This is a genomic window from Arthrobacter sp. SAFR-044, from assembly GCF_059414985.1.
Map to the genome: position 1 here is coordinate 223,360 of NZ_JBPFDN010000006.1, position 53,783 is coordinate 277,142.

The 53,783-nt window shown below is 67.2% G+C and carries 61 protein-coding genes and 1 pseudogene (2 of these 62 only partly in view); 34 read left to right on the forward strand and 28 right to left on the reverse strand.

Annotation, left to right across the window (positions count from 1 at the left end):
• Nucleotides 1–463, forward strand: partial view of a fluoride efflux transporter FluC gene (locus ACR65J_RS11655; protein ID WP_440168899.1) — the 3' portion only. Its footprint begins 77 nt before the window's first position; the window shows 463 of its 540 coding nt (coding positions 78–540); its start codon lies off the left edge, out of view; the stop codon is at nt 461–463.
• Nucleotides 460–837, forward strand: coding sequence for a fluoride efflux transporter CrcB (crcB, locus tag ACR65J_RS11660; protein WP_440168902.1), 378 nt, complete (start codon nt 460–462; stop codon nt 835–837). Before ACR65J_RS11655 ends, crcB begins: the two co-directional genes overlap by 4 nt.
• Nucleotides 838–859: 22 nt before the next feature.
• Here the strand turns inward: crcB and ACR65J_RS11665 are convergent, their stop codons facing one another.
• Nucleotides 860–1,594, reverse strand: a complete 735-nt coding sequence (locus ACR65J_RS11665) for a CDP-alcohol phosphatidyltransferase family protein (protein ID WP_440168904.1) — start codon at nt 1,592–1,594, stop codon at nt 860–862.
• 42 nt (nt 1,595–1,636) lie between these two features.
• A complete protein-coding gene (locus tag ACR65J_RS11670) occupies nt 1,637–2,065 on the reverse strand; it encodes a hypothetical protein (protein WP_440168908.1) in 429 nt (142 codons plus the stop codon).
• Between the two features lie 145 nt (nt 2,066–2,210).
• On the opposite strand from ACR65J_RS11670, the gene ACR65J_RS11675 reads away from it, so the two are divergent.
• Nucleotides 2,211–2,756: a YceI family protein gene (locus tag ACR65J_RS11675; RefSeq protein ID WP_440168911.1), complete on the forward strand. Its 546-nt coding sequence runs from the start codon at nt 2,211–2,213 to the stop codon at nt 2,754–2,756.
• Here ACR65J_RS11675 and ACR65J_RS11680 read toward each other — a convergent pair.
• From ACR65J_RS11680 to ACR65J_RS11690, 3 genes are all read right to left on the reverse strand, one after another.
• A complete protein-coding gene (locus ACR65J_RS11680) occupies nt 2,743–4,065 on the reverse strand; it encodes an alpha/beta fold hydrolase (protein ID WP_440168914.1) in 1,323 nt (440 codons plus the stop codon). The genes ACR65J_RS11675 and ACR65J_RS11680 overlap by 14 nt on opposite strands.
• Before the next feature lie 135 nt (nt 4,066–4,200).
• Nucleotides 4,201–5,499, reverse strand: a complete 1,299-nt coding sequence (locus ACR65J_RS11685; protein ID WP_440168916.1) for a TrkH family potassium uptake protein — start codon at nt 5,497–5,499, stop codon at nt 4,201–4,203.
• A gap of 151 nt (nt 5,500–5,650) precedes the next feature.
• The gene (locus tag ACR65J_RS11690) at nt 5,651–6,397 is read right to left on the reverse strand and encodes an ABC transporter permease (protein ID WP_440168919.1); all 747 of its coding nucleotides are present in this window, start codon (nt 6,395–6,397) and stop codon (nt 5,651–5,653) included.
• Nucleotides 6,398–6,585: 188 nt separating this feature from the next.
• On the opposite strand from ACR65J_RS11690, the gene ACR65J_RS11695 reads away from it, so the two are divergent.
• Together ACR65J_RS11695 and ACR65J_RS11700 are read left to right on the forward strand one after the other, a co-directional pair.
• The gene (locus ACR65J_RS11695) at nt 6,586–9,162 is read left to right on the forward strand and encodes a DUF4118 domain-containing protein (protein WP_440168921.1); all 2,577 of its coding nucleotides are present in this window, start codon (nt 6,586–6,588) and stop codon (nt 9,160–9,162) included.
• The gene (locus ACR65J_RS11700) at nt 9,159–9,842 is read left to right on the forward strand and encodes a response regulator (RefSeq protein WP_440168923.1); all 684 of its coding nucleotides are present in this window, start codon (nt 9,159–9,161) and stop codon (nt 9,840–9,842) included. The genes ACR65J_RS11695 and ACR65J_RS11700 overlap by 4 nt, the downstream gene beginning before the upstream one ends.
• Before the next feature lie 18 nt (nt 9,843–9,860).
• On the opposite strand, the gene ACR65J_RS11705 is transcribed toward ACR65J_RS11700, so the two are convergent.
• A complete protein-coding gene (locus ACR65J_RS11705) occupies nt 9,861–10,307 on the reverse strand; it encodes an SRPBCC family protein (RefSeq protein ID WP_440168925.1) in 447 nt (148 codons plus the stop codon).
• Nucleotides 10,308–10,451: 144 nt separating this feature from the next.
• On the opposite strand from ACR65J_RS11705, the gene ACR65J_RS11710 reads away from it, so the two are divergent.
• The gene (locus tag ACR65J_RS11710) at nt 10,452–12,428 is read left to right on the forward strand and encodes an APC family permease (protein WP_440168927.1); all 1,977 of its coding nucleotides are present in this window, start codon (nt 10,452–10,454) and stop codon (nt 12,426–12,428) included.
• Here the strand turns inward: ACR65J_RS11710 and ACR65J_RS11715 are convergent.
• On the reverse strand, nt 12,397–12,807 hold the full coding sequence (locus tag ACR65J_RS11715; protein WP_440168929.1) for a hypothetical protein: 411 nt from the start codon (nt 12,805–12,807) through the stop codon (nt 12,397–12,399). The genes ACR65J_RS11710 and ACR65J_RS11715 overlap by 32 nt on opposite strands.
• Before the next feature lie 143 nt (nt 12,808–12,950).
• Here ACR65J_RS11715 and ACR65J_RS11720 point away from each other — a divergent pair, with 143 nt between their 5' ends.
• Entirely contained in the window at nt 12,951–13,469 is a 519-nt protein-coding gene (locus ACR65J_RS11720; protein ID WP_440168931.1) for a GNAT family N-acetyltransferase, read from the forward strand.
• A 216-nt stretch (nt 13,470–13,685) separates the two neighbouring features.
• Entirely contained in the window at nt 13,686–14,585 is a 900-nt protein-coding gene (locus ACR65J_RS11725) for an SGNH/GDSL hydrolase family protein (RefSeq protein WP_440168933.1), read from the forward strand.
• A gap of 62 nt (nt 14,586–14,647) precedes the next feature.
• Here the strand turns inward: ACR65J_RS11725 and map are convergent, their stop codons facing one another.
• A complete protein-coding gene (map, locus tag ACR65J_RS11730) occupies nt 14,648–15,421 on the reverse strand; it encodes a type I methionyl aminopeptidase (RefSeq protein WP_440168935.1) in 774 nt (257 codons plus the stop codon).
• 144 nt (nt 15,422–15,565) lie between these two features.
• On the opposite strand from map, the gene ACR65J_RS11735 reads away from it, so the two are divergent.
• Genes ACR65J_RS11735 through ACR65J_RS11755 form a run of 5 tightly spaced genes read left to right on the forward strand, consistent with a single transcriptional unit; the run spans nt 15,566 to nt 18,594 of the window.
• The gene (locus ACR65J_RS11735; protein ID WP_440169102.1) at nt 15,566–15,916 is read left to right on the forward strand and encodes a metalloregulator ArsR/SmtB family transcription factor; all 351 of its coding nucleotides are present in this window, start codon (nt 15,566–15,568) and stop codon (nt 15,914–15,916) included.
• 5 nt (nt 15,917–15,921) lie between these two features.
• A complete protein-coding gene (locus tag ACR65J_RS11740) occupies nt 15,922–16,614 on the forward strand; it encodes an aquaporin (RefSeq protein ID WP_440169105.1) in 693 nt (230 codons plus the stop codon).
• On the forward strand, nt 16,611–17,021 hold the full coding sequence (locus ACR65J_RS11745) for an arsenate reductase ArsC (RefSeq protein ID WP_440168937.1): 411 nt from the start codon (nt 16,611–16,613) through the stop codon (nt 17,019–17,021). Before ACR65J_RS11740 ends, ACR65J_RS11745 begins: the two co-directional genes overlap by 4 nt.
• Before the next feature lie 49 nt (nt 17,022–17,070).
• Nucleotides 17,071–17,214 carry a hypothetical protein gene (locus tag ACR65J_RS11750; RefSeq protein ID WP_440168940.1) on the forward strand — a complete coding sequence of 48 codons (144 nt, stop codon included), beginning with the start codon at nt 17,071–17,073 and terminating at the stop codon, nt 17,212–17,214.
• Between the two features lie 12 nt (nt 17,215–17,226).
• Nucleotides 17,227–18,594 carry an FAD-dependent oxidoreductase gene (locus ACR65J_RS11755; protein ID WP_440168942.1) on the forward strand — a complete coding sequence of 456 codons (1,368 nt, stop codon included), beginning with the start codon at nt 17,227–17,229 and terminating at the stop codon, nt 18,592–18,594.
• Between the two features lie 33 nt (nt 18,595–18,627).
• On the opposite strand, the gene ACR65J_RS11760 is transcribed toward ACR65J_RS11755, so the two are convergent.
• From ACR65J_RS11760 to ACR65J_RS11785, 6 genes are all read right to left on the reverse strand, one after another.
• Nucleotides 18,628–19,059, reverse strand: coding sequence for a hypothetical protein (locus tag ACR65J_RS11760; RefSeq protein WP_440168945.1), 432 nt, complete (start codon nt 19,057–19,059; stop codon nt 18,628–18,630).
• Nucleotides 19,060–19,195: 136 nt separating this feature from the next.
• Nucleotides 19,196–20,644, reverse strand: coding sequence for a multicopper oxidase family protein (locus tag ACR65J_RS11765; RefSeq protein WP_440168948.1), 1,449 nt, complete (start codon nt 20,642–20,644; stop codon nt 19,196–19,198).
• Nucleotides 20,644–20,883 carry an SHOCT domain-containing protein gene (locus ACR65J_RS11770; protein WP_440168951.1) on the reverse strand — a complete coding sequence of 80 codons (240 nt, stop codon included), beginning with the start codon at nt 20,881–20,883 and terminating at the stop codon, nt 20,644–20,646. The genes ACR65J_RS11765 and ACR65J_RS11770 overlap by 1 nt, the downstream gene beginning before the upstream one ends.
• Before the next feature lie 109 nt (nt 20,884–20,992).
• On the reverse strand, nt 20,993–21,820 hold the full coding sequence (locus ACR65J_RS11775; RefSeq protein ID WP_440168953.1) for an oxidoreductase: 828 nt from the start codon (nt 21,818–21,820) through the stop codon (nt 20,993–20,995).
• A 47-nt stretch (nt 21,821–21,867) separates the two neighbouring features.
• Nucleotides 21,868–22,896 carry an aldo/keto reductase gene (locus ACR65J_RS11780; protein WP_440168955.1) on the reverse strand — a complete coding sequence of 343 codons (1,029 nt, stop codon included), beginning with the start codon at nt 22,894–22,896 and terminating at the stop codon, nt 21,868–21,870.
• Nucleotides 22,897–22,909: 13 nt separating this feature from the next.
• Nucleotides 22,910–23,791: an aldo/keto reductase gene (locus ACR65J_RS11785; protein ID WP_440168958.1), complete on the reverse strand. Its 882-nt coding sequence runs from the start codon at nt 23,789–23,791 to the stop codon at nt 22,910–22,912.
• Between the two features lie 85 nt (nt 23,792–23,876).
• On the opposite strand from ACR65J_RS11785, the pseudogene ACR65J_RS11790 reads away from it, so the two are divergent.
• Nucleotides 23,877–24,564 (forward strand): annotated as a pseudogene (locus ACR65J_RS11790) (helix-turn-helix transcriptional regulator).
• A 25-nt stretch (nt 24,565–24,589) separates the two neighbouring features.
• On the opposite strand, the gene ACR65J_RS11795 reads toward ACR65J_RS11790, so the two are convergent.
• The 3 genes from ACR65J_RS11795 to ACR65J_RS11805 form a co-directional block, all read right to left on the reverse strand.
• The gene (locus ACR65J_RS11795) at nt 24,590–25,171 is read right to left on the reverse strand and encodes a hypothetical protein (RefSeq protein ID WP_440168960.1); all 582 of its coding nucleotides are present in this window, start codon (nt 25,169–25,171) and stop codon (nt 24,590–24,592) included.
• A 122-nt stretch (nt 25,172–25,293) separates the two neighbouring features.
• Entirely contained in the window at nt 25,294–25,656 is a 363-nt protein-coding gene (locus tag ACR65J_RS11800) for a DUF7793 family protein (protein ID WP_440168962.1), read from the reverse strand.
• A 119-nt stretch (nt 25,657–25,775) separates the two neighbouring features.
• A complete protein-coding gene (locus ACR65J_RS11805; RefSeq protein ID WP_440168965.1) occupies nt 25,776–26,159 on the reverse strand; it encodes a hypothetical protein in 384 nt (127 codons plus the stop codon).
• Between the two features lie 197 nt (nt 26,160–26,356).
• Between ACR65J_RS11805 and ACR65J_RS11810 the strand changes: the two genes are divergently transcribed.
• The 3 genes from ACR65J_RS11810 to ACR65J_RS11820 all read left to right on the forward strand — a co-directional run bounded on the left by ACR65J_RS11810 (nt 26,357) and on the right by ACR65J_RS11820 (nt 29,170).
• Entirely contained in the window at nt 26,357–27,364 is a 1,008-nt protein-coding gene (locus ACR65J_RS11810) for an MIP/aquaporin family protein (RefSeq protein WP_440168967.1), read from the forward strand.
• 187 nt (nt 27,365–27,551) lie between these two features.
• On the forward strand, nt 27,552–28,307 hold the full coding sequence (locus ACR65J_RS11815) for a TetR/AcrR family transcriptional regulator C-terminal domain-containing protein (protein ID WP_440168969.1): 756 nt from the start codon (nt 27,552–27,554) through the stop codon (nt 28,305–28,307).
• A 110-nt stretch (nt 28,308–28,417) separates the two neighbouring features.
• Nucleotides 28,418–29,170 (forward strand): AfsR/SARP family transcriptional regulator, encoded by a 753-nt coding sequence (locus tag ACR65J_RS11820; RefSeq protein ID WP_440168971.1) that lies wholly within the window; start codon nt 28,418–28,420, stop codon nt 29,168–29,170.
• Here ACR65J_RS11820 and ACR65J_RS11825 read toward each other — a convergent pair.
• Nucleotides 29,102–29,314: a hypothetical protein gene (locus ACR65J_RS11825; protein ID WP_440168973.1), complete on the reverse strand. Its 213-nt coding sequence runs from the start codon at nt 29,312–29,314 to the stop codon at nt 29,102–29,104. The two genes, ACR65J_RS11820 and ACR65J_RS11825, sit on opposite strands and share 69 nt — an antisense overlap.
• Before the next feature lie 185 nt (nt 29,315–29,499).
• On the opposite strand from ACR65J_RS11825, the gene ACR65J_RS11830 reads away from it, so the two are divergent.
• Complete coding sequence (locus tag ACR65J_RS11830) at nt 29,500–30,912, forward strand: sigma-54-dependent transcriptional regulator (RefSeq protein WP_440168975.1); 1,413 nt, start codon at nt 29,500–29,502, stop codon at nt 30,910–30,912.
• A 52-nt stretch (nt 30,913–30,964) separates the two neighbouring features.
• Here the strand turns inward: ACR65J_RS11830 and ACR65J_RS11835 are convergent, their stop codons facing one another.
• The gene (locus ACR65J_RS11835) at nt 30,965–31,261 is read right to left on the reverse strand and encodes a carboxypeptidase-like regulatory domain-containing protein (RefSeq protein ID WP_440168978.1); all 297 of its coding nucleotides are present in this window, start codon (nt 31,259–31,261) and stop codon (nt 30,965–30,967) included.
• A 257-nt stretch (nt 31,262–31,518) separates the two neighbouring features.
• On the opposite strand from ACR65J_RS11835, the gene ACR65J_RS11840 reads away from it, so the two are divergent.
• The 5 genes from ACR65J_RS11840 (at nt 31,519) to ACR65J_RS11860 (ending at nt 34,007) form a co-directional block, all read left to right on the forward strand.
• On the forward strand, nt 31,519–31,761 hold the full coding sequence (locus ACR65J_RS11840) for a hypothetical protein (protein ID WP_440168980.1): 243 nt from the start codon (nt 31,519–31,521) through the stop codon (nt 31,759–31,761).
• A gap of 66 nt (nt 31,762–31,827) precedes the next feature.
• Nucleotides 31,828–32,100: a hypothetical protein gene (locus ACR65J_RS11845; RefSeq protein ID WP_440168983.1), complete on the forward strand. Its 273-nt coding sequence runs from the start codon at nt 31,828–31,830 to the stop codon at nt 32,098–32,100.
• Nucleotides 32,101–32,270: 170 nt separating this feature from the next.
• Complete coding sequence (locus tag ACR65J_RS11850) at nt 32,271–33,332, forward strand: hypothetical protein (protein ID WP_440168985.1); 1,062 nt, start codon at nt 32,271–32,273, stop codon at nt 33,330–33,332.
• 82 nt (nt 33,333–33,414) lie between these two features.
• On the forward strand, nt 33,415–33,660 hold the full coding sequence (locus ACR65J_RS11855; protein ID WP_440168988.1) for a hypothetical protein: 246 nt from the start codon (nt 33,415–33,417) through the stop codon (nt 33,658–33,660).
• Nucleotides 33,660–34,007: a DUF1036 domain-containing protein gene (locus tag ACR65J_RS11860; protein WP_440168990.1), complete on the forward strand. Its 348-nt coding sequence runs from the start codon at nt 33,660–33,662 to the stop codon at nt 34,005–34,007. The genes ACR65J_RS11855 and ACR65J_RS11860 overlap by 1 nt, the downstream gene beginning before the upstream one ends.
• A 69-nt stretch (nt 34,008–34,076) precedes the next feature.
• Here the strand turns inward: ACR65J_RS11860 and ACR65J_RS11865 are convergent, their stop codons facing one another.
• The 9 genes from ACR65J_RS11865 to ACR65J_RS11905 all read right to left on the reverse strand — a co-directional run bounded on the left by ACR65J_RS11865 (nt 34,077) and on the right by ACR65J_RS11905 (nt 43,712).
• A complete protein-coding gene (locus ACR65J_RS11865) occupies nt 34,077–34,655 on the reverse strand; it encodes a hypothetical protein (protein WP_440168992.1) in 579 nt (192 codons plus the stop codon).
• Between the two features lie 41 nt (nt 34,656–34,696).
• Nucleotides 34,697–35,479, reverse strand: coding sequence for an amidohydrolase family protein (locus ACR65J_RS11870; RefSeq protein WP_440168994.1), 783 nt, complete (start codon nt 35,477–35,479; stop codon nt 34,697–34,699).
• On the reverse strand, nt 35,479–36,552 hold the full coding sequence (locus tag ACR65J_RS11875) for an aminotransferase class I/II-fold pyridoxal phosphate-dependent enzyme (RefSeq protein WP_440168997.1): 1,074 nt from the start codon (nt 36,550–36,552) through the stop codon (nt 35,479–35,481). Before ACR65J_RS11875 ends, ACR65J_RS11870 begins: the two co-directional genes overlap by 1 nt.
• Nucleotides 36,553–36,580: 28 nt before the next feature.
• On the reverse strand, nt 36,581–38,179 hold the full coding sequence (locus ACR65J_RS11880; RefSeq protein WP_440168999.1) for a hypothetical protein: 1,599 nt from the start codon (nt 38,177–38,179) through the stop codon (nt 36,581–36,583).
• A gap of 2 nt (nt 38,180–38,181) precedes the next feature.
• Nucleotides 38,182–39,507: a hypothetical protein gene (locus tag ACR65J_RS11885; protein ID WP_440169002.1), complete on the reverse strand. Its 1,326-nt coding sequence runs from the start codon at nt 39,505–39,507 to the stop codon at nt 38,182–38,184.
• Between the two features lie 30 nt (nt 39,508–39,537).
• Nucleotides 39,538–40,320 (reverse strand): hypothetical protein, encoded by a 783-nt coding sequence (locus ACR65J_RS11890; RefSeq protein WP_440169005.1) that lies wholly within the window; start codon nt 40,318–40,320, stop codon nt 39,538–39,540.
• A gap of 34 nt (nt 40,321–40,354) precedes the next feature.
• Nucleotides 40,355–41,083, reverse strand: coding sequence for a hypothetical protein (locus tag ACR65J_RS11895; protein ID WP_440169007.1), 729 nt, complete (start codon nt 41,081–41,083; stop codon nt 40,355–40,357).
• A 278-nt stretch (nt 41,084–41,361) separates the two neighbouring features.
• Nucleotides 41,362–42,645: an RNA polymerase factor sigma-54 gene (locus tag ACR65J_RS11900; RefSeq protein WP_440169011.1), complete on the reverse strand. Its 1,284-nt coding sequence runs from the start codon at nt 42,643–42,645 to the stop codon at nt 41,362–41,364.
• A 47-nt stretch (nt 42,646–42,692) separates the two neighbouring features.
• The gene (locus ACR65J_RS11905; RefSeq protein ID WP_440169014.1) at nt 42,693–43,712 is read right to left on the reverse strand and encodes a hypothetical protein; all 1,020 of its coding nucleotides are present in this window, start codon (nt 43,710–43,712) and stop codon (nt 42,693–42,695) included.
• Nucleotides 43,713–44,231: 519 nt separating this feature from the next.
• On the opposite strand from ACR65J_RS11905, the gene paaA reads away from it, so the two are divergent.
• From paaA to ACR65J_RS11960, 11 genes are all read left to right on the forward strand, one after another.
• Complete coding sequence (gene paaA, locus ACR65J_RS11910; protein WP_440169016.1) at nt 44,232–45,224, forward strand: 1,2-phenylacetyl-CoA epoxidase subunit PaaA; 993 nt, start codon at nt 44,232–44,234, stop codon at nt 45,222–45,224.
• Complete coding sequence (gene paaB, locus ACR65J_RS11915) at nt 45,221–45,598, forward strand: 1,2-phenylacetyl-CoA epoxidase subunit PaaB (protein ID WP_255173088.1); 378 nt, start codon at nt 45,221–45,223, stop codon at nt 45,596–45,598. Before paaA ends, paaB begins: the two co-directional genes overlap by 4 nt.
• Nucleotides 45,595–46,512, forward strand: a complete 918-nt coding sequence (gene paaC / locus ACR65J_RS11920; protein ID WP_440169019.1) for a 1,2-phenylacetyl-CoA epoxidase subunit PaaC — start codon at nt 45,595–45,597, stop codon at nt 46,510–46,512. Before paaB ends, paaC begins: the two co-directional genes overlap by 4 nt.
• Nucleotides 46,513–46,517: 5 nt before the next feature.
• The gene (gene paaD / locus ACR65J_RS11925; RefSeq protein WP_275179827.1) at nt 46,518–47,039 is read left to right on the forward strand and encodes a 1,2-phenylacetyl-CoA epoxidase subunit PaaD; all 522 of its coding nucleotides are present in this window, start codon (nt 46,518–46,520) and stop codon (nt 47,037–47,039) included.
• A 10-nt stretch (nt 47,040–47,049) separates the two neighbouring features.
• Nucleotides 47,050–48,276: a 1,2-phenylacetyl-CoA epoxidase subunit PaaE gene (gene paaE, locus ACR65J_RS11930; protein WP_440169022.1), complete on the forward strand. Its 1,227-nt coding sequence runs from the start codon at nt 47,050–47,052 to the stop codon at nt 48,274–48,276.
• A 27-nt stretch (nt 48,277–48,303) separates the two neighbouring features.
• Nucleotides 48,304–49,095: an enoyl-CoA hydratase/isomerase family protein gene (locus tag ACR65J_RS11935; protein ID WP_440169025.1), complete on the forward strand. Its 792-nt coding sequence runs from the start codon at nt 48,304–48,306 to the stop codon at nt 49,093–49,095.
• A 165-nt stretch (nt 49,096–49,260) separates the two neighbouring features.
• A complete protein-coding gene (locus tag ACR65J_RS11940) occupies nt 49,261–49,821 on the forward strand; it encodes a hypothetical protein (RefSeq protein WP_440169027.1) in 561 nt (186 codons plus the stop codon).
• Nucleotides 49,818–50,099 carry a PqqD family protein gene (locus ACR65J_RS11945; RefSeq protein WP_440169029.1) on the forward strand — a complete coding sequence of 94 codons (282 nt, stop codon included), beginning with the start codon at nt 49,818–49,820 and terminating at the stop codon, nt 50,097–50,099. The genes ACR65J_RS11940 and ACR65J_RS11945 overlap by 4 nt, the downstream gene beginning before the upstream one ends.
• 4 nt (nt 50,100–50,103) lie before the next feature.
• Nucleotides 50,104–51,312 (forward strand): hypothetical protein, encoded by a 1,209-nt coding sequence (locus tag ACR65J_RS11950; protein ID WP_440169031.1) that lies wholly within the window; start codon nt 50,104–50,106, stop codon nt 51,310–51,312.
• Nucleotides 51,313–51,367: 55 nt separating this feature from the next.
• Nucleotides 51,368–52,930: a tyrosine-protein kinase domain-containing protein gene (locus ACR65J_RS11955; RefSeq protein ID WP_440169034.1), complete on the forward strand. Its 1,563-nt coding sequence runs from the start codon at nt 51,368–51,370 to the stop codon at nt 52,928–52,930.
• Between the two features lie 7 nt (nt 52,931–52,937).
• Nucleotides 52,938–53,783, forward strand: partial view of a nucleotidyltransferase family protein gene (locus ACR65J_RS11960; RefSeq protein ID WP_440169036.1) — the 5' portion only. It continues 69 nt past the right edge of the window; 846 of the gene's 915 nt are visible here — the first part of the coding sequence; it begins with the start codon at nt 52,938–52,940; its stop codon lies beyond the right edge, outside the window.

Genomic DNA, 53,783 nt, shown 5'->3' on the forward strand with positions numbered 1-53,783 from the left:
CCCGGTCCACCTGCACCCCGGGTTCGTGCTGGTGGTCATCGCCGGCGGCACCTTCGGCGCCCTGGCCCGCTACGGGCTGGGCAGCATCCTGCCCGCACCGGGCGGCTGGCCGGTACCCACCCTGGTGATCAACCTGACGGGGGCGTTCCTGCTCGGCGCCCTGCTTGAAGCCCTGGTCCGCCGGGGTCCTGACACGGGACGGAGGCGACTGGTCCGGCTGCTGGTGGGCACCGGTTTCCTGGGCGCCTTCACCACCTACAGCACCCTGGCCGTGGAAGCCACCACCCTGTTCAATGCCGGCCGCAGCGCCGACGCCTTCATCTATGTGGCAGCCTCCGTGGTGGCCGGCGCTGCAGCAACCGTGGCAGGCATCCGGCTGGCGGCGGGCCACCATGCCCGCACCAGCTCCCGGCCGGGGAAGCCCGGCCCGCAGCCCGGCCCGCAGAAGGAGGGAAAACCGTGAGCCCCCTGACCATCGTCCTGCTGGGGCTCGCCGGCGGGCTCGGAGCCGCCACGCGCTTCATCGTCGACGGCCTGGTACGTGCCAAAATCCGTACAGCGCTGCCCGTAGGCACCATTGCCATCAACGTCACGGGATCGTTCCTGCTGGGCCTGGTGGCCGGCGCCGTCATCGTGCATGCGGCACCACCCGAGCTGCAGGCCATCGCCGGCACAGGGTTCCTTGGCGGCTACACCACCTTCAGCACCGCAAGCTTCGAAACGGTCCGCCTGGTCCAGTCCCGCCGCACGGGCCTGGCTGTCCTCAACGCCGTCGGCACCGCAGTGGCCGCGCTGGGTGCCGCCGCCGGTGGCCTGGCCCTCGCATCCCTGCTGTAGGCCCGGCCGGCCCAGGGATTTCCTAGGCCACCTGGGCCGCCACGTCCTGGTGCCGGGCGCGGTGCAGGTGCTCCAGTTGGACCACATCCCGCGTAAAGGACACCGTGAGCAAGGCAAGGGCCAGTGCCGGCAGGGAAGCGGCGGCAACCGCCGGGACGGCGGGGAGGAGCGCGGCCAGCAGCGCGAATGGCTGGAACGCCCCGATGGCCTTGCGTGACACCCTGGGCGGCAGCGCCACGCGAAGGTGCGGCCGGAAGATACCTGCGGCCACGAAGGCGTAGTACAGGGATCCGATGCCCAGCGTCCAGGGGCCCGCCACGGGAGCGGCCGCGACGGACAGCACCAGCACCAGGGCGGCGTCGGTGGCCGAATCGAACCGTGCCCCGGCCGCCGACGAGCTTCCGGTGCGCCGCGCCACCACGCCGTCCAGCCCGTCCAGGAGGAACGCCGCGCCGCCCAGGACGGGCAGGAGCAGGTCCGTGCGGCGGCCCGTGAACAGTTGCGGAACCGCCAGCACCGCACACAGGGCCACGAGGATGGCGCGCAGCAGGGTCACCCGGTCGGCAGGTGTTGAGAACCGGGGGATCCGCCGCAGGACGGAGCCGGCGGCGGCCATGGCCACGAGGGTGCCGGCGCAGAGGCCTGCCAGTTGAAGAACCGGCGCGGAGGGGGACAGGGACGTCAGCCAGAGGGCCGACACCACGTAGGCGGAAACGGCGCCGTACGCGTCCGGCACCGCCCGTTCAGCTGCGCCCATGTGCCACCTCCCTTCGCATGCTAACAACGGCCGGGGTGATGGTCACGGCAGGTGACGCCGGGCCGGAAGCCTGGCGCCGTCGTCGTACGTTCTCCTGCGGCCGGCACGCACCAGGCCGGCGAGCGCCAGCACGGCCCCGGCTCCCTCGGCCACAGCGCTGAGGGTTTTCGAGAAGAACCAGACGGGGTCGTACATGGCAGGGATGGGTCCAATGGCCGGGATGTCCACATACCTGTAAAGCACGACGGCGGCGAAGGCGCTGAGGGCCACCACCAGGGCCACGGCATAGGCAGCCCTGCTGCCGCGGACCAGGACGTAGATGCCGGCCACCAGCGCGGCGGCGGCTTCGAGCAGGAACAGGGTGCCCTGGCTGACAGTGCCCGGCTGCGCGTTCTGGTAGCCCGGGGCCAGGAACAGGTGGACGCCGGCGTCGATGAACAGTGCCAGGGCGGTCAATAGTCGTAGAGCCACGCTTATGTATACGCCGGAAGTTCCTTTCCGGTTCATACGGCCCTGTTCTCCAGGTGGGTTCCAGGGGGAATATTTAGGGGCATCCGCAGCCTTGCGCCTGTAGCGGGCGGCTGAGCCTGCGACCCTACGAGTAAGGAGAATGACCATGACCCTTCCCAAGGAACTCACGCCGGGAACCTGGACCCTGGACATGTCCCACAGCGAGATCGGCTTCAGCGTCCGCCATGCCGGGATCAGCAAGGTCCGGGGCCGCTTCACCGAAGCCCAGGCCGAGGCGCGGGTGGGCCAGTCCCTGGCGGACTCGTCGGTGCACGCCACGGTATCCACCGCCAGCTTCAACTCCGGCGACGCCAACCGGGACGCCCACGTTCGCGGCGAGGACTTCTTCGACGTCGAGAAGTTCCCCGAGATGACCTTCCGCGGCACGCACATCGAGGGCGACGGCGAGGAATACACGTTGACTGGGGACCTCACCATCAAGGGCGTCACCCGGCCCATCGAGCTGGAAGTTGAGTTCACGGGTGTTGCCGTGGACCCGTTCGGCGCCACGCGTGCCGGCTTTTCCGCCGAGGCCGAGATCAGCCGGAAGGAATTCGGGCTCACCTGGAACGCGGCGCTGGAGGCCGGCGGCCTGCTGGTCAGCGACAAGGTGAAGATCAGCCTGGAGGCAGCCCTGGTCAAGCAGGGCTAGGGGAGGCTGGCACGGGCTGGCCAGCCAGCGGCCGGACCTGTTTGCGCATGGCGTCGTAGAACACGTCCTGGTTCTCAGCGCTTCCCAGCCCATGCCCGCCCTCCAGCAAAATCAGCTGCTTCCCCGGCGCCGAGAGCGCGTTGTAGTAATCCTCCACAAGTGAGGCCATGGCATTGATGTCGTGCCGGCCCACAAAGAAGTAGACAGGAACGTCCAGCTCCAGGGCCTGCTGCCGGAAGTCCAGGTTCTCCAGCTGCGGGTAGACGGCATTGAACGACTCAGTGACTCCACGCGTGTGGTTGATCTTGTCCAGGTAGCCGTACTCGGGGACGAAGAACGGGATGAGGGGTACGGCCACCGAGAAGCGGAGCGACCCCATCATCTCGTTCAGAACGTCCAGGTAGGCGATGTAAGGGGACGCCACGTTGTCACCGCGGTAGGGTGGAGGGCCGTTCCGCCGGAGCTCTTCGGCCCGGCCCGTGTCGCCCTGGTCGTCAAGGTGTTGCAGCGCCAGTTGGTAGCCCATGCGGTCGTTCTGCGTCGTGTTCACCATCTGGCCGGTACTCACGAAGGCGTGGTAGAGCTCCGGGTGTTCCTGGACCAGCCAGATCCCGACGATGCTGGACCATGAGACGCCGTAAATGAAGATTTTCTGCTGGTCGAAGCGCTCCCGCAGCAGATTGGTGAGGGCTACCGCATCATTGACGTACCGTTCCTTGTTGAGGTCGCTGATGGGCGCAGCCCCGTAGGATTTCCCGGTGCCCGGCTCGTCCCAGCTGACCACCGTGAACTGGTCCTCCAAAGCGCGCAACTCCTGGGCGTTGAAGAAACCGCCACCGCCGGGGCCGCCCATCCCGAGGTTCAGCAATACCGGGTTGGAGGTGTTCTGCCCGCGCACCAGGATCCACTGCTCGCTGCCGTTCAGCTGCACCTTCTCTGCGCCCGCGATGCTGCCCGGCAGCGGATCACCGTGTGAGTCTGTGATCGGCGGTGTGCCGGCGAGCGTTTGGGACGCGATGACGGCCGCCGCCGCGGCAAGGGCAACAGCGCCAAGGCCTGCCAGCCGGCCCAGCGGCTTCCGGCGCCGGACCACCAACCAGACCATGCCCGCCAATCCCAGCAGGAGGAGCGGCAGCCAGGCAACGACCGGCACCCCGGTAGCAAGCGGAAGCAGCGCCACGGGCAGGAGAAGCACGACGGCGGCCGCGAGCGCCAGGGCGGTCTTCCACGCAACACCGCGGCGTGACGGCTGCTCCTCCCGTTGCCTGACGGAATTCTGTTGACGCGGAAGGATCCGGTGGGAGTTCATGGGCGCCGCCTGAAGGGACGGGGGCGTTGGGGCCGTTTCAAAACCCGGAGGACTGGTCCGAGCATCCCCCCGGGCCACGTTCCCGGCTAGTGCTGAAGGTCCTGCACCAAAAACGGCTGCGCCGCTGCGGCCCGCCTAGCCGATGACCGGACGTTCTTCCGGCAGTTGATAGAGGCGGGGACGCGAGGAGAGTGCGAGGGCGGAAGCCACCGTGATGGTTCCGATGCGCCCGGTAAACATCAGAGCCATCAGGACCCATTGGGCGTCAGGGGGGAGATGGGGAGTGATGCCCGTGCTGAGGCCGACGGTGGCAAAAGCGGAGACGCTCTCGAAGAGCACCTTGTCGAGGGGCTCATCGGTGAACATCAGCAGGAGCAGGGTGCCTGCCATGACCGCCGCCACGCCGAGGAGGGCCACGGAGAGGGCCTGCCGCTGCGACGATGAACTGATGGAGCGGTGGGCGATGGTCACGTGGTCCCGGCCACGGACTTCGTTCCAGATGGCAAAGAACAGGACCAGGAAGGTGGTGATCTTGATGCCGCCGGCGGTTCCGGCGCTGCCGCCGCCGATGAACATCAGGATGTCGGTAACCAGCAGCGTCTCGGGTTCTGCGGCTCCGTAGTCGATGCTGTTGAAACCCGCGGTACGGGGGAAGACGGTGCCCGCGAGGCTGGCAAGGATCTTCCCGCCCACCGGCATGGGACCCAGGGTCTGCTCCCCGTTCCACTCGAAGGCGCCGAACAGGACCGCGCCAACGGCCAGGAGAAACACGCTTCCGTAAATGGTCAGGCGCATGTGCACGGTCCAGTCCTTCATCCTGACGCCACCCCTGAGGAGGGAGATGAGCACCGGGAACCCGAGCCCGCCGGCAACGATGGCCGCACAGATGGGCACGATGATCCAGGGGTCGCCCGCGACGCTGATCAGGTTGTCGCTGTACAGCGCGAAACCGGCGTTGTTGAACGCCGAGACCGCGTGGAAGACACCGTGCCACAGGGCGGTCAGGGGATTGTGGTCGTAACTGACCCAGAAGCGGACGGTGAGGATCGCCGCGGTGCCGGCCTCCAACAGGACCATGATCCGGGCCACGCCGAAGAGCACCGAGCGGACGTCACCGAAGTTCAGGGTGTGGGTCTCGGACTGTGCGATCAGCTGCCCGCGGAGGCCGATGGTCTTCCGCACCAGGAGCGCCAGCAGGGTTGCGAGGGTCATGATCCCAAATCCGCCCACCTGGATGAGGCCCAGGATCACGGCCTGGCCGAACGGTGTCCAGAACGTGGCGGTGTCCACTGTGGCCAAGCCGGTCACGCAGACCGCGGAAACCGAGGTGAATAGGGCAGTTAGGAGGGGTTCCGGCTCGGCGTTCCTGTGCGCAGCCGGAAGCATCAGCAGCCAGGCGCCCACGATTATCACGACCAGAAAGGCAAAAGGCACCAACCGGACGGGATGCAGCAGTATGCGGCTGAGGTCGCTGCCCCCGCCGGGTCGTCCGGGGAGATCGGGGAGTTTGTCGGCACGGGTTTTTCGTCGGGCCACTCTGGACGCTTGTTCCACAGGCCTCAGCGTAGTGCAGCGGCAGGCGGGCTTACAGCGGTTCGGGCCGCACCAACACGTTCCCCAGCGAGCGGATCAGCGCGACGGCGGTGACGGACCCCGCGGCCATGATGGAGGCGAGCACCACCACCTGGAACCGGCCTGCCTCCAGGGGCGAGGCGCCGCCGAAGATGGCGCCCACGAACGCGCCCGGCAGGGTGACCAGGCCCGTGGTCTTGGTCTGGTCCGTGGAGGGAATCAACGCCGAATGCACGGCCTGCCGGGCCTGGACCAACGTGGCCTGGCGCGCCGTGGCCCCCAGCGCCAGCCAGCCCTCCACCTGGTCCCATTGCTCCACCACCGCCTCGAAGAAACGGCGGCCGGCCAGCGTTGCGATGGTCATGGAGTTGCCGATCACGATTCCGCCCACCGCCAGTACGTACCGGGGCGCGAACTCGATGGCGCCCGTTCCGAACACGACGGAGAGCGTCACCAGGATGCCGGCGGCCATCGTTGCAGCCACCACGGCAAAGCGCCGCCAGGACCAGGTGAGCCGCCGGGTGGCTGTCACGGCCGCCACGCTGAACATGACCAGCAGGGCCGCGCCCACCCACAGTGGGCTGGTGATGACGCCGCCCAGCACCAGGCTGATGGCCACCAGCTGCGCCGCACCGCGGAGGATGGCCAGGGCAGGGGAGAGGTACGACGGCGTCCGCGCGCCCCACAGGATGCCCACCGTGAGTGCCGCCAGGATGGCAACAGCCACCACTGTGGGCAGCAGGGCGGCAATCACGGACATCCTGCCAGCTTACTGAGCGCCCGCCGTCGTGCCTTCCTCCACGCCCGCTCACCTTTGGTGGGTCTTCCTGCCACGCCCGCTCACCTTTGGCGGGTCTTCCGGCCACGCCCGCTCGCTCCCACCTGGCTCTCACGGCCGCCGGAGGCTGTGAGTTGGTTCCGGTGGCCGGACGGGATAAGACTGGGGATATGGCACGGGGAACCCTTCGGCTCTTTCTGGGTGCGGCGCCCGGCGCGGGCAGCACGTACGCCGCGCTGCGGGAAGCGCACCGGCTGGTGGCCGAAGGCAGGGACGCCGTGGTCGGCATCGCCGCGGACCACGGCCGGCACGAGACGCGGCAGCTCCTTGCAGGGCTCGACGCCGTTGCGCCGCGCCTTCCGGGAGGCGCCGGGGGAGCGGAAGTGCCCGGGCTGGACGTGGAGGCCGTGCTGGAACGGACACCGGACGTGGCCGTCGTGGATGAATACGCGCAGGTCAACGGCCCGGGCAGCAGGAACCAGCGGCGATGGCAGGACATTGAGGAGCTGCTGGCGGCGGGAATTGATGTGCTGTCCACCCTCTGCGTGCAGCAGCTGGCGTCCCTCAAGGACGTGGTCGCAGCGATTACCGATGAGCTGCCGCATATCACCGTCCCGGACGAGATCGTGCGGCGGGCGGACCACATCGAGCTCGTGGACATCTCCCCGGCCCTCCTGCGCCAGCGGGTGGCCGACGGCAGGGTCTTCCCGGCGGACCGGATCGACGCCGCCCTGGCCAACGAGTACCGGCCGGGCACCCTCTTGGCCCTGCGCGGGATCGCCCTGATCTGGCTCGCGGACCGGGTGGAGGAAGGCCTGGCGGCGTACCGGGAGAGCCAGGGCATCACCGCCGCGTGGCCCACCCGCGAACGGGTGGTGGTGGGGCTTGCCGGCTCCGCGGAGGACGACGTGCTCATCCGGAGGGCGGCCCGGATCCTGTCCAGGGTCAACGGCAGTGAACTCCTGGCGGTCCACGTGCGCGGCACCACCGCCCGGCGGGAGGCGTCCGAACAGGCGGTCGAGGCGCAGCGGCAGCTCATCACGGACCTCGGTGGCAGCTGCCACACCCTGTCCGGGGATGACCCGGCGCAGTCCCTGCTGGAGTTTGCCCGGAGTGCCAACGCCACCCAGATTGTCCTCGGGGCGTCGCCGGGAGGGCTCTGGGGCCGCGTCCTGGGCAGGGGCGTGGCGTCAAGGGTGGTGCGGGAATCGGGCGACATCGACGTGCATCTGGTCTCCCACCTGCCATCAGCCCGGAGACTTCCGCGGCACACCCCCTCCGCCCTCAGCCGGGCACGCACCACGGTGGGCTACATCCTCGCGGTGCTCCTTCCCGTCCTTGCCTCCACCGTCCTGTCCTTCAGCCGCGACCTGAACCTTGCCACCCACGCCCTGGTGCACCTGACCGGGGTGATGGCCGTGGCGTTCATCGGCGGGCTCTGGCCGGCCGTGCTCGCAGCCGTCCTGGCATCGCTGCTGCTGAACTACTTCGAAACGGACCCTGTGGGCACGTTCAACATCAGCGACCCGCAGAACGTCTTTGCCCTGCTGGTCTTCCTCGGGGCCGCGGTGGCCGTTTCACTGGTGGTGGGCCTGTCCGAACGCCGGGCGCGGGAAGCCGTCCGCGCCCGTGCCGAGGCCACCACCCTCGCCGATCTCGCCAGGGACGCGCTCCTCGCGGACGATACCGTTGGCGGCTTCCTGGACACGGCCCGCGAAACCTTCCAGGTCCGGGCCGCCGGCCTCTTCACCCGCGCCGGGGACAGGCAGAACGCCTGGGAACTGCAGGCCTTTTCCGGGGACGCGCCGCCACCGTCCCCGGAAGCGGCAACGGCCATGACGGACAATGTGGAACTGGCCGACCCGCGGACCGCCCTGGTCCTGTCCGGCCGAACCCTGACGGCGGGGGACCGGCTCCTCCTGGCCGCCCACGGCGCCCACCTCCTGCTGCTCCGGCAGCACCACGCCCTGCAGCGCACCCTGAAGAGCGCCACGAAACTGGCGGAGGGCAACAGCGTCCGCACCGCGATCCTCAACGCCGTCAGCCACGACCTCCGGACCCCGCTGGCCGGGATCAAGCTGGCGGTCACCGCGCTGCGCCGCCAGAACAGCAGGCTTCCGGCGGAGGTGCAGGAAGAAATGCTCGCCACCATTGACTCCTACTCCGAGCGCCTGGACGCCCTCATCTCCAACCTCCTGGACATGTCCCGCATCTCCAGCGGGTCGGCCGCCCCGCACACCGCCCCGGTCACGTGGCGCGATGCCGTCGAGGACGCCCTGCGCGGCATCCCCACGGAGCGCATCAGGATCGACCTCGCCGCCAACATGCCCGCAGTGGACGCGGACCTGGGCATGCTGGAGCGGGTGATCGCCAACATTGTGGAAAACGCGCTCAAGTACGCGCCCGGTTCGGACGTGGTGATCGTGGGCGTTTGGGGCGCGGCCAACGCAGCGGACGACGGCGGCACGCCCTTTGGTGAGCTGCGCATCGTCGATCACGGGCAGGGTGTGCCCGCTGCCGCGGTGGTGGAGATGTTCCGGCCGTTCCAGCGGCTTGACGATGCGCCGGAGGGGCTGGGCATCGGGCTGGGCCTGGCCGTGGCGAAGGGCTTTACCGAGGCGATGGGCGGCCAGCTCCTGGCCGAACCGACACCCGGCGGAGGGCTGACCATGGTGGTCCGGCTGCCGCTGTCCACCGGGCACTACAGCCCCAACCCCCGCCGGGAAGCAGGCACCAAAACCCGATGAGGACTGTGCTGATCGTTGACGATGAACCGCAGCTGCTGCGCGCCCTCCAGGTGAACCTGCAGGCGGAGGGGTACCAGGTGCTCACGGCACTGGACGGGGCGGCCGCGCTGAGGCACGCGGAAGGCGGCCACCCGGATGTGATGGTGCTGGACCTGGGCCTGCCGGACATCAATGGCGTGGATGTGATCACCCGGGTCCGCCGCACCAGCAGCATGCCCATCATCGTGCTGTCCGCACGGCACGGTTCTGTGGACAAGGTCCGGGCCCTGGATGCCGGCGCGGATGACTACGTGACCAAGCCGTTCGGGCTGGACGAACTCCTGGCCAGGCTGCGCGTCGCCGGCCGCCGGAGCGGTACGCCCGAGGTTGCCGAGGCCCCGCCCGCCGTCGACGTGGGGGACTTTGAGGTGGACCTGGCCAACCGGAAGGTGACCCGGGAAGGGGAACCGGTCCGGCTCACCCCGCGTGAGTGGGCCATCCTGGAACTGCTGGTGCGCAACCCCGGCCGGCTGATCACCCAGCAGCAGATGCTGGCGAAGATCTGGGGCCCGGGCTATGACAACGAGACCCATTACCTGCGCGTCTACATGGGCCAGCTGCGCCGCAAGCTGGAGGCGGACCCGGCCCGGCCCCGGCACCTGCTCACGGAGGCCGGGATGGGCTACCGCTTCGAACCCTGATCGCCGGGGGCCGGCAAATTACGGTTTGTTGGCTGCTTCGAGGTGGGCCTTGAGGCTGGACCAGATGCGCCGCTCCTGCCTTCGCCCCACGGCAGCAAAGAGCGGGGTGGCGAGCTTCATCAAGCCCTTGGGCTTGAACTCCCAGTGCCAGCTCATCCGTGTCCCGTTAGTTTCGGGAGTGAAAGTGAGGGCTCCAGTAATCTCTGCCGTGGCCATGCGGGTCCTGGACCCCAGGCGGCGTGGCCGCGCGTACTCGGTGACCTCCAGTTCGAAGGACATAGTCCGCCGCCCGGAGGTTGTTTCCACCTGCCACAGGGTGCCGGCGCCGATGGGACCCGGCGTGGTCTTCTCGACGCTTCGCATCCTCGGGTTGTAAGTGGGTTCATTGCGTTGGTCCGCCACAAAATCGAAGACCTCCTCCACGGGGCGCCCGATGCTGATGGAACCGTTGACCGTTGCCGACATGCCTCGATGCTAGGCGCGGGGAGCCCTGCCGTAAATTCCCGCGTAAAGGAATCATCAATAAAGGCCCTTTACGCAGGTCAGCCGTTTTAGGCGGTGCTAGCTTCGCAGTGGTCGCGGTGCAAAGGGCAGCGCGGAAAGGCAGAGATGACCACGTTGAGCAGGCCCCCGGCGGATCCTTCCGCGCTCCATGCCCACGGCAGGAAGGCGCTGAGGGACTGGCTGCTGTTCGGGCTGCAGGACAGCAAGGGTGCCCACCCGGGCCCCGGCGGCGTGCCCACGCAGCACGAGAAGAAGCATGCCTGGTGGCAGGTCATGTGCCTGACCGGTGTGGACTACTTCTCAACGCTGGGCTACCAGCCGGCCATCGCTGCCCTGGCCGCCGGCGTCATCTCACCGCTGGCCACCCTGGTGCTCGTGGCCGTGACCCTGCTCGGCGCCCTGCCGGTGTACCGGAGGGTGGCCGGTGAAAGCCCCCGCGGTGAAGGCTCCATCGCCATGCTGGAACGGCTGCTGCCCCGCTGGGGCGGCAAGCTCCTGGTCCTGGTCCTTCTCGGTTTCGCCGCCACGGATTTCATGATCACCATGACCCTCTCGGCCGCCGACGCCACCGCGCACCTGATCCACAACCCGGTGGCTCCAGGGTGGCTGCAGGGCCAGAACATTCCCATCACCCTGGTCCTGCTCGCCTTGCTGGCCGCCGTGTTCCTGCGGGGTTTCAAGGAAGCCATCGGCGTCGCCGTGGTCCTGGTGGTCCTGTACCTGGGCCTGAACGCCATCGTGGTGGTGGTGACCCTGGGCCAGGTCATCTCGCACCCGGTGGCCATGGGCGACTGGTGGAGCAACCTGTGGGTCTCGCACGGCAATCCGCTGATGGCGGTGGCCATTGCCCTGCTGGTGTTCCCCAAGCTGGCGCTGGGCCTGTCCGGCTTCGAAACCGGCGTCGCGGTCATGCCGCAGGTGCGCGGGGCGGACAATGACACGGAAGAAAACCCTGCCGGGCGTATCCGCGGAGCCCGGCGCATGCTCACCACCTCCGCGGTGATCATGAGCGCCTTCCTGCTGACCTCGAGCTTCATCACCGTGGTGCTCATCCCTGAGCAGGAATTCCAGCCGGACGGCCAGGCGAACGGCCGGGCCCTGGCCTACCTGGCGCACGAATACCTGGGAGTGGGTTTCGGCAGCGTGTACGACATCAGCACCATCGCCATCCTCTGGTTCGCCGGGGCGTCCGCGATGGCTGGGCTGCTGAACCTGGTGCCCCGCTACCTGCCGCGTTACGGCATGGCCCCGGCCTGGGCCAAGGCAGTCCGTCCCCTGGTGCTCGTCTTTACGCTGATCGGCTTCCTGATCACCTTCATCTTCAATGCCGACGTCGATGCGCAGGGCGGCGCGTACGCCACCGGCGTCCTGGTGCTGATGACCTCCGCCGCGGTGGCCGTGACCCTCTCGGCCCGCCGGCGCAGGCAGCGGAACCTCACCGTGGGCTTCGGTGCCATTTCCGTGGTGTTCGCGTACACCACGGTGGCCAACATCTTTGAACGGCCCGAGGGCATCCGGATCGCCGCCATCTTCATCCTCGGCATCATCGTCATCTCGCTGCTGTCCCGGGTCCGCCGCTCCTTCGAACTGCACGCCACCCGGGTGCACCTGGACCAGCAGGCCCTGGAGTTCATGTCCAGCACCCTCGACGGGCCCATCGCGATCATCGCGCATGAGCCGCTGCGGATGTCACCGGAGGCCTACCGGGACAAGCTCGAGTCAGCCATCGAGGTCAGCCACCTTCCGCTGGCAGGAGAGGCCCTGTTCCTTGAGGTCATTGTGGACGACTCCTCTGACTTCGAAACCGAACTGCACGTCCGCGGCATCAACCGGCACGGGTACCACGTGCTGGAGGTCCACGGCCCGGTGGTTCCCAACACCATCGCGTCCGTGCTGCTGCACATCAGGGACGTCACGGGCCTCATGCCGCACATCTACTTCCGCTGGACGGAGGGGAACCCCATCACCAACCTGGTCCGGTTCCTGTTCCTGGGCGAGGGCGAGATCGCGCCGGTAACCCGCGAGGTGCTGCGTGAGGCCGTCCCGGACGTCACCCAGCGGCCCTGGGTCCACGTTGGCTGATGTGCGGCTGGCTGATGTGCGCCACCGCGGCCGCAACCCGGGCGGCGTCAGCCAGGCTGGAAGGGGTGTTCGCGCGGAAGGCGGCCTCGGCGTCGTCCTCCCACACGCCGGCGGCCAGCACCACGACGTGCACCGCGTCGCCGTAGGAATCGTTGCAGGCCAGGATGTCGCCGGGCACCTTGTGGGCGTGCGGACCGGCTGACGGCCAGGGCTGGAAGATAACCCACCATGGGGTGCCGTCCTGGTCCTGGAAAAGATAGCCGGCAGTGGGATGAAGGGCGCGGCCGTTCAGTCCCCGTCCGCCGTAGCCCTCCACGGCGTCGGCGGCTGCCGAGAACTTGACCCTGCCGCGGTCCGCGGGCTCCTCATCCCAACGCATCTGCACTCCTGATTCCTCACACTTTCCCTGCCTTAATGAAAGGTCCGGAGGTGCCCGTCCGGGGCGTGGGCGGCCGTTTTTTGACGCATTATTTACGGGCCGCCGTGCGAAGGCTCCGCAGGTCAACGCCCATAATGGGACCCATGCTTAGCCCTGTAACCATCCGCCCCATGTGCCCCGAGGACTGGGACGCCGTCCACGCAATTTATGCCGCCGGCATCGCCACAGGGGAAGCGACCTTCGAGAGCGAGCCGCCCACCTGGGAAGCGTTCGACGGCGTGCGGCTGCCCGAGCACCGGATGGTCGCCGATGATGCGGGGCGGGTTCTGGGCTGGGCCGCAGTATCCCGGGCTTCCTCGCGGGAGGTGTACCGGGGCCTGGTGGAGCACTCCATTTACGTTGCCCCGCAGGCCCAGGGCCGGGGCGTGGGCCGGCTGCTCCTGGCCGCCTTGATTGCCTCCACCGAAAAGGCGGGCATCTGGACCATCCAGTCCAGCATCTTTCCGGAGAACACCGCCAGCCTGGCGCTGCACCAGAAGCTGGGCTTCCGGGTGGTGGGAACCCGCGAGCGGATAGCCCGGATCAGCCACGGACCCAAAGCCGGGCACTGGCAGGACACGCTGCTCCTGGAGCGCCGCAGCAGCCTGGTTGGGACCGAATAGCGACTACCGCGAGGGCAGGACCAGGTTGCGACGCCGTCAATCCCATTTCCTTCAGCTGCCGGCATTTAGCGTGCACAGGTAGTCCAATGGAGCGTGTTGATCAGGCCACTTTCGCTCGGTCGACGCGTTGTCAAAGTCCAAGGGCCCTGTTTGGGCGTCCGGCCCTGGCCCTACCGTCATGGGACACGCTTACTCGAGAACAGTTCGGAGCACATCATGCAGTTCCCCGCACCCTACCGCCGCAGTGCGGCCGCTTTCGCCGCCGTCACAGCCCTCATCTTCTCCGGGGCATCCACTCCGGCCTTCGCCGCGCAGGACCCCGTAAAGTACGTCAATCTCGGGGACTCCTACTCAAGCGGCTGGGGCTCGTTGGCGCCAACCGCCGCCGTCAATCCGGAGTACAACAGCCCGGCGTGCATGCAAGGCGGCCCTGCCGACGCGGCGATGTTCGACCAGCTGCAATCGGTGGCCCTCGCCGGCGACTATGCGTGCGCGGGCGCGACTGTCGGAGATTCAAACTCGGGTATTCCCACCATCGCCCAGCAGGCGGCCAAGGCGTCCCTTGATGGTGCGCTCAACAGCACCACAGGTCTGGTGACCCTCACAGCCGGCGGAAATGACGTCAACTTCGGCCAGATCATCGGAGCCTGTGCCGCAGACATGTCCCCGGAGGCCACCGGGTGCCAGGCGGCCACAGCATATGGAGTTGACCTCGCGAACAGGCTCAGTGTTGCCGCGACGGTCGGAACAATCCGCGGGTACGCGGGAAATGCCAAGATCGTCTGGCTCGGGTACCCCCGACTCTTTGCGACGGCCGGGGAATCCACGACAGTCATCTCCGGTGGCGGCGTGATGTCCGCAGCGGCCGCAGCGGTCTTCGACAAGGGCACCGACCAGCTCAACGCAGTCCTCGCGAGCAAGGCACGGAGCGCCGGCGCGCAGTTCGTGGATGTCACCCCCAAATTCGCTGGCCACGAAATCGGTTCCTCCGACTCGTGGATTAACCTCGGCCCGTACACGCAGTTCAACTTCCACCCGACCGCTGAGGGATACTCAGAGGGCTACTACCCCGCTATGGTCAGCGCGATCAAACCTGCCCAGCTCGCGAAGGGCTGATCCGTCCCATCGGCAGGGACACCCTGGAGCGCCGCAGCAGCGTGGTTGGGACCGAATAGCGACTACTGCGAGGGCAGGGTCAGGATCTCCGCGCCGTCCTCCGTGATCGCGATGGTGTGCTCCGTGTGGGCCGTCCGGCAGCCGGTGGCGCTCCTCAGCGTCCACCCGTCGTCGTCCGTCACCAGTTCCGCCGTGTCCGCCATGACCCACGGCTCCAGTGCCAGCAGCAGGCCGGGCCGGAGCTTGAAGCCGCGGCCGGGCCGGCCGGTGTTGGGGACGTGCGGGTCCTGGTGCATGGTGGAGCCGATGCCGTGGCCGCCGAACTGCGTGTTGATGGGGTAGCCCGCGTCTGTGAGGACGCGGCCGATGGCGTAGGAAATGTCTCCGATCTTGGCGGCCGGCCCGGCGGCGGCGATCCCGGCGGCCAGTGCCCGCTCGGTGGTTTCGATCATGGCCAGGCTCTCCGCCGGCCGCGATTGGCCCACGATGAAGCTGATGGCGGCGTCCGAGGCCATCCCGTTCCTGACGACGGCGAGGTCCAGGGTCAGCAGGTCGCCGTCGGCCAGGTCGTAGTTGTGGGGAAGTCCGTGCAGCACGGCGTCGTTGACGCCGGTGCAGATGTAGTGGCCGAACGGGCCGCGGCCAAACGACGGGGCGTAGTCCACGTAGCAGGACTCGGCGCCGGCTTCGGTGATCATCTCCTTGGTCCACTGGTCGATGTCCAGGAGGTTGGTGCCCACGGTGGCGCGGCTCTTCATGGCCTGCAAAATGTCCGCCACCAGGGCACCGGTTTCCCGGGCACGGGCCACTTCAGCAGGGTTCAGGATCTCGATCATGGGGGCGCCCTTCGTCTCCGGCCGGTCAATCTACGGGCCATCCTATTTGTCCTCTCTCCGGGCGAGGCAAGGGAACGGCCATAATCAGCGGAAAATGTGGGGATTGCCAAAGACATAGATGAGTGTAAATATTTATGTGTGTCTATGTCTCTTAAGCTGAACCCCGTGGAAGCGGTGGCGTGCTGCTCACCCCTGGCCCGGGAGCCGTTGTCCGAGCCCGAAGCGGAGGCGGTCGCTCCCCTGCTGAAGGCGCTGGCCGATCCCGTCCGGCTGCGGCTGATGTCCATGGTCGCCTCGCATGAGGGCGGCGAGGCCTGCGTCTGCGACCTCAACGATGCCTTCGACCTGTCCCAGCCCACCATCAGCCACCATCTGAAGATCCTGCATGAGGCTGGCCTGCTGGACCGGGAGAAGCGCGGCGTCTGGGTCTACTACCGCGCCCGCACGGAGGCCCTGCAGAACCTGGCCGCACTGATCGGCGGGCACGCCCTGTGAGCGTTATGGGCCGGCGGGCTGCCGCAGAATTCGTGGGGACCGCGTTCCTGGTCATGGCCGTGGTGGGCTCGGGCGTCATGGCCTCGCGGCTTTCACCGGACGACGCCGGGCTGCAGCTTCTGCAGAACAGCCTCGCCACGGGTGCCGCCCTGGTGGCGCTGATCGTGGCACTGCAGCCCGTGTCGGCGTCGTTCAATCCCGTGGTGACCCTTGTGGAACGGGCCCTGGGCATGATTGATACCCGGACCGCGGCCGGCCTGATCGGTGCGCAGGTCCTGGGTGGCCTGGCCGGCACCGTCGCGGCGCACCTCATGTTCGGGCTGGACGCCGTCACGTTCTCCACCCACCAACGCACCGGTCCCGCACTCTGGCTGGCCGAAGTCATCGCCACCGTCGGGCTGCTGGTGGTCATCTTCGGCACCGTCCGTTCGGGCCGCGCGGACCGGGTGGCCTTCGCCGTCGGCGGGTACATCACCGCCGCGTACTGGTTCACCAGTTCCACCAGCTTCGCTAACCCAGCGGTGACCATCGCCCGGACTGTCACGGACACCTTTGCCGGCATCGCGCCGTCGTCGGCCCCTGCCTTCATCCTCGCCCAACTCCTCGGCGGCGCCGCCGGGTACGCCCTGGTCCGCTTCCTTTACCCACCCCTCGCAACCTCCGCCGTCGTCACGGCCGACCGAAAGGTGCTCTCATGAGCCACAAGCCCTCCGTCCTGTTCGTCTGCGTCCACAACGCCGGCCGCTCCCAGATGGCCGCCGCGTTCCTCACCACGCTTTCGCAGGGCGCCATCGAGGTCCGCTCCGCCGGATCGCAGCCGGCCGACAAGGTCAACCCTGCCGCCGTCGAGGCCATGGCTGAGGTGGGCATCGACATGTCCGCCGAGATCCCCAAGATCCTCACCACCGAGGCCGTGCAGGACTCCGACGTGGTGATCACCATGGGCTGCGGCGACGAATGCCCCTACTTCCCCGGCAAGCGCTACGAGGACTGGGTGCTGGAGGACCCCGCCGGCAAGGGCGTGGACTCGGTCCGGCCCATCCGCGACCAGATCAAGACCCGCGTCGAAGCCCTCATCGCCTCCCTGATCCCGGCTTCGGCATAACCACATCCGTTACGGAAGGGGGTGGGACACATGAGCACAGGTTGCTGCGATGACAGCTGCTGTGACGAGGAGCAGGGCTGCTGCGACGAAGGCTGCTGCTAAGCCCCTGCCCATCACCCACCGGCCTGCCCGCACCCATCATCAGCGGGCAGGCGCCACCCGGTCCGGCACCGCCAGGAACACCAACGACTGAAATAAGGACAGCATGACATCACAGGACTCCCTCCCCGTGGCCGTAATCGGGGCCGGACCCGTCGGCCTGGCCGCGGCCGCGCACCTGCTGGAACGCGGGCTGGAACCGCTCGTCATCGAAGCCGGGCCCACCGTCGGGGCCGCCATCCGGCAATGGGGGCACGTCCGGGTGTTCTCCACCTGGAAGTACAACCTCGACGCCGCCTCGGTGCGTTTGCTGGAGCGCAACGGCTGGGAAGCCCCCGGCCCCACGGCGCTGCCGTACGGGTCGCAGATCGTCTCCGAGTACCTCGAACCGCTCGCCGCCACGCCTGAACTCAGGGACCGGATCAGGACTGGGTCCCGCGTTGTCGCCGTCACCCGGCAGGGCATGGACAAGGGCCGCAGCCAGGGCCGGGACAGTGCCCCGTTCCTCCTGCGGATAGAGCACGACGGCGGCAAGGTCACCGAGGTGCTGGCCCGCGCCGTCATCGATACGTCCGGTACCTGGAGCAGCCCGGCGCCGCTGGGATCGTCCGGGCTGGCGGTTCCGGGTGAGGCCGAAGCACGTGCTGCCGGGCTGGTAACCGGTCCTCTGCCGGACGTTTCCGCTGGTGGTTTCGCCGGACGCCGCACCCTGGTGATCGGCTCGGGCCACTCTGCCGCCAACATGGTCCTCGACCTGGCCCGCGTGGCCCGCGCCAACCCGGGCACCGAGGTCGTCTGGGCCATCCGCGCTGCCACTCCGGCCCGGGCCTACGGCGGCGGTGACGCCGACCAGCTGCCGGCCCGCGGCCAGCTCGGGGCCCGGCTCCGCACCGCCGTGGACACCGGGGCCGTCCAGCTCCTGACGAACTTCCACACTGCTTCCATCGACGTTCATGGGGAGGCCGTGACCGTGCATGCCGCGGACGGCCGCAGCGTGTCGGTGGACCGGGTGATCCCCGCCACCGGGTTCCGCCCGGACCTGGCCATGCTGTCCGAACTGCGGCTGGACCTGGATCCTGCGGTGGACGCGCCCAAGGCCCTGGGCCCGCTGATCGACCCGGACTTCCACAGCTGCGGTACCGTTCCTGCCCACGGCGCCTCGATCCTGGCCCAGCCGGAGAAGGACTTCTACCTGGCCGGCATGAAATCCTACGGCCGCGCGCCCACCTTCCTCATGGCCACCGGGTACGAACAGGTCCGCTCCATCGCCGCAGCCCTGGCCGGAGACACCGAAGCCGCGGACGCCGTCGAACTTGAACTCCCGGAGACCGGCGTCTGCTCCACCACCATCCCGGACGATGCCGGGGATGCTGCCGCGGACGCCTGCTGCGGAGCCCCGGCGCCGGTGCCGGTGACGATCGGGTTTCCCACCGGACTGCAGCACGGCCGGGTAGGCGAAAGCATTTCCGGCTAGGCGCGCGACGTCTGCCAGCGATCCAAGCCAGGCTTAGGGAGCGGACCGGTCTCCGTCGATACCGATGGAACGGCCCCGGGCGAAATGGGCATTCGCGATGTCATTGACGTCGCGGAGGCTCTTCCCCGGGTTGGCCAGCCGGATCCACTCGTAGTCCCACTCCTGCATGTCCTGTACGCGGCTTATCCGTTTGTGGGCCCGCATTTGGGCCGTAAGTTCTTCGCCGCTGGGGACCACGCGGGGCGGGGCAGCCACGGGTTGCGGCCTGGGCGGTGGAACCCGGGCCGGTCGTGCCGGGGCCTTCGCTGAGCGGACGAGTGCCACAGTCAGCGCAACCACGCCCGCGGCAATCAGGAGGACCCACCAGTATTGAATGATGAGGGCTACGACGATGAGGACAAGGAAGGGGGCGCACCCCACTGCGCCGCCGCCCTTGGTACCTGACCGACGCCGTTTTGCTGCCATTCCGGTTCCTCTTATGACGTGATGGAACGATAGGAATCCACTCTCGCACCCGGCCCGCGCCCTGTCATGAGTAGGCAGTACTCGATTTTGGGCCCCTTGTCCCGGGCCGGCCGGCCACGTTGTGCGGTGCCGCTGCTCACCGCACCTCGATGGCGCCCATCATGCCAAGGTCCTCGTGGTCCAGGATGTGGCAGTGGTACGCGGACCGGCCGCGGAAGTCCGCAAAAGCGATCCGGACCTTGACCTGTCCGTTCGCAGGGACGTTCACCACATCCCGCCAGTCGGGGGAGGAGCCCGCCTGGGCGTTGTCTCCCAGCACCTGCATCGGCCAGACATGCAGGTGGAAGGGGTGGTCCATGGGGCTTGTGTTGACCAGGCTCCACTCCTCCACGGTGCCTGCTGCCGCCGTCGTATCTGTCCGGGCTTCGTCGAACTGCTTGCCGTTGATGGTGAAAGGCATCATTCCGCCGGCGCCCATGCCCATGCCGGCAGTGAGGATGATCTGCCGGTGGGCCGCCACCGCGGATTGCCTGAGGTCTGCGGGGGCAGGCTGGGCCGGGATGGCCAGCGGGGAAGCAGTGGATTCACCGCTTACCCGGAATGTGGCCAGCGTGGTTTCTTCCGTCCCCTGGCCCGCCCCGGACCCCGTCATCCCGGCCATGCTTCCACGGTTGTACCTGGATGCCTGCAGGACTGAGTCGCCGGCAGCCGCTGTGACCAGGAGGTCCGCCCGGTTTCCGGGGGTGAGCAGCAGCTCGTCAACGTCCAGCGGCTTCTCGAACCGGCCGGAATCCGCCCCCAGCAACTGCATTTTTTGACCGTCCAGCCTGAGCCGCAGGTACCGGGCCACGCAGGCGTTGACGATCCGCCACCGTTCCCGCTGTCCCGGAGCCGCGCTGAACTCAGGGTTGGTTTGGCCGTTGACCAGGAGCAGGTCACCTTCCCTGCCTGCCATCCGGTCCATAGCCGAGACAGCGCTGATATTTCCTGCCGGGTCCACTGTGGTGTCCGAAACCACCAAGACGCGTTCCGCGCTGGCCTCGATGGGCTCCGGGTCCTCCACGATGATCGCTCCAAAGAGCCCGGCGAAGACCTGGTCGGCCACCATCCCGTGATGGTGCGGGTGGTACCAGTACAGTCCGGGCGGATGGTTCCCGGGAAGGTGGTACTCGTAGTCAAAGGAAGAGCCCGGACCGACGGCGATGAAGACGTTGTCCCCGTTGTTCTCGGGGGACACGTGGAGGCCGTGAACGTGCAGGTTGGTGGGCTGGGAGAGGCTATTGACCAGACTGATCTTCAGGGTGTCGCCGGGGCGGATCCGCAGCGTGGGCCCGGGAACGCTGCCGTTGTAGCCGAGCGCCATGGCTTGCCGCCCACCCAGCTGGACCTGGGCGGGCGCGGCTTCGAGCCGGACCTGCAGTTGACCTGCCGCGCTCCTGAGTTCCTCCGGCTGGACCAGGCTGCCGCCAGAGGGCCGGGCGGCGGGGGAGGACAGCGACCAGATCAGTCCTGCCCCGCCTGCCACCGTTCCCGCCGCCCCCAGGCCGCCCAGGAGCAGCGCCTGCCGGCGGCTGATGGGGCGCACTACCGTCCCTCGCCCAGGACCCTGAGCTGTTCCCGGTACTGGTCGGCGGTGAGTTCGCCCCGCGCGAAGCGTTCATCGAGGATTCGCCGCGCGGCGGAAGCACGCGGCCCGTCCTGGCCCCGGCGGCCGCCGATGCCGCCGCCGAAGGCCCGCACTGCCAACACCACCAGCAAGGCGATTCCGAGCAGCAGGAGAATCCCCCAGATCCACGTGGACCCTTGCCCGTATCCCCACATCATCGCCGGAGCCCTCTCTCGTAGGAATGCTCCGATTCTCGTTAGCCGTGGAAGCGGGAGCTAGAGTCCGAGGTCCCCCACCGATCCGGGAATGCGCGGTGGACCCTGCGCCTCAGTCGATGTCGGTGCTGGTGCTCAGCTCCTGCCACTGGTCCAGCTCAGCGCGCTGCGCATCCGCCACCTTGCCGAACGCGCCGAACGCGTCCGTGCCCAGGACCAGAAGGCCCGGCGGGTTGGGGGAATCGACGACGGCGAGGATCGCCTTGGCTGCCTTGTCCGGGTCGCCGGGCTGGTTGCCGTGGGCGGTGTCGACTTCCTTGCGGCGCTTGCCGGCCGTGTCCGCGTAGTCCCCGATCGCCGTCGCGGACTGCGTGAGCGAGCGGCCGGCGAAGTCGGTGCGGAAGCCCCCGGGTTCGATCGCGGTGACGTTGATGCCCAGTGGCTTGAGCTCGTTGCGGAGCGATCCGGACATGCCCTCCAGCGCTGCCTTGGTGGCCGCGTAGTAGCCCGAGCCGGCCGGCGTGATCCGCGCACCGATCGACGAGATGTTCAGGATGGACCCGGACTTGTTGGCGCGCATGCCCGGCACCACTGCCTTGATCATGTCCACGGCGCCGAAGAAGTTGGTGTCGAACAGGCGGCGGATGTCGGCGTCGTCCGCTTCCTCCACGGCGGCGCGGTAGCCGTAGCCGGCGTTGTTCACCAGCACCTCGATGTTGCCGAACTTCTCCTCGGCGGCCTTCACCGCCGCGGCGATCTGCGCCTTGTCGGTGACGTCCAGGGCCAGGGGGAGCGCCGTGTCCGGGAAGCCGGCGGTGATGTCCTGGACCGCTTCGATGTTCCGGGCGGTGACGACGGCGTTGTGCCCGGACGCGAGCACGGTTTCCGCGAGTGCCCGGCCAAGTCCGGTGGAGCAGCCTGTGATGAGCCACGTTGCCATGGGTTTTCCTTTCATAGGGGAGTGGGAAATAAGGGGCGGGCAGGCGCCTAAGCCCGCTGCCGCCGTCGTGCGTGTGCTGTCAGTTCATTCGCGCCGTAGCTGTTGTCGTCCGGGTTGACGGTGACGCCGGGGGCAACCAGCTGGTCGATGCGGTCCAGTACCTCGGGGGCCAGGACGGTGTCCGCGGCCGGGAGGTAGGACTCCAGCTGCTCCATGGTGCGCGGGCCCACGATCGCGGAGGTGACGCCCGGGTGGTTGATCACGAACGCGATGGCCATCTCGATGAGCGTGACCCCGGCCCATTCAGCCACCTGCGCGAGCTCCTCCACGATGTCCAGCTTGCGCTGGTTGGCTGGCTGCGTCATGTCGAACCGGGCGCTGGGGCGGGCACTCGAGGTGGGCCGGGACGCGGAGTCCTTCCGCCAGCGGCCGGAGAGCCAGCCGCCGGCCAGCGGGCTGTAGGTGAGCGTGCCCATCCCGTGGCGCTGCACGGTGGGGAGGACGTCCTCCTCGACGCCGCGGGTCAAGATGGAGTAGGGCGGCTGCTCGGTGACGAACCGCTCCAGGTTGCGCTCGCGGGACGCCCACTGCGCCTCCACAATCTGGGAGCCGGAGTAGGACGAGGATCCGATGTACCGGATCTTGCCCTGGCGGACCAGGTCGGTGAGCGCGCCGAGGGTCTCCTCCACGTCGGTGTCCGGGCTGGGCCGGTGCACCTGGTAGAGGTCTATGTAGTCCGTGTTCAGCCGGCGCAGCGAGTCCTCCACCGCCCGGATGATCCAGCGCCGGGAGCCGCCGCGCCGGTTGGGGTCCTTTTCGTCCATGGGCATGAAGAACTTGGTGGCCAGGAAGACGTCGTCGCGTCTTCCGGCGAGAGCCTCACCGACGATCTCCTCCGAGGCGCCGCCGGAGTAGACGTCCGCGGTGTCGATGAAGTTGATGCCGGCGTCCAGGGCGCGGTGGATGATGCGGGTGGCGTCGGCGCGGTCGTCGTTGCCCCAGGGGCCGAACATCATCGCGCCGAGGCAGAGGGGGCTGACCTGCACGCCGGTGCGGCCAAGCGGGCGGTATTCCATATGTGTTTCTCCTTTAGGCTTCCGGGATGACCATGGCGAACCGCTCCGGGCGGGCCACATCCGGGTCGGGGCCGCTGCGGACGCCGGAGTCCAGGGCACCGATGGTCTTGAGCTCGTCCGCCGACAGTTCGAAGTCGAAGACCTCGAAGTTCTCTGCGATGCGCGCCGGATTGGTTGATTTGGGGATGGCGGAGCGGCCCTGCTGCAGGTGCCAGCGCAGCATCACCTGGGCCGGGGTCCTGCCATGGGCGTGCGCGACGGCGGCAATCGCCGGGTCGCGCATGACGTTCTTCCGGTTCTCGCCCCAGCCGGGGTAGAAGGTGATGCCGCCGATGGGTGACCACGCCTGGGTGAGGATGCCGTGCTCCGCGTCCGCCGCCTGGACGGCCGGCTGCTGGAAGTACGGATGCAGCTCGATCTGGTTGACGGCCGGGACCACGTTCGTTGCCTCGAGCAGCTGCCGCAGGTGGTGCGGCATGAAGTTGCTGACGCCGATGGCCCGCACCCTCCCGTCCTTGAGCAGCGTTTCCAGGGCCTTGTATGCGGCGACGGTCTTGTCGAACCGGTCCGGGGCGGGCTGGTGCAGGATGAGCAGGTCCAGCTGCTCCACGCCCAGCTTGCCCACCGCCTTGTCCCACGCGTGCAGCGCCTCGTCGAAGCCGTAGTCGCTGACCCACACTTTCGTCTCGATAAACACCTCGGAGCGGTCCAGCCCGGACCGGCGGATCCCTTCGCCCACCTCGCGCTCGTTGCCGTACGCGGCGGCGGTGTCGACGTGCCGGTAGCCCACCTCGAGCGCTGTCTGGACGGCCGCCGTCGTCTCTTCCGGGGGACTTTGGAAAACGCCCAGGCCGAGCGCGGGCATCGTGACGCCGTTGTTGAGTTTCAGTTCCATGCCTCCACGCTATTTCGGCGCACGGGTTTGTGGGAGGGCTTGCCAGTCCCTCCTTCGCAGGCCGCGCGCCGCGTAGCGTGGGGGCATGACCAACAGCGACGACGTGCGGAAATTCCTGACCTCCCGCCGCGCCCGGCTCACCCCGGAGGACGCCGGGCTGCCCGCGTACGGCGGCAACCGGCGCGTGGCAGGGCTCCGGCGGGAGGAGGTGGCCATGCTCGCGGGGATGAGCATCGACTACTACATCCGGCTGGAGCGGGGGAACCTTGCGGGCGCGTCGGACAGCGTCCTGGAGGCTTTGGCGCGGGCGCTGCAGCTGGACGACGCCGAGACGGCCCACCTTTTCGACCTGGCCCGCGCGGCCACGTCCGCGCCGAGGGTCCGGCGGAAGCGGAGCCCGTTGACCGTGCGTCCCAGCGTGCAGCGGGTCATCGATGCGATTACGACGGCGCCCGCCTGGGTCCGCAACGACCGCGGCGATGTGCTGGCCTCCAATGAGCTGGGCCGGGCCCTGTACCTGGAGATGATGGCGGATGCCGTCACCCCGCCCAACAGTGCGCGGTTCACGTTCCTGAACCCACCCAGTGGTGGGGGACCTGGATCTGACGTACGAGGCGATGGAGCTTCCCGCGGACCCGGGCCTGCGGATCAACATCTACACGGCCGAGCCCGGGACGCCCTCTGAGGATGCGCTGAAGGTGCTGGCCAGCTGGGCGGCGACGCAACGGGCCGCGGCGCAGGCGCCTGGGGTGCCGCTGCAGGAGAAGCGCTAGACCCATCCGAAAGCGGACGGTCCTGTCAGGACTCGGCGTTGATGAATCCGATGATGATCGCCGTCCACCAGGCCAGCTGCGAAACCACCATGCACGCCACCATGTGGATACGCTGGCCACGGGTCAGGTCCGTGAACTCGGCATCGGCGGGAAGCCGGGCGAGGCGCCGCATGAGGGGGATCAGCATGATCCCGTTCAGGCTGAGCACCAGGACCGCCGCGAGTTTGAGTTCCGTCATCGGGTTGTCCAGGTGCGGGCTCAGGAACACGCCTGTGGCCAGCAAACCGGCGAGCCCACCCCAGATCAGCGGTGTGGCTGCCCCATCGAGCCGAATGATCTCGCCAAGTCCGCGCCGGCCGATCAGCCACAGCAAACCGTGCCAGTCGACCAGGATGATGGCACCGAAAGCCACAACCAGGAAGAGGTCATGTACTGCGAGGTCGACATTATGGACACCGTCGTCCACATTTACCAGGGATGAGAGAATTACCGACAGCAGCCACACCACGATTGCCGCGGCGGAAAGGGCAACAACCAGGCGCCGGGTGGACCGCTCGGACTCACGGTGCCGCCTGATGGTACGCCTGCTGACGGGGACATAGCTCATGACATGCCTCTGTGGGACCTGTAACCGATGGCCGTCCCAGCAGGGCCCGAATTAGCACCAACTTAGCCCCGTCAGTGCCGGTCAACAAGGAAAAGTTGCTCCCCGCGGACAGGGCGGAGCACTTACGGCAGAAGCGAATCGTCCGCCAGCCACGCCATTGCCTCGTCCATGGATATGAAGAACCGGGTGGGGTGCGCCGGCTTGTGCCGCCCCATATAGAAGTCGGCAATGGTCTGGTCCACGGGGGAGGTGCCCACGACGGCCGCGCGCGTCAGCGGCCAGGTGCCGGCGAAGGCCTTCAGGGCGCCCTGGTCAATCCACGCCAGGCCCGTCATCTCGACCAGCAGCGGCAGGGTCCGTCCCGCACTGAGGACCCGGGCGCGTTTCATCAGCGCCCGCGCGTCGCGCTCGGTGACCACGTCCCCGTGCCCCCATTTCAGGTGCAGAAGTTCCCCGGAGAGCTCGATGGTTCCGGTGACATCCATGCCTACTACTTTGCTGGTGCTTCGCCGCCCACGGCAATACGGAGCGGAAACGCACGACGGCGGCACGCGCCAAAGCGGCCTGCCCACCTTGTGCAGGTGGGCAGGCCGCTCGGCCGGAGCTAGTGTTCGGCGCGCGCGCCCGGCTCACCGCCCGGCTTGCGCGCGGGATCCACGGTGCCGCCCTTTCCGTAATCGCCTTCCGGGTACCGGCCGGTCTCGGAGGCGGCGGTCCGGCCGGATACCGGACCGGCCTCACCGTAATCGGCCTTGACATAGCGTCCGGCTCCCACGGTCCTGTCGCCCAGGGGTTCGGGCAGTGCGCCTTCGCTGCCCGCCGGACCGTAGTCCCCTTCGATGTACTGGCCCTCTTCGTCCTCGGCATGGCGGCCGCGCTGGGCCCCGGCTTTGCCAAAGTTGCCTTCGACGTACCGTCCACGCAGGTCGCGCTCCTCGGGCGTCTCGTCCGGGCTGGGGGTGTTTTCGATATTGCCGTTGTCGTTCATGATCTTGCCTTTCGAACGAACTCCACGTCTCCATGCCGCGGTCCGGACCCTGTCGGGGCTGTTGCTGTTTTGGAACTATTGCTTTTCCGGCACTGTTGCCTGGGGACACTTTCGGCGTAGCATAAAAGTACACGGATTGTCAATTAGTCCGGATGAAGCCAAGGACAACAGCCAAAATCGCAAAGAAGGTACGCGCGATGAGTGATATCAGTCCGCTACGGAATGCCGTCCGCAATGGCAGCGGACTCAAACGACTGGGTGGGACCTGGGGCGAGCTCCTTGCGGAGTTCCTGGGCACCTTTGTGCTGATCTCGTTCGGCGACGGCGTGGTGGCCATGGCGGTTGCCGCGTTGCCGGGATCGGGCCGCGCCGCAACATCTACCACCATCTTCATGGCCGCGGGTGACTGGCTGCTCATTGCCTGGGGATGGGCCCTGGCCGTGGCGTTGGCCGTCTACGTGGCCGGCGGCGTCAGCGGCGCCCACATCAACCCCGCAGTGACAGTGGCGTTCGCCGTCCGCCGGAAGTTCCCCTGGCGGAAGGTGGGGCCGTACATCGTGGCGCAGGTGCTGGGTGCCTTCGCCGGAGCCGCGATGGTGTACCTGCTGTACTTCAACGCCATTGACGCCTACAACAAAGCCGTCGGAACCGGCCGTGGCGACGCGAAGGGGCTGGCCAGCTACTCCATTTTCGCCACGTTCCCCGCGCCCTACTTCAACGGCAACCCCACCGGGCCGCTGATTGACCAGATTGTGGGCACGGCGTTCCTGGTCATCTTCGTCGTGGCCATCATCGACATGCGGAACACAGCCGTCCAGGCCAACCTGGGCCCGTTCATGATCGGGCTTGCGGTCGCGGCCATCGGCATCTCCCTCGGCGCCAACGCCGGCTACGCCATCAACCCTGCCCGCGACTTCGGACCGCGGCTTTTCGCCTGGCTGGCCGGATGGGGCCAAACGGCGCTGCCTGGAACCGTGGACGGGGCCTTCAGCTGGTACTTCTGGGTGCCCATCGTCGGCCCGTTGGTCGGCGGTGTGATCGGTGTGCTGATCTACGACTGGTTCATCGGGGACGTCCTCAATGCCCGGGCCCGGCTGCAGGAATCCACGCCTCCGGGCCGTGCCGGCGGTGAAACGCCTCCGGCCACCGAGGCCGAGACGTCAGTTCCGGAGACCCGGGCCGCCCCGAAGCGGAGGGCCGCATAACCGGCAGGCGTCAGGCGCGGGCACCGCAGCATGAAAGTGCGACGGCGGCCCGCGCCTTTCGTGAGCGGGCAGAAACGTACGATGCCGGTCTCTACGCCGTAGACTTTACGCGTAGACTAAGTAATCAGGAAGCTTATGCAGTCGGGGTTCCCTTGGGCTTGGCATTACGCAACAGAATGGTTCCACCATGGCTTCTCCAGAACATAAGTCCGGCAGCGCATCCTCCCCAAAAACCCGTCTGAGCAGGGAGGTTGTCCTCAACGCTGCGCTTGGACTGGTGGACGCCGAAGGTTTGGAGGCACTCACCATGCGCCGGCTGGGTCAGGAGCTGGGGCGGGATCCGATGAGCCTTTACCGCTACGCCGACAACCGCGCCGCCCTGTTGGACGGCGTCGCTGAAACTGTGCTGAACGAACTGGCGATCTTCCCCGATGACCCGGACTGGCAGGCGCAGCTGCGCAAGATTGCGCACGACCTCCGCCTCCTGGCGCTCCGGCACCCGAATGTTGTCCCGCTGCTGGTCACCCGGCCACTGTCCACACCGCTGGGCCTGCGCCCCCTGGGCACCCTGCGGCCCCTTGAGCAGATCCTGGCGCTTCTGATAGAAGCCGGTTTCACCCCTGCTGACGCGCTTCATGTCTACCGGGCTTACTACGGTTTCCTCTACGGCCACATCCTGAATGAACTCCAGGAATACATCGTGGACCCGGAGGAAAACGAAGCCATCCTCCGCCTCGGCCTGCACCGGCTGCCGGCAAAGGACTTCCCGCACCTCCGCGCACTGGGGCCCGTCCTGGCCGATTACGACGGTGACCTCGAGCTCGACCAGGGGCTGAGCATCCTGCTCACGGGCCTCGCCGCCCAGCTTTCCGGACCCCGACCAAGGGCCACGGAGGTGCAGGCTGCGGGAGCTTTTGAGAGCGCGCCCTCCCAAGCCGATTAGGGGCCTCCTCGCATTGACATTCATTTTCAAGCTGAGGATCCTCATTTCTACGTAATTCAGGTACTTCAACCCGGCTGAGGTGTCCCGTGGGCGGTGGTGGCTGTGGACATGTGGAATTGGACCTGCTCCGGTTTTGGCAACTGCGCCGCGACGGAGAAATTGTCCACGTCGCCGCCCGCCAGCAGCGGCTGATCGCCGCGCTTGCCGTCCGCGGCCCCAGGGTGCGGAGCTACGTTGCCGGGCTCCTTTGGCCCGACTGCCCCGAGCCCAGGGCCCTGGAGAGCCTCCGGGTCAGCGTCCACCTGGTCACGCGCCAGGTTCCCGGGATGCTGGCCAAGGATGGGTCCGTGCTTGCCCTGGACCCGTCGGTGCAGGTGGACCTTTACCGCGTGCGGGCCCTGCTCCACGAAGGCCCGGCAGGGAACGGGAAAGCCAAAAACGCCCTGCTGGACCTGCGGGACGCCGAGTTGCTGCCCGGCTGGTATGAGGACTGGGTGCTGTTCGAACAAAGCCGGCTGCACCAGGACCGGCTGCGCGCCCTGACGCTCCTGGCAGGCTCACTGCTGTCGGCGGGCGACTGCGAGGGCGCTGCGGAAGCGGCGGGTGCGGCCCTGGAAATCGAACCCCTCTACGAGAGCGCCGTGCGCGCACTGGTTACCGCGGAGTTAACAATGGGGAACCCAGTCTCCGCACTGCACGCCTACGACAACTACACAAACGCCCTGCGCACGGACATGGGCGTCCTTCCCTCCGACACCCTCAACAAACTCATCGACGCCATACAGGTGGGGTCTTCACCCGTCCTGGGCCGCCAGCCAGCGGCGCACAGTGTGGAGGACTTCCTCCCGGTCCACCGTGGATAGGCTGCCGTGCTGCCCGGCCCCCTCGCTGTACGTGACACGCGCGCGGAACCCGTGTTCGCCGTCGGGCTCACTCCAGGTGCGGATCACCAGGGTGCCGCCGCTGCCGGGGACCCCGGGCCCGTCGGGGACAATGTGGTCGATCATGTTGTTTTCTGGCTCCTCTTCCGTTGACCCTGATCATGCGCGAAAGACCATCAGCAACCCGCGGTTTTTCCTGAAAGATTGGCGCAAGATCCGCTGACTGAGCGGCAGTAACGGGGCTGTAACGCCGGGAATGGTCAGCTTCGTGGCGCAGGCGAAGTGCCGGCAGCGGAACTGCGAGGGGCTCTATGCCGTGGGTGATGGACCTCAGTGGCCGGCAGGCCTGGGCCAGTGAGGCCATCGAAACCCTCCGTGCCGCGCACGTCCCCCTCCAGCCGGCAGATGCACCTGAGACTGCCGCCACCGCCGGCATCATCTTTGCCGGGACGCAGTCCCAGGAGCTGGTCTCGGCCCTGGGCCTGGCGGAGTATGGCCGCTGCAGGGTGCTGGTGTTCGGCCCGCCGGACGGAAGGTTGAAACCGTGGCCGGTGCTTGAGGCGGGTGCGGCCGAATGTATGGCCTGGCGCGGCCAGGTGGCGCCGGTGGCGGCGTGGCTGCAGCGGATCGAGGACGTGGAAGCGGTCATCGACTCCGTTCCGGTCCGGGACAAGCTGGCGGGGCAAAGCCCGGCGCTGCGGTCCGCGCTCCGGGACTTGGTGGTGGCCGCGAAGTTCGGGAACGCCCCCATCCTGATCCAGGGTGAGACGGGGACCGGCAAGGAGCTGGCGGCCCGGGTGGCCCACGCGGTCAGCAGCCAGCGCGGCAACCTGGTGGTGGTGGACTGCACCACCATTGTTCCCACGCTGATGGGCAGCGAGTTGTTCGGCCACGAACGCGGTGCCTTCACGGGCGCGGTGAGCGTGCGGACCGGCGCGTGCTCCGGTGCCGACCAGGGCTCGCTGTTCCTCGACGAGGTGGGCGAGCTGCCCCTGGAACTCCAGCCTGAACTGCTCCGCGTGGTCCAGGAAGGCACCTACAAAAGGGTGGGCGGCGACAGGTGGCTGCACAGCAAGTTCCGGCTGATCTGTGCCACCAACCGCGACCTGGCACATGAAGTCGCCGCCGGCAGTTTCCGCACGGACCTGTATCACCGGATCGCGGCGTCCGTGGTCACCATGCCGCCGCTGCGGAACCGGCTGGAGGACATCCTGTGCCTGTTCGCCCGGTTTTGCCGGGAGGCCACCGGTGCCCGCACCGATCCGGAGGTGGATCCGGCTGTCCAGGACGTCCTGCTCCGGCGCGGCTACCCCGGTAACCTGCGCGATTTGCGGCAGCTGGCCTTCCGCATCGCCGCGCGCCACGTCGGGCCGGGGGCCATCACCCCCGGCGACCTTCCCCGCGAGGACAGGCCCCAGGCAGGCCGCCAGGCCGCGGGCCAGGTCCAGAACGCGTACGACGACGGCCCGGCCGGCGCCGTCGATCCACTTGCCGTCGATCCACTCGCCGTCGATCCGCTCGCCAGAGCGGTGGCCTGGGCAGTGGACGCGGGCCTTGGGCTGCGGGAGATCAAGGAACGCGCGGCGGAGGCGGCCGTGGCGGTGGCGGTGGAGCGGAGCGGCGGCAACGTCCATTCGGCCGCCACCATGCTGGGGCTCACGGACCGTGCCGTCCAGCAGCGGCAGGCCCGCAGGACGGACACCGATGGTCCTCAAACCCGGTGAGACACCCCGTCTGCCACTGCAGGGCAGTTGGTGCATTGCGGGAACTTCCACGTCAGCGGACGCCTGAATCGAATGCCACTTTCACCTCGGTGAAGGACCCTGCCTTGATGACAACATCCTGCGGCGGAGCGGACGGCATCGGAGCCCCGGACAGGTTAGCGGCTTGAAGTTCGTATGTCCCCGCCGGAAGCTCTAGCCTGAACTCTCCCTGGTCGTTGCTTGTAGCCTCACGGACCGTTGTTCCTGAGCGGTCCTTGACGGTGATGCGGGCCGGCAGGGGAATGTCGGGACAGGGCGTGGAGGCCATCATTTCCGGGCATCCGGCATCGACAGTGACGTGTCCGTTCATCCCAGACCTCGCAGGGGGCGTCGCACAGGAAACGGATGTTCCTGCGAGGCACACCGCGACAACCACGGACTCAAAGAAGCGGAGCAGAACGCCCATATTGCAAGAACGCTCGTTCCCCGGCACAAGTTCCTCCCCTTTGCCCCGCCACCCCGAATCTGGGCTCGCCATTGCTTGCTCTGACCCAGTAACGCGCCAGTAACGCCGGCATATCTTTAATGGTCTGCGACGCCATTCTTCATTTTGGAAAGGGGCAGGGCATGAAAAGGAAGCTGAGGACAATCTTCTGGTGGGAGGCGGCCGGGGCCATAGCCAGTGCAGTTCTTTTCATCATCACGCTTTTCAACCGCGAATGGATTGAAATCGTCTTTGGAGTGGAACCGGATGGAGGCAACGGAACCATGGAATGGGCTGTCGTCGTCGTCTTGGCTGCGCTCACGTTGCTGTCGCTGACGCTGGTTGGCCGTGAATGGCGGCGTTCGGTCGTTCGGGAGGCGACTTAGTCCTGCGTCCAGCTACACACCTGTCGACCTTAATCAGTTGTCTATTAGTAGTAGAAGGGAGCCGTGATGAGCGAGACAGCAGAGTCCCCCGCTCCACAAGGCTCAGAGCAGTCCAGGCGGGTTGAACTTTCCGGCCCAACCTTCCAGCCTGAGGAGGGCGGTCCCCGGGAGGAACAACACCTGCCCGACCTGGACCAGCGGCAGGAGGCGATCCGCACGGAACGACGCGCGGCAGGCCCGGAGTCAACAAACCAGGACCAACAGGAAGTGCTCGAAAACGAGGCGCCGCGCAACGATGACGAGCCTGAAACTGATCCAGCAGAAAGTTCCCAGGAGTAGCCATGTCTCCCGTCTCGATCTTGTCCAACATCTCACTGGGCGACGGGCCCACAAGCAACAACACTTCAACTGTGGGCGAACCGACAGCCGCGGTGGCGGGCAACCACATGTTCGTCACCGGGAACTGGTACGCAAGCCAAAGTACCGACGGCGGCACGAACTGGAAGCACGTGGATCCCTTCACCGCGTTGCCCTCGGCCGCAGGGGGTTTCTGCTGTGATCAGGTCGTTCTGTACGACGCCCGGCGCAGACTCTGGATCTGGATCCTTCAGTACACCCGCCGCAATGGAGCGAACGTTTTCCGGCTGGCCGCCGTCCACGACAGCGATTTCGGCAACCCGGGGGCATGGTACTGGTGGGATATTGCGCCGACAACGGTGGACGGCTCGTGGACACAGCTGTGGTTTGACTACCCCGATGCAGCAATGACCGCAGACAACCTGCTCGTCACGTTCAACGTCTTCAACAATGTCGGCGCTGGGCAATGGCAGCGGGCCGTCGTCATGCGCTTTCCACTGGCCACCATCGACAATCGTGGCACGCTGATTTTCAACTCCTGGTCGACCACCCAGAACGGTTCCATCCGGCTCACGCAGGGTGCCAGCGGAACCATGTACTTCGCCAGCCACAATTCAACGCAGCAGGTACGCCTGTTTTCGTGGGCAGACGGGCAGAACGCGGTCAACTGGTGGGACATCAACGTCGCCGCATCCAGCGACGCGATTTCGTCCAATGCCCCCAATAATGTGAACTGGCTGGCCCGGACCGACCGGCGGATCACCGGCGCCTGCATAGGCAACGGCACCATCAGTCTCATGTGGACCTCCGGCAGCGGATCGAACCGTCCGCACCCCTACTGCAGGGTCGTGCAAATCGCAGAGGCCTCCAAGCAGGTCACGGCCCAGCCTGACATCTGGAGTTCCACCCGGTCCTGGGCATATCCGGCGGCTTGCACCAACAGTGCCGGGGTGCTCGGGTTCACGGCGTTCTACGGCGGGGAAGACCGCAACCCGGGACACATCGTCGGAGTCCGTGACGCCAACGGAACCTGGAGCACCGCTTACAGCAAGCTGGGAAGCCACTCACCCGATGATCCTAAATGGGGCGACTACCTATCCTGCCGCCGGCACGCCCCCTCCGCCGAAACATGGGTTGCCTCCGGATACACCCTCGAAGGCGGCGCGACCCGCACCGACATTCTTCCCCGAATTGTTCGGTTTTCAAGAGTGTGACTGGCCGTACCCGAGGGGTTGTGGTTCTGTCGCGAAGGCTTCCAGTGCTTGGGCTGAAGATCGGAGAAGGGAAGGTGACACGGTGAGTGGACATCGGAGCGAATGGACGCCCCAGCAAGTGCAGGAAAACCTTGGCGAGGCCAACGAAAACCTGCCTGAAGCACGGACCACCGACAGGTTTCCGGTGGCCGGCACGGCGAGTGGAATGGATTTGCGGGCAGGCGAGCATCCGTACGAGGAGGATACGGCCGGAGCCGCAGGGCAAGGCAACGACCTCCGGATGCCACCCGACCCGCCCCGGCACACCACCGAACAGGCCGGTCGCTAATGGGCCTCTACTTCAACAACGGCACCGGGGACACCCTCTTCGTGGCCTACGCATACCACTCTCCCGGTTGCGAGGGCGGCACGGACTGGTCAAAGAAGGGCTGGTACCGCATCACGCCCGGTGGAACCGCAAAGGTCCTCACCGGGTGGGCCGGGCCCGGGAAGTACTTCGTCTTCGCCGAGAACGAGTTCCGCACCAGGGCCTGGTCCGGCCCATTTTTCACACAGTTACCCTCAAGGGCGTTCGACTGGTGCTGGCAAACCGGAAGTACGGACAGCCGGACACTTGGTCTCGCGAAATTCGAGGTCGGGTGGGGAATCCTGGATCACACCGTGCGCTTGACCTGACCACCCTGTGAGACTGCGAAAGGGCAGCGGCAGGGCCTCAGGACGGACTCCGCCGGCACCTAAATCCAGCTAAAGCCCGTGGCTCAGCTCGTCCGCCACCTCGTGCCAGTACCCGTCACCGGTCTCCTCGGCCAGTTCCCGGAACAGGTCCCCAAGTTCGCGCCAGAGCACGTCCGGCCCCTTCCGTCCCGGAACCCGGCCGCGGTAGTTGGCGCGCTTATAGACCCTGCCGAACTGCTGGCGGACAAGGTCTTCCACGGCGAGCCCGAACATGTCCGGTTGCTTGTCCGGCGACGGAAACGGAATGAATTTTGCCAGCTGGACCGGCGGCAGCTCGCGGCGGGACTTCACCAGGTCCTTCGTGGCCGGAAGCCGGTCATCCCTGGTGCTCTTTGCCACCAGCCGGTCCCCGGCGATTTCGTGGGCAAAGATGCGCACCTGGCTGGGCGCCGGCCCGGGAGGCCAGGGCCGGTAGGTAATCAACCACACGGATTCCCGTCGGGGCTCCTTGCCCGACATCCACGCCGGCCGGCCCGTCCTGCTGCCAGGCCTCGCCCGGCGGGCCGCCTCGCTCTGCCGGAGGTAGGCGCGCAGCTGGTTGAGGCCGCCCCTGATCGCCGGCCCGTTGTCCGGTTTTATCTCGGCCATTCCCGGGGCCCTGATCGGCTCCGGACCCATAGCCGGCACATTCACAGCCATGCCTTCTTCCTCCTGTCATGTCCCGTAGTGGTGCAACAGCGCCTGCTTCGCGCCGGTCCCGTCAGTCGAAGGACGTTGCCGCCCAAAACGAGGGCCCTGTCAGTCGTCGGCAGCTCCAACGCGAAGATCTTGGCGAGCTCGGGCGCGGGGTGCAGGTACGGCCCGTCGCTGCCGAACAGCACCTTGCGCGATCCCGCCCGGGCCACGGCCTCCTCCAGCAGGTCGAAGTACCGCACCCCTGAGGTGTCCGTGAAGATGTTGGGAACCCGGACCAGCACATCGGTCAGCCGTTTCTGGGCCCGCCAGTCGTCGTTAAAGGACGACAAATGCGGCACAATCCAGGCGACAGCCGGGTGCCGCCCGGCCAGATGGCACACCCGCTGCACATCCCCGCCGGGGTCAAAAAGCACCGGCATCCGGTGGCGTTCCGCGGTGAGCGCCACCTCATCCGTTGCGGGCCCATCGGACCAGTGCACCTTGATCCCGCAGGCGCCGCGCGCATGGGCGGCCGCCACCATGGCATCCACCCGACCGCGGTCGGCCACGGGATTGACGAAAACGTACCACAGCCACCCGCCGGGCTCCCTCGCGGCCAGCTGGGCCACGGCCCGGTTGGCTTCCGCGTAGCTGCCCACCGGCGCGGCCATCAGCACGCCCCGGAAAATTCCGACGGCGGCAGCCCGCTTCCGCCACAGCGCAAAGGATGCGGCGGGGCCGGCCGGGCCCAGCGGGACACCCGCGGTTCCGAGATGGACGTGCGAGTCCACGATCATCAGGCCGCCCGCCTGTCCCGCGTCACCGCGGCAAGTGCCTGCACCAGCCGGTCCAGGTCGGCCTGGGTGTGGTCGGCCCGCACCACGGCGGACAACAAGGCACCCGGCCGGCAGCGGGGCAGCTGCACCAGCACCTGCACACCCTGGGTGGCAAGCGCGGTGCGCCAGCGGCGGGCCAAGGGCAGGGAGCCGACCCGGGTTCCGACAATGGGAAAGGGAAGCCCCATCGGCGGAAGGCCCAGATCAGCGAACGCCGTCCGCAGCCAGAGGGTCAGCCGCCACAGCCGCCGCCGCAGCCGGGGGAGGCCGCTGCTGCGGAGGGCCCCGATTCCCGCGGCAAGGTCCGCCGCCGACGGCGGGCTGCTGTGCATCCGGTTCCCGCCGTTGCGGGCCACCGTCCCGACCGTGGTGCTGTCGCCCGTGATCACCGTGACCGGCGTGCCGTAGGCCTTGGCCAGCGAACCAAGCCACAGCAGCCGGTCGTGGGACAAGCCCAGCCACCGTGCCGTGCCGGTACCGTCCCCGAAGCCGCCCGGGCCACCGGATGTCCGGCCCAGGACGCCGAAGGCCAGGGAGTCATCAACGATCACCTGGCCCCCGCTCTGCCCGGCGATGGCCTGCAACTCAGCCAGGGGCGCGGGCCGGCCGCACCCCTGGCACCAGCCGTCCGTCAACACCCAGGTCCTGGAAGGCTCCGTCCTGTTTGGACGCACGACGGCGGGTGGCCGGAAGTGCGGGTACGTCACCACCCGCACGCCCCGGGAGAGCGAGGCCCGGCACGCCCACTGGGACAGCGGGTAGGCGCCCTCATCCACCAGGAGCACATCCCCGGGGCGGGGGAGTGACTGCAGTACATCCATCATTCCGTGCAGCGCCGACCTGGCCACCAGACCGCCGTCGGCCTGCTGTTGCGCGGCAACCAGGGATGCCAGCTCCGCGGCGGCGGGCAGCTCCCGGAGCGCGGCGGGCACTCCGGTGGTGAACTCCGCCCAGGGGGCCAGCGTGGCGCTGGAGTGGTGCTGGCCCAGGAACAGTGCGGAGGTGAAGTCCGCCCCGCCCGGCAACCTAGACATCTCCTGACCTACATGACCCGGCCATCTCCTAGTACCGGACCAGCTTCCGGGCCAACCGGCGCTGCAGCAAAGTGGACGGCATGGTGGTGTCAACGCGTTCGCTGAGGTCTACGCCGGTGACGGCCCGGTAGGCATGGGTGTAGCGCTGGACTGAGGGCTTCCACTTGAGTGCCCAGTTCTCTGCATCGTCGCCTTCCATGTCGGATTCATTCCAGCGTCCGTGGCGCACGGATAGAAGGAGTTGCTCGCCGTGAACAGCCAAGTCGTAGAAGTGCGTGATACTCGCGTCGGACCAGCCTTGGACGGTCTTCATGGTGTCCACCCGGTCCATCCAGTCCTCGTCATACGGAACCATGGTGCGGCCGCCGAGGAACTCACGCATTTCCGGCTGGGCCAGCAACCACTGCACTTCCATGGTTTCGATGCGGGCTGTCACCGACATATCGGCGAATTGGTTGTTAGCGCCGTTCGCAAGAACCAAGTGAAGCTCCCGCAAGCTGCTGAGCAGTGGAAAGGCGTCAGCATCCACGGTTTTGTCGTTGTGCTCCTTATAGAAGTAATGGCAATCGTGCAGGAGACTATGGAAAGCCCTGAGGAACTGTGTCCTGCGCTCCACCAGCAGTTCGGCGGGCGGAATCGCGCGTCCGATCAGCTGCAGACCGTACTGGTACTCGTATTCGGCCGCGCGCCGGCGTAGAGACAAACGGTCTTTTTCCGCTTCAGCAAGTCCCCAGAGGAGTCCTCGCAGGGGTAGGAGCGGGCTAACCGCCAAGCGGTAGAGTGGGTCCCCGCCCGTTGCAACACGGCGGTTTTGAAAGCGCGCCAGGATCCTGTTCAGTGACTGGAAAAGCATGCCTTCCTCCAGCCAATACACGTAAATCAGCTCCGTAAAGGGCACGAGCCTCAAGGGATACTGGCTCCTGGCGGGAAAGCCTGGAGGGAACGGTGCTGGCTGGTCGTCGCGTTCCGAGCTGACGTATGAGCCGCGTATGGCAGCCGTCAGCCCTTCTTCGGCGTGCCAAGCCGGGTCTTTCGCAGTCCCAAGACGCCCGAATGAGCGGCCCAGTGCCGCTTCGGTGACAAATTCTGTTGCGAGACCATGCAGTGTCTCGTATGACAATGATCCGTAGCCCGGGAATCTCGTGAGGCTACGGGCCTCATATTCGGCGAACTTGACAAAGCGCTCAAACTTGACGTTTTTTGACACATTTTGGATAAAATTCCACAGATGCGCGTGCGAACTGCCGGGTGTCGCATTAGGTTCAAGGGCAACCCGGACGATTGGCGGAGCCTCGCGGCGCTGGACCCGGAAGGTGTCGAGAATTTCCCAGTTTTCCGTCACAGGGGCTGCCTTCTTGCCCGCCTCCACTTCACGAACTTTATCGAATTCAACAGTGTATTCACCGGGGTCCTGGATCAGGACCATCCGCTCGAAGCTCTCCCCTGCCGCTAGGCTCCTGGCGACAACGCCGCCTCTGCTTCCATCTATCGGGATGGGAGCGCCTCCACCCGCCGGAACGATTCGAAATTGGAATTGCCCGCCTTGCTCCGATGGCCTGAGCTGAAAACGCAGGGCAACTTCCTGCCCCGCGTAGACGGGGTCCATTGGCCGTCGAGTGAATTCCATGACTATCTCCTAATTAGTGCTGGTGTGGTGAGGTGTTGCATTGCGTTGAGGCCCAGGGGTGCGTGGCCGCCCATGTCGTCCAGGCTGCTGCGGACTGCCCACGCGGTAAGCAGGGAGGACAGCTGTGAGCTTTCGTCCTCGGCGGTGATGCGGCCGGCGGCTTTGGCCTGGCCCAGGACGGCGAACACCAGTGCGGGCCGCTGCCGGGCCATGACCCCGAAGTCGTCGCCCCAGGCCTGGTGCAGGCGAAGAAGCCGTTCGGGCCGGCGTTCCCGGGTGGGCCAGATGGTGCCCAGTTTCCGGCCCCCGGCCGCCGGTACCGGGTGGTTCATGAGCAGGGAAACCAGATCGCCGATGTGGGCCTCGCACTTGCGAATCCACGCAAGGTGCTCCGCCGGCAGCCCGGAGGACGGGTACATGGCCCGCCATACCGATGCCAGCCCGCGCCACTGGGGATGCGGATACAGGGCGTCCCCCAGCGCCGCTGAGATCAGCACCCGAAGGTAGGGCATCGGGTGGGGATCGGTGCCGCCGGGCCGGAAGACGAAGTAGCGGGGGAGGCTGACGACCGCCAGCAGGCCCACGGTGGAGGTGATGCCCACGGTGGCGACGGACCACATGTCCGCCACGATCTCGCTGATCCACAGGGACCACACATCCCAGCCGCCGTCCGGGTCCTGCTGGGCACGGCGGTCAAGTTCGGCGCGGAGGGAAGTCACCAGGTCCAACTGCGCCGCGCCCTGATGGCCCACCTCGTGGGCCAGGGAGGACGCGATCCCGCTGCCCACCATCCGCTCCCGGGGCAGCCGGATGATTCCCACGGGGTTCGGTGCGCCGCCGGGCAGGCGGGTCTTGGCCCGCCGGATCGCAGCACCCGCACCCCTGGCGAGGTAGACCACCAGCCGGGCGTCGCCGTCGTCGTCCCTTCCCTCCAGCCGCAGCGCGTCCTGGGCCAGGATGTCCAGCCCGGAAAGCCAGACGCCCGTGGAATGTTCGCTGCGCTGGGTGACTACTTCGGTGAACAGGTCGAACTGGGCCAGCACCACGTTGAACTGGAGGCGGATCAGGACGAACCGGCGCTGCTGTTCGGCAGGGCTGGCCGTCCTGCCGTCCCCGTGCAGCCAAGCCAGGAACTCGGCAACCTGGATCCGGAGCTCATGGCGGCCGGCGTGGAGGAAGCGTTCGATCAGCAGCTGGGCGTCCCGGGGCAGTGCGGCGGCGAGGACCATGGTTTCCTGCATGACGAAGGGCTTGATCTGGTCCAGCCGGGACACCAGGCCGTCCGCCTCGCTCTCGATGAGCGCGGTGCTGATGGTGTTCGTTTCCATCCCGATCGCCTGCCGTCAGCCGCCCGCTGGCTATATCCCCAGGAGGATGACGCGGCCGTCGCGGCGGATCCAGCGGCCTTCATCGGCGCCGCTCCCGGAATTGCCGTTGCCGGAATTGCCGTTGCCGTTGCCGTCCTGCTGGGTGTCCCAGCCTTCGTCCGGGGCGCCCCACACCGCACCCGAGTACTGGGTGTTGTAGATCCGGGTGCCGCCGCCGCGGTGGCCGCGGGACGGCCGCCGGGCGGCCTGGCGGGCGCGGAGCAGCGACGGGGCGTACCGGCGCGCGGCGGCGGTGGCCGCTGCGCGGGCGGCTGCGTTGGGCGGGACGGAGACGGGGGTCCGGGCGGCATTTCGGTAGGCGGCCCGGGCGAACCGGACGTAGCGGCGGGCGGCTTCTTCCTCGGCCTCTGATTCGTCCATGTTTTCGGCTTCCTCGGCCTCGAGCAGGCCGCCGGCCATGGAGCCAAGCTTGCTTCCAATGGCGGTCCCGACGCCGGGAGCCACGAAGGAGCCGATGGCACCTCCCACGATGGGCAGCGCCCTCTTGGCGACGGATTTGAGGGCACCGCCCAGGGCCTTGCCGATAGGCGACTTGATGAAACGGGAGGCGTTCTTCACCACGCTGCGGGCCAGGCTGCCCAGGAACTGGTCCAGTTCCTCCTCGGAGCTGAGGCTGAGGAGTTCCATGGCCAGCTCGTTCTCAAGGTTTTCCTCGTGGTCGGAGCCGCCCTCGTAGCCGCTGAAGTTGCCTTCGTCTTCTTCTTCCTGCGCCCACGGCGCGGCGGACTCGGTCTCGTAGTAGTTGGTGCTCATGGCAATGTCCTTCGGGTTGGTGGTGCCGGGTGGGTTAGCGTGCGTTGAGGATCACGATGTTGCGGCCGCGGCGGATCCAGCGGCCGCTGGCAGGCCGGCCGGGCTGCCTGGACTGGCCGTTCTGGCCGTTTTGGCCGGGGCGGCTGAGCAGGCCCGGCAGGTGCTGCCGGGCTGCGGCGGTGGCTGCCTGCTGTGCTGCATGGGCCGCAGGCACGCTCCTGGGCGTGGCCGCGGCGCGCTGGGCGGTGGAGGTGGCGAAGCGGACAAAGGCGCGGGCGGTTTCGAGGTCGCGGTCCTCCGGGGACAGGCCTTCCAGCTGGAGCCCGGATTCGAATTTCGTGCCGAGCCACTTGCCTACCTGGCGTCCGGCCTGGCCGCCTGCGCCGGGAACGAAGTAGTTGCCCACGGCCTGGCCCAGTTGCGGGAGGGCCTTGCGGGCGGCGGACTTGAGCACATTGCCCACCGCCTGTCCCGCCGCGCTCCCGGCGAAGTCCTTTGCCGCCGAGACCGCCTTGCGGGCCAGGTCGCCCAGGAACTGGTCCAGCTCATCCTCGTCGGTGACTTCGAGCAGTTCGGCGGCGAGGGCAAGTTCATCGGTTTCCTGGCTGTCGGCCTCGCCCCAGAGACCTCCGGCTTCGCTGGCGTCCTCGCCCTGGAAGGGTGACTGTTCGTCCTCGTAGGCGTAGCCGGACCCCTCATCCATCACCTCGCCCCAAGTGCCCTCGTCCTGGCCTTCGAACAGTGCCCTATCGATGTCGTGCATGAGTATTTCCTTTCCGGAGTTTGCAGGTGCCCGGGGAGGCACCACCGCGGAACACCGCATACCCTCTTACTGCACAATTCGTGCCAACCCGGGTGGGACGTCTGGCGGCCTGCCGCCGGGCTGGGCGGGGCGGAAATACGGGAGGCGAGGGCCTGGTCAGGAGCACGGGGCCGAACCGCCTTTCGCGGGGGCGAAAAAGACTTCGCCGGGCGACGGTGCGCCTGCCGGGCGGCGGGTGCCGGCGGTGCTGGCTTCGCCGGGCGGCGGGCGCCGGGTGCCTACGCGTCCAGCGGCAGCGAGCGCCGGTACTTGTTCACGGTCCGGCGGGCGATGGTAAAGCCGTTGCGGGCAAGTTCCGCGCGCAGCTGTTCGTCCGAGGCAGCACCGCCCGCCGCGATGGACTCCTGCAGTGCCGCCCGTGCGGCCAGGCCCTTGCCGAACAGGCACGCCAGGTCGATGACGGCACCGGAGGGCAGCCGGAGCCGCTTCCCGCTCACTGCCCTGCTCACGGTGGACGGGTGCAGTCCGATTTCCTGGGCGACGGCGGTCCGCGTCAAGGGGCGGTGCTGTCCCGCACCGTGGTCCAGGAAGTCCTTCTGGTGTGTCACGGCGCATTCGGTGATGCGGAGGAGGGCGCCGGCGCGCCGGTCGATCTGGTACAGGAGCCGCCTGGCAGCCAACTCGTGGTCCGTCAGCCATTGCTTCGCCTCGGATGCCGCGGGAAGCCCGGCGGAAAGGTCCACCACCTGGAGGCCGAACCAGGCGCTCGCGGGAACCTCCACCTCCACGGAGCCGTCGGCCCGGCGGTACAGAAACACGTCCGCCGTCGGAACCCCTGCAGCCGCGGCGCTGGTTTCCACTGCCACAAACGGCCTCAGCCGCTCCCTGACCATGGCCAGTCCGGCAAGGACCTGCTCCTCGGAAAGTCCCATGGCACGGACGACGGCGGCGGTGCTTCCCGCGGCGAGGTCCGCCAAGTGCCCGCGGACCAGGCGGGGGAGCCAGTCCGGGGCCTCGCCGGCGTCCACCAGCCCCTCCGCCTGGATGGCGAGCAGTTCCACGACGCTGGTGCAGGCGATGCCTGGCGGTCCAACGGCCCGGATCGCGCGGAGGGCCTCGTGCACCTGGTCAGGGCTCAGGCCATGCAGCAGGGCGATCTGCTCCGGCTCGCAGTCCAGGAGGCCACGGGAGGTCAGGTGCGCCAGCACGAGTTCCAGTGCGCGCCGGCAGTCCGGCCGGACTTCCACGGCGGCGTCTGCTTCCAGCGATGCGAACGGATTGACGGCCGGTTCGGGGCCATCGTGAAACGGCGAAGCTCCTGAAGTGCCCCGGCAGCGGAAGCAGGTTCCGGACGCCACATGCCGGCCGCACCCGGGGCAGGGGTGCCCCTCGGCACGTTCAAGGACAGGGTTGTCCGCCAGGGCGCGTTCGGTGGCGAGAACCACGTCCGCGTGCGTCATGGCCAGCATGCCCAGAGCCCTCAGCAGGCCGGGCAGCGCGCGCAGTTCGGGTTGCAGCCCCGCCTGCAGCTGCAGGCCCGGGCCGGGCCCTTCAGTGGCCATGACTCAGGCTAGCCGCGTGCATCGCGCGCCTCGTAGGGAAACGTTCGTCAGTTCGCCACGGTGAAGGGAACCACGGTCACCCCGGAGTTGGTCGAGCCCAGCTTGTTGTCACGGCACGATGTCCTCAGGTGCAGTTTGTGCAGCCCGTTGGGCAGCGTTCTGGTATCGATCGAGACGGGGGCGGCACCAAAGGGTTCGCGTCCGTACGGACCCGCGGCGTCCCAGAGCACGGTTCCGGGGTTGGGCGGAGCGGCGTGGAAGTCGGGGTCGATTGCGATGAACGAGTGCGTCGCCGGGAGCGAGTCGTTGGGGTGGGTGCTCAGGGCCACGGCCGGAGTCCAGACGCCTGAGACCGGGGCATCGGGGAGGGGGACGCTGCGGACCGACGCCTCGCAGTACCCGGAGTGGGTGTACCAGCCCTTGCCGCGCAGGAACGGGTACCGTGCGGCGTCGGACTTGGACTTTCCGTTCCGGATGTCCGTTTGCCAGTTGAGGCTTGCCCGCATCTCGTTGCCGTCCGGCTCCGGCACGAACGCGCGGAGGTGGATCTCCTGCAGGCCCGAATGCTTGAACACCGAGATGGGGCGGGAGAACGTCAGCCAGCGCTCGCAGGTTCCGCTGCACACGAAGTCTCCGCCGCCCGTGCCTGACGGGCCTGGGCAGGTGAAGTTGGCTGCTGCGGCCCGCAGATAGCACTTCTGGACCGCGGTTTCACTGCCGGACGTCAAGAACACCATGGAGACGTAATCGGCCGTGCCGGGATTGTCGTGGAGGATCACCCGCACGTTCACGGTCAGGTTGCCCGAACTGAGCGTTTCGCGGTCAGGGATGCACGCACCCAGATGGACGTGGCCGTTGTTGGTGATGGAGTTGCTGGCCTGGTCGACGTCGGGCATCCACCAGGCCTGGCTGTCCACGAACTGCCGGGTTTCCGCGTAGGCGGTCCCGTCGGCGGGAGGTGCGCCGATGCATGGTCCGGGCGCAGCCTGGGCGATGCCGGGGCTCAGTGTTGACAGGGCAGTGAAGGTGAACGCAAGTGCAACTAGCAGAGCCAGGAACCGTCTCATGACCATCCATCTTCCAGGTGGCCAATCCCGGTCCCAGCGCGGGGAGGCCTATGTGCGTTGTTTGGGGAAGCTGCGCGCAGGCGCTGTGACTGTCGCCGGCGCCGGAACGCCGAACCGTGGAGTGTTTCGCTGTGTGGGGCCACTGAGGCGTGGTTATTGTATGCCCCGGAACCAAGGCAAACCAGAGTTGACCGGAGTACGTGGAAACGCACGACGGCGGCCCCCTCCCAGGTGCCGGACGTGAGCGGGCGTTGGCGGAAAGGCTGCAAAACGTGATGGGGCGTTGGCGGAAAGGCTGCAAAACGTGATGGGGCGTTGGGGGAAAGGCTGCAGGATGTGAGCGGGCGTTGGTGGAAGGGCTGCAGGATGTGAGCGGGCGTTGGCGGAAGGGCTGCGGGACGTGATGGGGCGTTGAAAGAGGGCGCCACGCTTGACGCCTCCGCACGCTCCCGCATATCCTGAACGAACGGTCGGTAAATAATTCCGAGCCGCCCCAAAGGTCTTTGCATAGGAGCAACCATGGCAGCGCAGAACTTGCAGTCAGTGCCGGCTGAGCTAACCCCGGAAGAGGATGCGGCAGGCCAGGCCCACTTCGACCGGATCATCGCCGAGGACTCGCGCATCGAGCCCCGCGACTGGATGCCGGCGGCCTACCGCAAGACGCTGCTGCGCCAGGTCTCCCAGCACGCACACTCCGAGATCATCGGCATGCAGCCGGAGGCCAACTGGATTTCCCGCGCCCCCAGCCTGAAGCGCAAGGCCATCCTCATGGCCAAGGTCCAGGACGAGGCCGGCCACGGGCTCTACCTCTACTCGGCCGCCGAGACGCTGGGCCAGTCCCGGGACAAGATGATGGACGACCTCATCGCCGGCAAGGCCCGCTACTCCAGCATCTTCAATTACCCGGCCCGCACCTGGGCAGACATGGGTGCCATCGGCTGGCTGGTGGACGGCGCAGCCATCTGCAACCAGGTCCCGCTGTGCCGCGCCTCGTACGGCCCCTACGGCCGGGCCATGGTGCGCGTCTGCAAGGAAGAGTCCTTCCACCAGCGCCAGGGCTTCGAGATCCTTCTTGAGCTCTCCAACGGCACCCCCGCACAGAAGCAGATGGCCCAGGACGCCGTGAACCGCTGGTACGCCCCGGCCCTGATGATGTTCGGCCCGCCGGATGACGATTCCCCCAACTCCAAGCAGTCCATGGCCTGGAACATCAAGCGGTTCAGCAATGACGAGCTCCGCAGCCGCTTCGTGGGCATGATGGTGGAGCAGGTCAAGGTCCTGGGCCTCACCCTCCCCGATGACCAGATCCGCTTCAACGAGGACACCAAAAAGTGGGAGCACGGCCCGCTGGACTGGGACGAGTTCCACGAAGTCCTGGCCGGCCGCGGTCCCTGCAACGCCCAGCGCCTTGAGCGGCGGAGGGAAGCGCACGACGACGGCGCCTGGGTCCGCGAGGCAGCAGCCGCCTACGCAGCAAAACAGTCAAAGAAGACGAAGGAATACGCAGCATGAGCCCCCACGGCAACCCGGAAACCCCGGCCAGCTCGGCCACCGAGATCAACCGCGAAGCCCCCAAGGCCAGCCCCGCACCGGATCACCATGACCGCTCCACGTGGGGCCTCTGGGAGGTCTTCGTCCGGTCCAGCCGCGGCCTGAGCCACGTCCACGCCGGCTCCCTGCACGCCCCGGACGCCGCCATGGCCCTCCGGAACGCGCGGGACCTGTACACGCGCCGCAACGAGGGCGTCTCCATCTGGGTTGTCCCGGCGGACGCCATCGCCGCCAGCGACCCCGACTCCAAGGGCTCGTTCTTCGAGTCGCCCCAGGGCAAGGACTACCGGCATGCCACGTACTACACCAAGAGCGAAGGGGTGAAGCACCTGTGAGCACCCCCGAAGCGCCCACCACAGGCCACGGCGACATCTCCACCGGTGTAGCCGGCGGAGACAGCAACGCCTCCGCCACCCGGATCACCCCCGGCAACGCCCTCCGCCCGGAGGACATCGCGCTGGAGGTCAAGACCGGGCTGGCCAAGCCCACCGAAGACGTCGCGGAGTACGCCCTCCGCCTGGGCGATGACGCCCTGATCCTCGCGCAGCGCCTGGGCCACTGGATCTCCCGGGCCCCCGAGCTGGAAGAGGACATTGCCCTGGGCAACATCGCCCTGGACCAGCTGGGCCACGCCCGCAGCTTCCTCACCTACGCCGGTGCCGGAACGCCCAAGGAGGACGGCACCCCACAGTCAGAGGATGACCTGGCCTACTTCCGCCGCGAGCACGAGTTCCGCTCCGTCCAGCTGTTCGAGCAGCCCAACGGCGACTTCGCGGCCACCATCGCCCGCCAGTTCGTGGTGAGCTACTACCAGTACGAGCTGTACCGCCGCCTCACCGAATCCACGGACGCCACCCTGGCCGCCATCGCCGCCAAGGCCGTGAAGGAAGTGGACTACCACCGCGACCACAGCACCCAGTGGGTCCTGCGCCTTGCCGGCGGCACGGAGGAATCCCGCCAGCGGATGATCCACAGCCTCCGCACCATGTGGCCGTACGTCAACGAACTGTTCCAGGACGATGACCTGACGCGGCGCCTCGCCGAGGCGGGTGCCGCCGTCGTGCCTTCCAGCCTGCGGGAAGACTTTGACCGCCTGGTGGCGGACGTCCTGAACGAGGCCGAGCTTGAGGTCCCGGACGTGCCCGCAGCCCCCGGCGGCGGCCGGTACGGCAAGCACTCGGAGCACCTGGGCTACATCCTCGCGGAGATGCAGGTGCTGGCCCGCGAGCATCCCGGGGCCAGCTGGTGACTGCCGTGTACATCTCGGATTTCGAATCCCGGACCCGCACCCCGGAGCAGAAGGCCTGGGACATCGCGGCCACCGTGGTGGATCCCGAGATCCCGGTGCTCAGCATCGCGGACCTGGGCATCCTGCGGAAGGTGGACGTGGCGGGCGGCGAGGTTACCGTAACCATCACCCCCACGTACTCGGGCTGCCCGGCCATGGACGCCATCCGTGACGACCTCTACACCGCCTTCAAGAAGGAGGGCTACGGGGACGTGCACGTGGACCTGGTCCTGGCCCCGGCGTGGACCACGGACTGGATGACCGAGGCCGGCAAGCAGAAGCTGCAGGAATACGGCATCGCCCCGCCCAGCGGGAACTCCCGCGCCGGCGGCCATTCCGGCCCCATCCGGCTGAGCCTGGCCGTGAAGTGCCCGCAGTGCAACAGCCTCAACACCAAGGAACTCACCCGCTTCGGTTCCACGTCCTGCAAGGCGCTGTATGTGTGCCAGGACTGCAAGGAACCGTTCGACTACTTCAAAGTCCTGTAAGGAAGCCCCCATGCCTGTTGTCCGCCAGACCGCCGCCGAAGAGGCTGAGGTGACCGGCCGCCGTCGTCCGTCCTTCCATTCCCTTGCGGTGAAGGAGGTGCGCCGGCTCACCGACGATGCCATCGAGGTCAGCTTCCATGTGCCGGCCGAGCTCGCCGGCAAGTTCGACTACCTGCCCGGCCAGTACGTGGCCCTGCGCACCACGCTGCCGGATGAGTCCGGTGAGCCGAAGGAAATCCGCCGCAGCTACTCCATCTGCGCCGAGCCGCGCAGCTTCGCGGACGGCACCAGCGAGATCCGCGTGGCCATCAAGAAGGACCTGGGCGGGCTGTTCTCCACGTGGGCCAATGCCGAGCTGAAGGCGGGGGACACCCTGGACGTGATGAGCCCCATGGGCGCGTTCGTGTCCAAGCACGGCCGGGACGGTGTGGCCGTGGACCAGAACGTCATGAACTCCATGAACCACCCGGAGGACCTGGCAGGGGAGGCCGGGAACTTCGTGGCCATCGCGGCCGGGTCCGGCATCACCCCGGTGATCGCCATCGCCCGGACGCTGCTGGCCGCCAACCCGGACACCAGGTTCGACCTGATCTACGCCAACAAGGCCGCCATGGACGTCATGTTCCTGGAAGAGCTGGCAGACCTGAAGGACAAGTACCCGCAGCGGCTGGCCATCCACCACGTGCTGAGCCGCGAGCAGCGGATCGCGCCGCTGCTCTCCGGCCGGATCGATTCGGAGAAGCTGCAGCAGCTGCTGGGCACCGCCCTGCACGCGGACGATGTGGACGAGTGGTTCCTGTGCGGGCCGTTCGAGCTGGTCCAGCTGTGCCGTGACACCCTGGCCGAGCGCGGGGTGAAGCCGGAGAACGTCCGGTTCGAGCTGTTCACCTCCGGCAAGCCGGACCGCCCGGAGGGCCACGCCGGCCGTCCCGTGGTGGTGGATGAGTCCAAGGAGACGTACAAGATCACGTTCAAGCTGGACGGCCTGCAGGGCGAGGTGGCCAGCCCCACGCACGCCCGCGAGTCGATCCTGAACGCGGCGCTGCGGGTCCGCCCGGACGTGCCGTTCGCGTGCGCAGGGGGAGTGTGCGGCACCTGCCGGGCCAAGGTGGTCACCGGCAGCGTGACCATGGACGAGAACTACGCGCTGGAGCAGGATGAGCTGGACAAGGGCTACGTCCTGACCTGCCAGAGCCACCCCACCAGCAAGGAAGTCACGGTCGACTTCGACGTCTGATCCGTTTTCCCCCAACCAAGGAGCCCCATGATTTCCCTTTCCATCAGCAACGGCATCGCCGAGGTAGTGCTGGACGCGCCGCACAAGCTGAACTCGCTCGATGAGCAGGCGCTGCGGGATTTAGCACAGGCGTACGACGACGCTGCTGCCGCCGCCTCACGCGGTGAGGTGCGGGCGCTGCTGCTGAGGGGAGAGGGACGCGCCTTCTGCGCGGGCCGGGACATCGCCGGGGTCACCCCGGAGAACGATGACGCCGCCGCGTACCTGGGCGGGCTGGTGGAGCCTTTGTTGCAGAAGATGGCTGCATTCCCGGCGCCGACGTTTGCTGCGGCACAGGGCGCCTGCCTGGGCGTGGGGCTGGGGCTGCTGCTGGCCACGGACGTGGTGTACGTGGCGGAGAACGCGAAGTTCGGCTCGCCGTTCGCCAAGCTGGGGGCCACCCTGGACTCGGGTGGGCACTGGTACTTCACGGAGCGGCTGGGCATGCACCGGACGCTGGACCTGATCTACACGGCGGACCTGATCTCCGGCGCAGAGGCGGTGGCGCAGGGCATGTTCAGCCGCGCCATGCCTGCTGGCTCGCTGCTTGAGTCGACGCGGGAGATCGTTTCGCGGGTGGCTGCCGGCGCCACGGGTGCCTTTGTTGCCTCCAAGGAGCTGGTGGCGCACATCCGCGACCAGCGGCTGGGCCTGTGGCAGGCCATGCAGGAGGAAAACGAAGAGCAGGCACGCCTCTGCAAGACCGATGATTACGCGGAGGGTTTCCGGGCGTTCCAGGAGAAGAGGGAACCGAAGTTCACGGGAATCACGCTGCTGTAATTAGCCTTAAGCAAGCCTTGCAGAATTCTTGAGTCAACCTTGCAAGGCCGTTTCAGAAATCTTTATTTGCGTTCGTAAGAGTAGGCGAAGCCGGGCAAACCGGCCGATGCGCCCTGCCGGTCTCACATTGGCAGCCGCAGCTGGAAACCTATTCTGGGGGCACAATTGTCTGAAGTTTTGAACGCGGATGCCGAGGGTCAAGAAGAGGGCGGCTTTAGTCGCCGTCGCGTCGTCGCGGGTGTGGCCTGGTCCCTGCCCGTTATTGCTACGGCCATCGCCGCTCCCGCCGCTGCCGCATCAGGAGCGATCTCTATAACGTCCGGCCCCCTCACTGGCATTACCTACTCCAAGCAGCAAGGGGCGGGTGGAACGCGAAATGGTCAGGGGCCGGCCAACCTGACAATCCAGAACACCTTCACGACGGCACAGACAGTGACAGTCGGAATTACTGGCACAGTTGATACCGGAACCGTTGCCACAGGTATTGCCGTGAAGTCCTTGAATGGAAACACCGTGACTGCCGGAAGCTTTACTGGGTTTTCTTCGACGGCGACTCTTACTGTTGCTCCCAACCAGTCTGCAACGCAGGCAATATCCTTCTATTACGTGGACGGTACAGGCCAATCCAAAGTGGTCAGCGGTCAGAAGTACACCTTCACGATGACGCTCACTTTTGGATCGTCCACGCCCGTAGTGATCGCCGGCATCACAATGATCATCCCGTGATCTGGCACCACTCCGGTCACGTTGCCCAGGTCTGCACCAAACCACGGGCCCGCGTTGCCCTGCTGCACCTTGATGCAACCCAGCCGGTGGTCTTGGAAGGACCGGCTGCCGTCATCTGGGACCTGATTGACGGCCAGCGGAGCGAACGCGAGATCCTTGCCGAGCTTGAGATTACCTTCGAGGACCAGGCGGGACAGATGCAGGCCCAGGTGGAAGGCTTCCTGGCAAGCCTCGAGGCGCAGCGCCTGATTGAGGCTGCCCCCGGCGCCGGGCACTAACGGCATGACGTCTACGGGGATCGCAGGGTTGGTGTGGCAGCAGCGTCTGCTCGACGAACTGGCCAGGGGCAGTGACCTGCTGTGCCTGGACGTCTTGGGACAACAGTTTGTGGTCCGTTGGGGCCGCGCAGTCACCTGGCAGCAGCGCGTTGCTATGGGTTTAGCCTGGGCTCGGTGCATCAGCGCCGATGAGCCTCAGTTGCCGCCGGTGCCACCGGAACCCACTCCCGGCACGCGATTCACTGCCTCGGTCGCCAACACGTCCACCAAGCACCCGGCTGGCACCTTCCAGTTGGAAGCCACCTCATTTGAAGAGCTGGCTGAGAACCTAACGTCCCGTCTAACGGTGGCAGCCATCCTGGCCAATGCCGGTGAACTGACCATGCTTCATGCCTGTGGCGTGGCGGACCCCAGTACGGGGGCCGTGGTGGCGCTGGTGGCCAAGTCGGGAACGGGGAAAACCACTGCAGCCTCCGTGCTCGCCAGAAGCTATTGCTACGTCACGGACGAGACCGTGGCCATTGCATGGGATGGCTCCGTGGTTCCCTACCCCAAGCCGCTGTCCGTAAAGCAGGGTGCGGGCGCACCCAAACGCCAGGTCGGGCCGGACGAGTTCGGACTCCAGCCAGCCCCGGCTATGCCCTTCATCCAGTCGATCGTGCTCCTGAACCGGGCCCAGGAGAACCGCGCAACCGCTCCCGTGCTGGAAAAGGTACCGCTGGCCGATGCGGTGCTCGCGCTGATCCCGGACTCGTCCTCGCAGGCAGAGGTCGTGGATCCGCTGCAGTCGCTCTGCCGCCTCATCGAAAGTGTTGGGGGAGCGTGGCAGGTGACCTATTCGGAGGCCGCCGATCTTCCTGCAGCGCTGGCGCCCCTTTTCCGGCTTCAGCCGGTACCAGGGCGAGAGTGGGAACCCGCCGCAACAGAAGGTGCCCAACCGGGGCACCTTCCAGCGGGTAGCTTCCAGCGCAGGGACCCCAAGGACGCTGTAGCCATCGGAGACGACCTGCTGATCATGCTGGACAACGAAATAGTGCGCCTGGCGGGTATCGGCCCCGCGGTCTGGGAGGCCTGCGCCCGCCCGGCAAGCCTGGACGAGATCACGAACCACGTCTGTAGGGTGCACGGCCAACCGGAAGGTTACCGCGCGGCCGTCGCCGGAGCTGTAGACCAGCTCATCGCAAAGTCGATTTTGGTACGCGGCCTCGTTTGAACAGCCCGCACGCCCGCACGCCCGCACGCAAGAAACTTGAGTTTAAGGAACCCTCATGAGCGCAACAGCAGCCCCCGCGGAGACACCTCCCGGCCTGGACCTGGCTGACTACCTGAACGTCCTCCGGACCTACTGGAAGGCAATTGTCGCCTTCACCCTGCTGGCCACCTTGGCCGCCGCCGGATGGACTGTCATCCAGCCCAAGATCTACTCGTCCGATTCCAGCGGCATCGTTGTCACGCCGGGCTCGGACAACGTGAGCCTCGCACTGGCCGGCGACAGCCTCGCCAAGGCCAAAGTCAAAAACTACGAGTCGGTGGCAAAATCACGGCTGGTCGCGGACCGGGTCATCCAGGCCCTCGACCTGAAAACCACTGCCGATGCCCTGCTCGGCAGCATCAGCGTGAAGGTTCCGCTGGACACGGCAGAGATCAAGGTCACCGCACAGTCGACTGATCCCGCCACCGCCCAGCGTGTAGCGGACGCTTGGGTGAATGGCCTTGCAGCGCAGGTGGAAGCCATCGAGACAGCGCCATCCGCCGAGTCGGCTGCCGGTGCCGCAGCAACGCCCGACGCCGGAACACAAGCCGGTGCAGCAACGGCGGTCCGTGTCCTCCCGCTGGGCAAAGCTGTGCTGCCCAGCAGCCCCTCGTCACCCAACACCAAGCTCAATCTGGCCCTGGGCGCCCTCATCGGTTTGGCCCTCGGGTTGGCGTACGCACTCATACGCCGTCACCTGGACCGCCGGATCCGCAGGGCGGGGGACATTGAGCGGCTGTTCGGCGTACCCGTCATCGGCACTCTCCCGGTGGACCACCGGCTGGACGAGAAGAGCACCATCGTGGACGCCGGCACCGCAGCGCAGCTGCACGACGCCGGCGGGGCCATGGCGGAGGCTCTCCGCGAACTGCGCACCAACCTCAGTTTTCTCGACGTGGACCAGCCACCACGGGTCATCGTGGTCACCAGTTCGCTCCAGGCCGAGGGCAAATCGACTATGACGGCCAACCTTGCGGTCACCATGGCGGCAGCGGGTGAAAACGTCGTTGTGGTCGACGGCGATCTTCGCCGGCCCACACTGGTGGACGTTTTCAACCTTGTTCCCGGCGTTGGGGTCACTGATGTGCTCACGGGTACGGCCGATCTGGCTGACGTCCTGCAGCCCTGGGGAGCCCTGCCAAACCTCTCGGTGTTGGGATCGGGGCGGATCCCGCCCAACCCCAGCGAACTGCTTGGGTCCCGGGCCATGAAGAATATGCTTGCCACCTTAGCGAAGGATGCCGTGGTCCTCATCGACGCACCGCCGCTTCTTCCGGTGACTGATGCTGCTGTCCTGTCCCGGGCAGCGGACGGCGCAATCGTTGTCATCCGCACCGGCAAGACCACCCAGGAACAGCTGGACCAGTCCCTTGGAAACCTCGAGAAGGTGAAGGGTCGCGTCCTCGGCGCTGTCCTCAATTACGTCCCGCTTAAGGGCACGGACGCCTATTCCTACTACGGAACCTACAAGGCCGCATCTATACCGGCCGCGGAGATGGCTGCAGTGCTGGACGGACAGGAAGAAGACGTCCTTGCCGCCCTGGAAGCTGCGCCGGGCGGCCGCAGGGCGAGAGTGTAGGAATACCGTGACCAACGCTTCCCGTAAAACGGAGCTCAAGATCCCGGAGGGTGTGCTCCTGGGCCATGCACTGGTGGCGCGTCTGGCAGCCGGACTGGGCATCAGGGCCTTCTTCATCAAGGGGCCGGTGAGCGTCCTTCAGGGGCTCCGAGAAGCCAAGGTGTCTGCAGATGTGGACGTCGTCGTTGATCCGTTACGTCTAGAGGACTTGATGCAGGGACTGCATGAGCGGGGCTGGCGTGGACGGCCGGTCGACCCGGACAGCAGGACTTTCCCAAAGCACTCCGTCACCTTCTACCACCCCGAGTGGCCGTGTTGTATCGACGTCCATTTCCGCTTTCCAGGCATGGAAAGTCCCGGGCCCGACTGCTTCGAAAGCTTATGGGCGAACACTGAAACCCTTGAACTTGCGGGACAGCGGCTTGTTGTTCCGAGCAGGGAGCTTGGCGTCCTGTTTTTGGCCCTGCACGCCCTGCGCACTCCGGCCCTGCCTTCTTGCATTGACGAGCTTGAGTACCTCGCGGACCTTACGGGCAGGGAAGGCCTGTCGGGGAGAGTCCTGGAGCTCGCCCGGGCCACAAGCTCTCTGGCGGCCGTTCGGCCGTTCCTGGAAGTGCTTCTTCCCAGTGGTGTCACTGTTGTCTGGCAGGAGCCCTCTCCGGAGTGGCGCAACCGTGTGGCAGCGCAGGACCCGGGGAGCGCACGGCTCTTGGCTATCCTACAGGCGCCCTGGAGCGAGAAACCAAGGATGCTGTGGGGCGCGCTCTTCCCTGCCCGGGAAGTTTTCCTCAGTGGAAACATCTACGCAGACTTGTCCTTGCCCGGACAACTCCGGCAACATCGCGCCCGTTGG

Coding starts and splice junctions, on each gene's coding strand:
- ACR65J_RS11785 (WP_440168958.1), bottom strand. CDS start 23,791: ATGGAACTGAAACTCAACAACGGCGTCACGATGCCCGCGCTCGGCCTG.
- ACR65J_RS11700 (WP_440168923.1), top strand. CDS start 9,159: ATGAGGACTGTGCTGATCGTTGACGATGAACCGCAGCTGCTGCGCGCC.
- ACR65J_RS11680 (WP_440168914.1), bottom strand. CDS start 4,065: ATGAACTCCCACCGGATCCTTCCGCGTCAACAGAATTCCGTCAGGCAA.
- ACR65J_RS11720 (WP_440168931.1), top strand. CDS start 12,951: ATGCTTAGCCCTGTAACCATCCGCCCCATGTGCCCCGAGGACTGGGAC.
- ACR65J_RS11885 (WP_440169002.1), bottom strand. CDS start 39,507: ATGGAAACGAACACCATCAGCACCGCGCTCATCGAGAGCGAGGCGGAC.
- ACR65J_RS11905 (WP_440169014.1), bottom strand. CDS start 43,712: ATGAGACGGTTCCTGGCTCTGCTAGTTGCACTTGCGTTCACCTTCACT.
- ACR65J_RS11830 (WP_440168975.1), top strand. CDS start 29,500: ATGCCGTGGGTGATGGACCTCAGTGGCCGGCAGGCCTGGGCCAGTGAG.
- ACR65J_RS11935 (WP_440169025.1), top strand. CDS start 48,304: ATGATTTCCCTTTCCATCAGCAACGGCATCGCCGAGGTAGTGCTGGAC.
- ACR65J_RS11665 (WP_440168904.1), bottom strand. CDS start 1,594: ATGGGCGCAGCTGAACGGGCGGTGCCGGACGCGTACGGCGCCGTTTCC.
- ACR65J_RS11890 (WP_440169005.1), bottom strand. CDS start 40,320: ATGAGCACCAACTACTACGAGACCGAGTCCGCCGCGCCGTGGGCGCAG.
- ACR65J_RS11740 (WP_440169105.1), top strand. CDS start 15,922: ATGGGCCGGCGGGCTGCCGCAGAATTCGTGGGGACCGCGTTCCTGGTC.
- ACR65J_RS11955 (WP_440169034.1), top strand. CDS start 51,368: ATGAGCGCAACAGCAGCCCCCGCGGAGACACCTCCCGGCCTGGACCTG.
- ACR65J_RS11705 (WP_440168925.1), bottom strand. CDS start 10,307: ATGTCGGCAACGGTCAACGGTTCCATCAGCATCGGGCGCCCCGTGGAG.
- ACR65J_RS11745 (WP_440168937.1), top strand. CDS start 16,611: ATGAGCCACAAGCCCTCCGTCCTGTTCGTCTGCGTCCACAACGCCGGC.
- ACR65J_RS11725 (WP_440168933.1), top strand. CDS start 13,686: ATGCAGTTCCCCGCACCCTACCGCCGCAGTGCGGCCGCTTTCGCCGCC.
- ACR65J_RS11810 (WP_440168967.1), top strand. CDS start 26,357: ATGAGTGATATCAGTCCGCTACGGAATGCCGTCCGCAATGGCAGCGGA.
- ACR65J_RS11835 (WP_440168978.1), bottom strand. CDS start 31,261: ATGAACGGACACGTCACTGTCGATGCCGGATGCCCGGAAATGATGGCC.
- ACR65J_RS11775 (WP_440168953.1), bottom strand. CDS start 21,820: ATGGCAACGTGGCTCATCACAGGCTGCTCCACCGGACTTGGCCGGGCA.
- ACR65J_RS11805 (WP_440168965.1), bottom strand. CDS start 26,159: ATGAACGACAACGGCAATATCGAAAACACCCCCAGCCCGGACGAGACG.
- ACR65J_RS11760 (WP_440168945.1), bottom strand. CDS start 19,059: ATGGCAGCAAAACGGCGTCGGTCAGGTACCAAGGGCGGCGGCGCAGTG.
- ACR65J_RS11865 (WP_440168992.1), bottom strand. CDS start 34,655: ATGGCCGAGATAAAACCGGACAACGGGCCGGCGATCAGGGGCGGCCTC.
- ACR65J_RS11795 (WP_440168960.1), bottom strand. CDS start 25,171: ATGAGCTATGTCCCCGTCAGCAGGCGTACCATCAGGCGGCACCGTGAG.
- ACR65J_RS11845 (WP_440168983.1), top strand. CDS start 31,828: ATGAGCGAGACAGCAGAGTCCCCCGCTCCACAAGGCTCAGAGCAGTCC.
- ACR65J_RS11735 (WP_440169102.1), top strand. CDS start 15,566: ATGTCTCTTAAGCTGAACCCCGTGGAAGCGGTGGCGTGCTGCTCACCC.
- ACR65J_RS11750 (WP_440168940.1), top strand. CDS start 17,071: ATGACAGCTGCTGTGACGAGGAGCAGGGCTGCTGCGACGAAGGCTGCT.
- ACR65J_RS11800 (WP_440168962.1), bottom strand. CDS start 25,656: ATGGATGTCACCGGAACCATCGAGCTCTCCGGGGAACTTCTGCACCTG.
- ACR65J_RS11710 (WP_440168927.1), top strand. CDS start 10,452: ATGACCACGTTGAGCAGGCCCCCGGCGGATCCTTCCGCGCTCCATGCC.
- ACR65J_RS11755 (WP_440168942.1), top strand. CDS start 17,227: ATGACATCACAGGACTCCCTCCCCGTGGCCGTAATCGGGGCCGGACCC.
- ACR65J_RS11900 (WP_440169011.1), bottom strand. CDS start 42,645: ATGGCCACTGAAGGGCCCGGCCCGGGCCTGCAGCTGCAGGCGGGGCTG.
- paaB (WP_255173088.1), top strand. CDS start 45,221: ATGAGCCCCCACGGCAACCCGGAAACCCCGGCCAGCTCGGCCACCGAG.
- ACR65J_RS11815 (WP_440168969.1), top strand. CDS start 27,552: ATGGCTTCTCCAGAACATAAGTCCGGCAGCGCATCCTCCCCAAAAACC.
- ACR65J_RS11870 (WP_440168994.1), bottom strand. CDS start 35,479: ATGATCGTGGACTCGCACGTCCATCTCGGAACCGCGGGTGTCCCGCTG.
- ACR65J_RS11715 (WP_440168929.1), bottom strand. CDS start 12,807: ATGCGTTGGGATGAGGAGCCCGCGGACCGCGGCAGGGTCAAGTTCTCG.
- ACR65J_RS11825 (WP_440168973.1), bottom strand. CDS start 29,314: ATGATCGACCACATTGTCCCCGACGGGCCCGGGGTCCCCGGCAGCGGC.
- ACR65J_RS11840 (WP_440168980.1), top strand. CDS start 31,519: ATGAAAAGGAAGCTGAGGACAATCTTCTGGTGGGAGGCGGCCGGGGCC.
- ACR65J_RS11875 (WP_440168997.1), bottom strand. CDS start 36,552: ATGTCTAGGTTGCCGGGCGGGGCGGACTTCACCTCCGCACTGTTCCTG.
- ACR65J_RS11690 (WP_440168919.1), bottom strand. CDS start 6,397: ATGTCCGTGATTGCCGCCCTGCTGCCCACAGTGGTGGCTGTTGCCATC.
- paaA (WP_440169016.1), top strand. CDS start 44,232: ATGGCAGCGCAGAACTTGCAGTCAGTGCCGGCTGAGCTAACCCCGGAA.
- ACR65J_RS11860 (WP_440168990.1), top strand. CDS start 33,660: ATGGGCCTCTACTTCAACAACGGCACCGGGGACACCCTCTTCGTGGCC.
- paaE (WP_440169022.1), top strand. CDS start 47,050: ATGCCTGTTGTCCGCCAGACCGCCGCCGAAGAGGCTGAGGTGACCGGC.
- ACR65J_RS11895 (WP_440169007.1), bottom strand. CDS start 41,083: ATGCACGACATCGATAGGGCACTGTTCGAAGGCCAGGACGAGGGCACT.
- ACR65J_RS11780 (WP_440168955.1), bottom strand. CDS start 22,896: ATGGAATACCGCCCGCTTGGCCGCACCGGCGTGCAGGTCAGCCCCCTC.
- ACR65J_RS11880 (WP_440168999.1), bottom strand. CDS start 38,179: ATGGAATTCACTCGACGGCCAATGGACCCCGTCTACGCGGGGCAGGAA.
- ACR65J_RS11950 (WP_440169031.1), top strand. CDS start 50,104: ATGACGTCTACGGGGATCGCAGGGTTGGTGTGGCAGCAGCGTCTGCTC.
- ACR65J_RS11770 (WP_440168951.1), bottom strand. CDS start 20,883: ATGATGTGGGGATACGGGCAAGGGTCCACGTGGATCTGGGGGATTCTC.
- ACR65J_RS11675 (WP_440168911.1), top strand. CDS start 2,211: ATGACCCTTCCCAAGGAACTCACGCCGGGAACCTGGACCCTGGACATG.
- ACR65J_RS11695 (WP_440168921.1), top strand. CDS start 6,586: ATGGCACGGGGAACCCTTCGGCTCTTTCTGGGTGCGGCGCCCGGCGCG.
- map (WP_440168935.1), bottom strand. CDS start 15,421: ATGATCGAGATCCTGAACCCTGCTGAAGTGGCCCGTGCCCGGGAAACC.